The sequence below is a fragment of the Dysgonomonas sp. 25 genome (genome assembly GCF_010501075.1).
Taxonomy (GTDB): Bacteria; Bacteroidota; Bacteroidia; order Bacteroidales; family Dysgonomonadaceae; genus Dysgonomonas.
Window position 1 is genome coordinate 1 of the sequence record NZ_QVMN01000014.1, and the last position, 51583, is coordinate 51583.

Sequence of the window (51583 nt, forward strand, 5' to 3'; positions counted from 1 at the left end):
TTTTTGTTGAGATTCTGCTTTTATATTGTAGGATACACTACTTCTTTTTCCGTCACCTGTCAAGTGACAGAATTTACTTGTAGATGTCAGATAATTAGTAAATTACAAACCTATGTTTCTTCTTGGGAAAACATACGGCAAAACAAAAAAGAGCCGAACAAACTTCTGAGAGATGTGTAATTGTTTCATCTTGTGCATACAAGAAAACATTTTGCGTTCGTTTAGTTACTATTTTTTGCATGACAAACATATAGTGTATTCATTTGTAGCATATTATGTTATCCAGTGTGGAATTGTTTGTCATTTGCTTCAATGAAGAGAATTCAAAATGTATATTATATGATTGAATTTTAGACTCAAAAAATTGGGTCGATAAAAAATAAAAATGTATATTTGCCTCTGTTATTAAGGCTCATCTGTCACTTGACAGGTGACGGAAAAAGAAGTAGTGTATCCTACAATATAAAAGCAGAATCTCAACAAAAATACAAATAATTCTTATTTTATGGCCTCTATAATAGAAATCATTACCCAAGAAAAGACCAATACAGATGCAATTCATTTATATAAAGAAGGTCTATTTTGGAAAGCCTATCAACAATCAGCCTTCCGGATAGATTCGCAACCTTGTACAGCATACAAATTAATCAAAAAACACATCAAGGCCGTCTCCCATGAAGTGGTCTCTCTTGGCTTTCCCTCACTAAATTTGACGAAACACTTTAGAGCAGAGCAAATCGAATACCTTGACGACCAGCATATCCGCATTCAAGATAAAGGCATTGAAGAATCGGAATATCAAGATTGGTTTTCACAGATTCCTTTGTTCGTACCCAACCCGCCTAAACCCAAAGAACCGGAATACCTTACTCAAATCCATATATTCGAACCCACTCCCGAAGCTAAAGCTTCGTTCTCTATCACGGATGAGATTGTCACTCGCTTACGCAACTTCCGTATCGAACAATCGACCCCTATGCAATGCATGCTTTTTCTTAGCCAGCTGCAAAAAGAATTACCATAAGGATGGTATCAGCAGACTAATTGCCTTGGGTTAGTACTACCTTCGTCCCTCGAAAAGTTAAAAACAGTACTAACCCTTAAAAACAACAGAGAACCAACAAGATGACAACGATCCATTTTTATTTGCAGCCATCGCTTCGTCCCAACCGGCCGGGCAGTATCCACCTACGCATCACCCACCGCCGGCAGACGCGGAGCATTGCCTTACCCATCAAGGTACACCCCTGCGATTGGGATGCTCGACGCGAATACAGCAACATCGAATCGATTAATAAACAGCTGGACGAAAAGCGATTATTAACCGGACGGATTATCACCATTCTCTCCTCTCAAGGCGTTTACACAGCCGAGGATATAGCCCTGCGCTATCGTTGCCTGGCAAAAGGCAATAACTTACTCTCCTTCACCATGGAGCTATCCTCCATCTATATCCGGCGCAGGCAGGAGCGAACCGCGCGCGCCTATCTGACGGCTGCCGGGCGTCTTTGCCAATTCTGCCGGAACAAGAGTTTGCTCATTTCGCAAATCAACTCCTCGCTCATGATAGACTTCGAAAGACGGTTGCAGGACGAAGGCTTGACAGGCAACACCATCTCGTTTTACATGCGCAACCTGCGGGCGATATACAACAAGGCTGTGCAGATGCAACTAATCATCCCGCAGGAAGTTTCGCCTTTCAAGTATGTATTTACCGGTCGGGAGAAAACCATCAAACGAGCCTTGAGCAAAGACGAAGTCAACCGCTTGAACAATGCGAATATCCACGGAAATAAACAGCTTCGCTTTGCTCGTCAACTCTTTTTCTTCGGCTTCCATGCCAAAGGAATGAGCTTTGTGGATATGGCCTACCTGAAAAAGAGCGACTACAAAAACGGTATTCTCCGCTACCGGAGAAAGAAAACGGGGCGCATCATTGAGGTGAAAGTGACCCAGCAGTTGCGTAAACTAATCGACTTTTTCGCACCCATGACCCGCGAAAGCGAATATCTTTTACCCATTATCACCAATCCCGAAAAAAATGAGCGCTTGCAATACGAAAGTGCCTTACGGTTGCAAAACAGCCGTCTGAAAACTCTCAGTAGACTTTCCAAGCTTACACATAAACTATCTACACATGTTTGTCGTCATACGTGGGCGAGCCTGGCCAAGCAAATCAATACGCCACTGGCCGTGATTAGCGAGAGCCTGGGGCATAGCGACGAGAAGACGACACAGATTTATCTGGCCTCGTTCGACCGCAAGATTTTAGATCGGGTGGGCGAACGAGTCAGTGATCTGATAACACACTTCCCCCCAACCAACAGCAGGGGAATTGAGCTGGCGCACCGATAAGTCTACTCGAATAGACAAAATCACCTGATAATGATTGAACTGCAACCCGAAAAGGCTGCGGTTAGGGCTTTTTGTACATACCAAAAACAACATTTGGAGCATTGGACTGTCCCCTTTGCTAAAGGGGACGAGCGTAGCGGAGGGGTTGGAATCAGTTAACAGCTAAAAACAAAGTAATAGATGAAAACAGTATAAATAACAAAAAAAATAGCAAGAAAAACACCCCTCTTTGACGGTGAAATTTACAGAAGATTTCTGTCACTGATTAAGTGACGGAAATCTTATTAATAATTTGTATTTCAAATAATTATAGAATATACTTTACTTTTTGCAAAACATTTGTAAAAACAAAACTGATCTTAAACAATCAGCAAAAACGATTTAATTCCCTGATTATTGGCTATTTATGACATTATAAATAAAAGCTATACCTAAGAAAAATAAAAACAACGAATCAACTAATTGATATACAAGTTATTACCTTGATTCTGCAAAATATGCATATATCTCACCTTCTCTCAAAAAAAGGCTAATTACTTGATTGGTAATACTTGATATAGCAAAAAAAGTAGTATCTTTGCTTTTGTTTTTTCACGAACCATCACTTAATCAGTGACAGAAATAAGCAAAATGTAAAATAGAAAGTAATAAAACACTTAAATAAAAGTACAAAATAGCCCCGGAACAATCAAATTACTATAAACTTAATCATAGATTTTATGAAACGGAAATTTCTAACACTCACATTTTTTTGCACCTTGCTGCTCCTGAGTAACCAGGTAAATGCACAAGTAACCATTGGCAGCAGTAATCCGCCTGTCGGTGGCGCTTTATTAGACTTGAAACAGCAAACTCCCGATGCAAACAACGTAACAGCATCGAAAGGTTTGGGACTGCCACGTGTAAAACTAACAGATTACGACCAACTTTTTCCGATGTTCGATGCCATAAGCGGAACTGATTATGTGAAAGGAGGTGACAGTTTTGATAAAGATACTCAAGATGCAGCGCATACCGGATTGGTTGTTTATCACGAAGATAAATGTACTATGACAGGTAAAGGAGTATATGTGTGGGTAGGCACTGAATGGCAGCCCTTACACAAAAAGAATACTTTTGTTCCCACTCTTAGCCAAACCTACTTTGATATTCCCAGCGGAAGGGATGCACGGGGAACGACTATTCCATCGGAGACATTAACTGTAACCTGGGAAGGTGGCGCAACTCCTACATGGGCGTTGCAGAATACCAGTGGCTTGACACAGCTTCCTCTGACATCACCTGCTGCTACGGGCACAGTCGGTGCTTCGCCCTATGTGATGACTATTACGGCTACGGCAATGACAGCAGCCGAAACACCGGCAAGCAATCCATGGAAGAGCAAGGAACGCAAGATAGCCTTTACTAACTTAGTTACCGAATGCGGACAGCAGGATTATGTAACAATCAACCAGACCAACTATGCCTTAAAGGTTAACAACCAATTCAGCAATAGCCAGATTACCTACACTACTGCCTCAAGCGGTACATTTGCTGTACAGGGCAATGCTGCGTGGAAAGCCACTCTTGCCAGCGATCCTAACAATGTGATAGCTTCCACAACCCCTGCTCTACCGACAACAGGTGGCGAAGACAAGAAAGACGGCACCACTGTAACACTTAGCCCGAACTTTTCGTACACTACCAATGCTGCTTCCAAGTATCACACAGCTGATATCACCTTTCAAGATACGGCAACAGTAAAACGCTTCGATGACATCACTGTTACTATTCTCAATTGCAGCAATACAAACGAACCTACTCTCGAACAATGGGCTGAACGCCTTGGCTTTACTACGGCCGAGATAACGGCTGTAAAGAACGGTACTGCACCCAACGATGGTGGTGTATCCTCAGATATCAATAACAGCTATCAGCTGCATCGTGACCAAGATGGAAATCTTTTTATCTCTTCTGAGTTTGGCAATGATGCTGCCAGCAGTGATGGTAAGAACCGTTGGATGATCACTAACCTTGCTGCTCGCAGCTTTGCTGCTGATGCCGGACGCACGGGGGATGAAGGGGCTGTTGTTATCGCTCTACCGGGCAGCCCCTCTGCCGCCAGCGACTATGCCAATCCTCAATGGTGCTACCCACAGACCCCAACTACTGCCACCACTTTCACTAACAACCCACGCATCGGGCTACTCTATAATTGGGCTGCAGCTACTAATAGTAAAGGGCGTAAAAACAGTTCGGGTGTAACGAACACTACCGGGCAAGGCGTATGGAATGATGGCGAGGGTGGTAGTGGTCAAACTCCCCAGACAAACAAGATACAGGGTATTTGCCCTAACGGTTGGCACTTACCCAGCGACAGGGAATTTACTGACCTGGAGCAGATAATCAGCGACAACACGGCTACCTACTCCGGTATACCCGATGCCGGCACAGGTATCACTGTAGGAGCTACAAACTGGCGTGGAACTACTCACGGTACAGGAATGAAAGACCCTTGTCCCGCACCTAACCAAACCACATATCAGAGCAACGGTGCCTCTAATGTGATGTCTCCGCACCTTGCCGGTGGCTTCAATATTATCCTTGCGGGCTACGCCAACAGTGGCTCGGCCGGCGGTTACGGCACGCACGCCTACTTGTGGTCGGCTGGCGGTAACAGTACCAACACCGCGTGGTATCGGACCTTCATCAACAGTTACGCGCAGGTGGCCCGTTTCTACCCCAATAGGCGCCACTTGTTCTCCGTGCGCTGTAAGAAAGACTAATGTGTGGTCTATTGGTCAATTTGACTATTCTACCATTTAGCCGCCGCCGTAAGGCACGGCAGGCTGAGTGGCGGTGTAGCAAGCCCCGCGTTAGCAGGCTTGCTCACCTGACGCGAAGCGTCGATTTTTTTTTGAAAAATGGGATTTTTCAAAAAAAACGGTCCAATCGGCGGAAGGAAAGAGGAAAATTCAACTTCAGCCAACAAATATAACGCTCTTGTACACTTGTATACTCTTGAACTAATAAACTCAAAGAAAAATGCTTGTGTTAATGTTAGGGGTGTTGCGGGCTGCGACAGCCGTCAGACCCTCCAGCCCCACCGGTCCTCCCTCAGGGGAGGAATAGGGGGTTGTTTTTTTAGATTTTTAATTTTTGAATTAACGTATTAGATTTATGGCAACATACGACGAACTAATGGTATATAAACACACCTACGACCTGACGGTAGAGCTTATGAACCTGACTAAGAAGATGGACAAGGGTTATAAGTTTACGTTGGGCGAACGCATCAATGAGGCTTGTGTGGAGATGCTGCTTTGTATTTATCGCATCAATATATCGAAGCACGACAGAGAGACGTATTTTGCCCGTTCGCGGGAACAGATAGAGCTGATTCGTTTGCTGTTACGCTTGATGAAAGATTTAAGATTAATTGCCATTCGTCGCTTCTCGGTACTCAACGAGTATGTAGAGAGCATTTCGAAACAGTTGACAGGGTGGAGCAGAAGTTAATTAACCAATATGCCAATGAACCAATGAGTTGAGACATAAGTGGCTTTGCTCAATTAGCATATTGGCACATTCGCTAATTTTTACATTAATAATACAGGATGGTTGTTTGTAACCGTCAGAGCTGGATACTCGCTACGGCAGATTCGGGCGTACACATTTATTTCAGTAGCCCACTATCGCGGTATTTAGGTATCGTTGTAGTAATCAAAGATGCGCTCTCTTTCGTAGATTGTTGCATATCCAAGGAGACTTGATCTTATTCCGTTAGATGGTATTTCGGCGGGATGTATGCGATGATTGGTCAGAGGGTTTTAAGATTCCATTTTGGAGTCTTAATTAAGCACAAATTCAGTGGCTACTATACATTTTGGAGCTTGCGGGCAACGCCAACAATGGCTCGGCCAACAATTACGGCACGAACGCCTACTTGTGGTCGGCTGGCGGTAACAGTACCAACAACGCGTGGTATCGGAACTTCAACAACAGTAACGCGCAGGTGAACCGTAACAACACCAATAGGAACAACTTGTTCTCCGTGCGCTGTAAGAAATAAAAAAGTGTTACAAGAACATCCTGTTATAATTTAATATGAAAATATGCAGATTAGCATATTTGAAAATCAGCAAATTCATAGGGTAAAGCCATTAGCATGACAACTCATTTGCTCATATGCTAATTATCAAATATTCAAATTTAAAAGATGGATAACGTTTACGGATTCAATACAAGTGAGTGTCGCAAGTTTAGGAATGATTTGTTTGTAGCCTATTACGATTGCCGGCGCAACAAACGGAATACGGCTAATGCATTGAGATTTGAGGTTAATTTCGAAGATAATATCCATGAACTTTGGCGCGATGTATTGGAGGGAAGATACGAAATAGGGCGTTCGTGCGCTTTCATAGTGCATAAGCCTGTGAAGCGTGAGATATTTGCCGCCGATTTTCGCGACCGTGTGATCCATCATTACATCATAGCTAAACTGGAAGCGTTTTTCGAGCGAATGTTCATCTACGACAGTTACAGTTGCCGCAAGGATAAGGGAACTCATTTTGCGGTAAAGCGAATGGAGCATTTTATGCGCTCGTGTTCGGATAATTATACACGCGATTGTTATGTGTTGAAATTGGATATTCAGGGCTTTTTTATGAGTGTCCGCAAAGAAATACTGTATCACAAAGTGGAGAAAGTGATAGAGAAATACTATCGCGGCTTTGATAAGCAGCTATTGAAAAATCTGTCAGAAAAGGTAATCATGAACAATCCTGTTCCCCACTGTGTGATAAAGGGTAGTAGAAATGATTGGGATGGTTTGCCCGAAAGCAAATCCTTGTTTCGCAGTGGCGGACATATAGGGCTTCCGATAGGCAATCTGACGAGCCAGATGTTTGCCAATTTGTATCTGAACGATTTTGACCATTATGTCAAGCGCGAGTTGAAAGTGAAGTATTATGGCCGGTATGTAGACGATTGTGCTTTTATGGCAGAAAGTAAAGGCGCACTTCGGCAAATAATAAAGCAAATACGTTCTTATTTACAAAGTAGTTTGGGGCTGACAATTCATCCCCGTAAGATTTATCTGCAACACTACACGAAAGGGCTGACATTTACAGGTATCATTATCAAGCCGCATCGGCAATATATTGGCAAACGTATCTGCCGGAGTATGAATCGTGTTTTTCGAAATGACTATCGTGCTATTTATAGCGAGAACGAAGAAGATTTTAAGAAAAATGGTGAACGCTGGTTGGCATCGGTCAATTCGTATTTGGGTATTGGGAGGCATTATGACAGTTATCGTTTTCGGAAGAAGTTGTGTGATATGGTTGCCGATAATCCGATAGGTATTCGTTTTAACGAGAGTTATTGTGTGGTGAAACAAGAAGAGTAAATAAAAAGAAAATAAGGCTGTTAGTTACAATAAAAGTGCATTCTTTAAGAGTACAGCCCTTGATTTTGAGATGTATCGGTTAACGAAACCGGTGCATTTTTTTCAGTTTTGAATAAAGACCATCGCAAAATGGAACAAATGTGTTCCTTTTCAATTAGTATTAACTTAAAATAATTTGCGTATGACAAATTTTATTGAAAAACTGACGGGGGAAGTGCGTATGACACTTTTGACAATCGAAATGGAAGAAGCGGATATTTTGCAACGTTCCGAACGTTCGATTGAGGTATTGGAACAAGTTTTTGTCGATTTGAAAGATTTTACGATTGGGTATACTTTTCCGTGCAAGGAAGAGGAAGTCCAATTTTTCAAAGAGACTAAACCGAATCTCTTTAGCATCCTGATTTATTACAGAAAATTGTATAACATCGAAATTAATCGCCCAAAAGGAGGCGAAGAGGAACTACAAAAATATCTGAAATGGCAACTTTGTTTGCTGAAAGATTATTTTGAACGCAACAGCGATTTTTACAGGTATTATCGTTCCGGCGATACACGCATGGATGAATATTATTTTTTGCGACAAAAACCGACTATTCACATGACGATGGAGAGTTTCTATTTCGAGCGCGATCCTCGCTTTTCCACACCTGCCGATTTTAAGATGGCAAAGTTGATTGGGAATGACAGGGTGGAAGAATATTTATGTGAAGAGTTGCGGCGATTGAAAACAAAAAACGAAGGAGAAGCTTTGTCCCTGAAAGAGAAATTGACATGGACATCTCCAAAAGTTTTTCTTATTGAATTGATTTATTTGTTATTCTGGGTTGGCGTTTTCAACCATGGAAAAGCAACACTAAAAGAAATATGCTCTTATTTCGAAACTATTTACAATATTGATTTGGGAGCTAATGTTTCCGGTAGTTTTGCTAAGATGCAGGATCGTAAAAACAGAAGTCCGTTTTTAGACCTTTTGAGAACGACTTTCTCTCAGAAAATGAATAAATTTGATAAAAAATAATATATTGAAATGAAATAGAAGAAATAGAATCAGTACAAATTGTACGCTTCATCTCACATGAAATAGAAAACTGGTAATTTTTGAATAAACAAACGAGAGGAAACGTAATGACCTGTGCTATGCAATATAGCGTGGATCGTTATTCCCGTTTGTTTGGGTATACCAGTACCTCTATTTGGGGAGATTATGAATCCACGCTATTTTTTCTGATCTATTTCATTTTTTTTTAGGTTAGCAAACCAATTTCGTTTTCTCAAAAAACGATATTTTATAGGATTGTAATACACAGTAAATCAACCTTATTTCATTTTGTTTTTAAAATACCTCACCCTACTATCCCTCGAATAAGCCTTCTCTTTCAGAACTTTGTACCGCTGATTTACGAATATTCAATAATTCTTAAAACCGATGGAAGTAGCAGACAATATATTCGATGACGGGATGAAAGGACTTCACAAACGCCTGGATGAAATCTTTTTTTTACTCAAAGCAAGAAATCGCCTGAATGGTAAAACCATTCTTGACAATCAGGACTTATGTCTGTTATTGAATCTTAGTAAACGTACGCTGCGGCGTTACAGAGCCACAGGTATATTACCCTACTTCCAGATTGGAGGTAAGCCATTTTATTACGAATCGGATGTAGAAGAGTTTATCAGAAGAAACCAAGAGAATGATATTCCAGCTTCAGAAGAAGAATAGTTATATAATAGGACTTCATCATACGACAAAACAGGGGCAGTATCGGAAAATCCGGTACTTTTTTTATGTCTTAATCCCACAAAATCATTTTATGGCGGTCTAAGCCGGACAAAGGCGGCCACACTATTGAGAATCAATGCATCCTATCATTTTTCATTTTACATTAGCTCCCGAAATATTTTTTCAAGCCCGTTATCCCCGGGTTATTTATAAATCATAGTCGTAGGCTTCGTAAAATAAAAGGGTCTGCGACCCCTAATTATCCCAATTATTAACTCGTTGCCGGTAGTCAAACGTGTCTACTTGTAACATGTAACCCTTAAAGAACGATGAATGAAAATCTAAAAGACCACAAAGAGCAGACTGATGTTCTGCTGGTCACAGAAAAAGGCGATAACAATCCTAAAGTAGTCGCAGGACTGAACGAAGACGGAAGCCCTAAAACCGTCAAACCCGAACAGAAGAACGAACCCGAATTTCTGAAAATCGACAAACACAGCGATGCTTTGGAAAATTTCATGTCCAACTTTCTCAAACAGTGTAAGGAACCGACACATTTTCATTTTTTCAGAGTACCCATGAATGCAATAGATAATATTGCTAATGTATTGAGTGATATGCTCAAAGACCCTGAAAACCCATCCAACAAAAAATTTATGGATGAAATTCGTGTCCTACCCGAAGCCTTTGCCAAAAAGCCCTATCAGGCAATTGATGAATCCCGCATCGATTGGTCACAATTCGAAAAGTTCGGTATCACTAAAGAGCAGATTGATAAAAAAACGTTGGATAAAATGCTCAATTGGCAAAAAACGTCGACCCTTATCCCCATCAAAACCGAAGTTGGTGATTCCATTATCCGTACTGATGCACGATTGTCGTTGAGAGAAAATGATGAAGGCAAGTTGAACCTTGTAATACATGCCATTCGTAAAGAACCGCAACTCGAAGGCTTTGTCTATGGAACCCGACTGACCGAAGAAGATAAACAAAACCTTCGCCAGACAGGTCATGCAGGGCGATTAGTAGAGATAGAACCTGTTAAAGATCAAAAGATGATGGCATTTCTATCTATTGACAAGTTGACTAATGAATTGGTGGCCGTTCGTGCCGATAGGATTAAAATTCCGAATGAAATCAAAGGCGTTACCCTTGATGACCAACAAAAGAAAGATTTGTCGGAAGGGAAAGCCGTCTATCTCGAAGGCATGAAATCCAAGAACGACAAAGAGTTCAATGCTACTGTTCAGATCAATGCCGACCGCCGAAGTCTGGAGTTCCGATTCGATAATTCTCCAAAGCAAGGGCAAAAGCAGTCTAAACAACAATCTCAATCAGGAGAAACACAGTTCCGTATTCCAACTAAACTACTTGGAGCAGAGCTTTCCGAACAGCAACAAAAAGACCTAAAGGAACACAAAACCATCTATGTTACGGGTATGACCGATAAAAAAGGTGAACCCTTCAATGCTTACATCAAAGTCAATGTAGAAAAGGAAAAACTCGACTTTTTCAGATGGAATCCCGACAAAGCGAAGAAACAAGGAGCGGAAGTCAAGCCCGATAATGCTTCCAAGACACAGGTTGCCGTTAACTCCGAAGGAAAGGCCAATGAAGCGACTAAGGATATCAAAGAACCTTTGAAACAAGGACAGACCGCTCCGACTGCCAAACAGGAAGAGAAGAAGGAAGAAAAGAAAGTAGTGAAATCCAAAGGAATGAAATTTTAATATGCCAATATGTCAATTCGAAAACAACGTTCGCCGAAGCGAAGGCGAGGCAAATAAGCAAATTGGCGCAAAGCGACAAGAATTAGTAGCTAAGACATTCGCTAATTATCTAATCTTCAAATTTGCTAATTGAATTGGCACATCGGCATATCATCACATTAAAAAATTAAAATCATGATAGCAATTATAGCAGAAAAACCTTCGGTAGCACGCGAAATCGCCACTATCGTGGGTGCAAACGATAAAAAAGATGGTTACCTCAGTGGCAATAATTATTTAGTAACATGGGCATTAGGACACTTGGTGCAGCTCGCCATGCCCGAAGAATATGGAGCAAGCAGCTTTGTTCGGGAACAACTACCTATTACCCCTCCATCTTTCAAACTCGTCCCCCGACAAATAAGAGCAGACAAAGGGATGAAATCAGACCCCGGAGCATTGAAACAACTCAAAGTCATCCGCTCAGTCTTCGAGCAGTGCGACAGCATTATTGTTGCTACCGATGCAGGAAGAGAAGGAGAACTGATATTTCGCTACATTTATACCTATCTGAATTGTCAAAAACCTTTCGACAGGTTATGGATCAGTAGTCTTACCGAAAAAGCTATCCGTGAAGGCTTGCAAAATCTCAAAGACGGAGCATCTTATAACAAACTCTATGATGCAGCCAAAGCTCGTAGCCAAGCCGATTGGCTGGTAGGTATCAATGCCTCACAAGCGATAACCATTGCTGCCGGACAAGGCATATTCTCATTGGGACGAGTGCAAACACCTACGTTGGCGATGGTTTGCTCCCGTTATCTGGAGTATACCAATTTCACACCGATTCCTTATTGGGACTTGCGTCTGGATACTTTTTCGGGTAATAAAACCTTTTCAGCCATTACTAAAGAGCGGATTGACTCTCGCTCAATCGCTAAAGAACTGTATGAGAAACAGAAGCAGCAAAAGACCGTTATTGTGCAAAGTGTGGAGAAAAAGGAAGTATCGCAAGAACCACCCTTGCTTTACGATTTGACTACCTTGCAAAAGGAAGCCAACAGTAAATATGGATTCTCTGCCGACAAGGCCTTGTCTATTGCTCAGAAACTGTATGAATCGAAATTTATTACCTATCCACGGACAGGCAGCCGGTATATTTCTGATGATGTATTTATGGAAGTTCCCGAATTGATTCGCAAACTGATAAAATATGAATCCTTTTCAAATTATGCTGAAAAGCTTTCAGATATGAATCTCAATATCCGAAGCGTAGACAGCAAGAAAGTAACCGATCATCATGCCTTATTGGTTACAGGGCAACTGCCGAATACTATCAGTTATGATGAACGGAAAATCTACGACATGATAGCCGGACGGATGTTAGAAGCATTTTCGGGAAAATGTATCAAAGACCAAACAACCGTCACATTAAATTGCGCAGATACGCTTTATGTAGTCAAGGGATCGGTTACCAAAGTGGCTGGCTGGCGAAAAGTCTGGAACGAGCAAGGGGAAGGTAAAGACGAAAACAAAGAACTTCCAATTTTGGCAGAAGGGCAAGAGCTTCATGTTTCCAATATACAACTATTGGAGAAACTGACCAAGCCGAAGCCATTACACACCGAGAGCAGTTTATTAAGTTCGATGGAGAGTGCCGGTAAAGAATTGGATAACGAAGAACAACGTTTGGCAATGAAAATACCGACTAAGCGAGAGCAAAGTGAGCTCGCTCACAATTTGCCGAGTGAGAGGTATTTATCTAAAGAATGCGGTATCGGTACGCCCGCCACACGAGCCTCTATTATCGAAACCTTATTCTCACGGGATTATATGCGGCGAGAACCGACAACAAGTCGAGAGCAATCATGTTTACATGAATTGCCGAGACGCGAAGGAGGAAGGCGTAGCCAAAAAAAGTCGCTTATTCCTACCGAAAAAGGATTGGCCGTGTACCATGCTGTCAAAGACAAACGCATTGCCGATGTGGAGATGACAGGTATGTGGGAAAACACTTTTGCTAAGATAGAATCGGGAGAAGCCGATGCCGATAATTTTACCAAAGGTATAGAAATCTATGCTTCGCAAATCACGGAAGAATTACTCAATGTCAAGTTGAACTTGCCCCAAATACAAACTGCCACTTGTCCCAAATGTGGTAAACAGGTTAACCTCTATCCCAAAGTAGCCAAATGTTCCGACGCCGAATGTGGCCTGATGGTATTTACCTCGTTATGTGGAAAAACACTGTCTGACGATATTCTGCAAACTCTTTTATCAGGAAAGCAAACAAGTGTTGTTAAAGGCTTCAAATCTAAAGCCGGAAAATGTTTCGATGCTACTCTGATACTTGATGAAGACTACAAAGTGAAGTTTGTATTTGACAACAACCCAAAGGGACTTTCTAAAAAGAAATTGTAGTAAGAATAACAAAAGAGCCTGCGGCTCCCCAAAAACGGTGCTTGGGTATCCCTCCCAAGCACCTCACTAATTATCCAAACTATTATATCAGGTTTAACCCGATTGCCTCACGACAATAATTTGAAGTGAAACAAAGGTAGGTTATTCCGATTATTATTCATCCATCAAAAGAATAAAATCATGAAGAAAAACAACAAACCCATAGAGCTATCCTATTATAGACTAAGCCTTTTGTCCTATTTCAAAGAGAGTCATCCCACTCTGGCATCCGATACCGACTTTATCAAAACCAGAGCCGATGAAGCGGCAGAAGCCTATTCCAATGCTATCAAAGACGGCTTATCCCATCCCGAAGCTGAAGAATTGGCAAACCTGACATTGTTTCGTGATTTGCTGTTCTCCAAACAGGATATGCTTATCAATGTGTTGTGGAATGAATTCTCCGGTATCATCCCTCAATCGGAAGCCAAAGACTATGCCGGGAAAATACTTTCCCAATGTGAAATGATCTTTCTGCAATATACACTCTCGGACGAGTTTATGTATTCCGCTGACTACGATAAGCTCTATACAGAACTGACAGGTTTCATTTCACTTTGGCTGGGAGAAAATGGCTTATAACAAGCGGACACATCTTCGAGCCAACATCGATGCTATCCGTACCGTCTTGATTCTCGACAAAGAACAACGACCGGCTATTGATGCTGAGAAGGTGGTACTTTCGGGTTACACAGGATTCGGAGGACTTAAATGTGTCCTCAATCCTGCGAACTCGCTGGCAGATACTGCTCGTTGGGCAAAATCGGAGCTGGAATTATTTCCTTTGGTTGCCGAACTGCACCAGATAATCCGGGATAATACTTCATCGGAAAAAGAGTATAAGCAATATTTCGACAGTATTCGTAATTCAGTACTGACCGCTTTCTATACACCGCCCGAAGTGGTGCAGACTTTGGCGGATAGTATCAATGAATCGGGAATAACGATCAGTCGCTTTCTGGACCCATCGGCAGGTATGGGTGAGTTTTCGAATAGCTTTTCAAAAAATGCGATAGAAAAAACCTGTTTTGAAAAGGATATTTTGACAGGTAAAATTCTATCTCATCTTTCACCCGATGATAGAGTAAATATCGAAGGCTTTGAAACTATCGAAAGCAGATACAACAATTATTTTGATGTCGTTTCATCTAATATTCCTTTCGGGGAGATGAGTGTGTTTGATGCTGCTTTTAGGAAGAGTAAAGACAGTGTGCTACAACAATCTACCAAAGCTATTCACAACTATTTCTTTGTAAAAGGTATCGAATCGCTTCGGGAAGGTGGCGTAATGGCATTTATTACTTCGCAAGGAGTAATGAACTCGCCCAATAACGAGCCTATTCGAAATTGGTTGATGCACAACAGTAATCTGGTATCAGCGATTCGCCTACCGAATAATTTGTTTACAGATTATGCAGGAACAGAGGTCGGTAGCGACTTAATTGTTTTGCAAAAGAATACAGCCAAAGATAAACCTCTCAATATGTGGGAAGAATTATTTGTTACCAGTTCCCTGCATCGGGAAACAGAAACCTACAACAACGATTATTTCTATAATCTGGGACGAGTGGTACAAACTAAAGCCACTGTCGGGACCGATCCTTATGGTAAACCTGCACAAGTCTATATTCATGAAGGTGGAATGGATGAAATTGCCGACTATATGGGACAAATGTTGAAAAGCGATCTGAAAGCCAATCTTAATATCGACCTGTATAATGCACACTTGATTGATATTAAACAGAAAATCCCCTCTTTATCTCCCCATAGGGGAGAATCAATAGCATCCCGGGAGCAGATAGAACAACCACGTTTTGCTACTATTAAAGTAGAGGAAGTTACCCCCTCTATTGGAGGGGGACAGGGGGAGGTGCCCATAATGAGTTTATACGATCTCTTTGGTTTTTCACAAGAGGAACGGACACAGGTAAAGCCCAAACGAAGTTCTAGGAAGAGAACGAGCCCCCTAAATCCCCCAAGGGGAACTTCTACGACTATTCGTCAAGAGAAAACCGAACCAAAGGCCCCTCCTATGGAGGGGTTGGGGAGGCTCGAACTTCGACCATTCTCCGGCGAGCTGATGGAGCATCACAAGAAAGGTTCATTGGTTGAAGATTCGGAGCAGGTCGGTTATCTCAAAGAACGCTATCGGGATAGAGCAGAGTTTCAGCCTTTGGATCTGCCTTTCGACCAAAAGGCGAAAATTAGTCGCTATGTGGAGATTCGGGATATTTACCATATGCTTTACGATCATGAAGCTAAGAATCTGACCGAACACGCTTCCCTTCGTGGTAACCTCAATATCCTTTATGATAACTTCATCAAACGATACGGCAATCTCAATGATAAAAAGAATCTCGATCTTATTAAGATGGATGCAGGTGGTACACAGATACTCGCCTTAGAAAGGGTTGTTGATGGCAAACTGCAAAAGGCGGATATCTTTGACCGTCCTGTGGCTTTCAATCCCAATGAAATTGCGATAGCCGATACTCCCGATGAAGCATTAACAGCTTCACTAAATAAGTACGGCGAAATTCATTTGGACTATATGCTTTCGTTGATGGAGAACAAAGACCGGGATGAGTTGGTACACGATCTGCAAGGACGAATGTATTTCAATCCGCTGATTCAAAACTATGAAATAAATGACAAGTTTATCGCAGGCAATGTCGTGGAGAAAGCTGAACAGATAGAAGGATATCTCTCCAATCATCCTGATGATTTACGGTCTCAACAATCCTTAAAAGCCCTGCAAAAAGCCACACCCAAACCCATACGTTTCTCCGAATTGGATTTTAATTTCGGTGAACGTTGGATTGATATGTCCGTATATGAGGACTATATATCTAAATTGTTCGAGACGGATATCACAATAGATTATTATGCTTCACGAGATGATTTTCAGATAGAAGCTAAAGGAAGTAATCAGATTATCAACGAAAAATTTGCCGTACAGAGTGAAAGCCAACTCTTTACCGGAATACATCTTCTAAAGCACGCTTTGTTCAATACAACGCCCAATATTACCAAAACGATCAATGTTGTTGACAAGGATACGGACGAAGAGAAAAAAGTAAAAGTGCCTGATGGCGAGACTATTCAGTTAGCCAATAGTAAGATTGATGAAATACGAACAGGATTTACTGATTGGCTGAACGAACAATCACCCGAATTTCAAAACAAGCTGGCGGATGTTTATAACCGAAAATTCAACTGTTATGTGCGTCCCGAGTACGATGGCTCACACCAAACGTTCCTCGATTTAGATTTAAAAGGCTTGGGTATTCCCGATTTATATCCAAGTCAGAAAGATTGTATCTGGATGCTTAAAATATTAGGAGGCGGGATCGCGGATCATGAGGTGGGCGGCGGTAAAACATTGATAATGTGCTGTGCAGCTTATGAAATGAAACGATTGGGATTGGTCAATAAACCGATGATTATCGGATTGAAAGCCAATGTGCACGAAATAGCTAAAACTTTTGCTACTGCTTATCCCAACGCTCGTATTCTTTATCCCGGCAAGGAAGATTTTACACCCCAAAAGCGGGTGAAGATTTTCAATGACATCAAGAACAATAATTGGGATGCCGTGATATTAACGCATGACCAATTTGGCAAGATACCCCAATCTCCCGAAATGCAACAGCAGATTTTTCAACAAGAATTAGATTCGGTAGAGGAAAACTTGCGTGTATTGGAGATGACCAGCGGTCAATCGGCATCTAAACGGATGCTGCATGGTTTGGAAGTTCGCAAGAATAACCTTGAAGTGAAGTTGGAAAATCTGGTTGATACAATTAAGAATCGTACCGACGACGTGGTAGATTTTAAGATGATGGGTATAGATCATTTGTTTATAGACGAGAGCCATCAGTTCAAAAATTTAACCTTTACCACTCGTCATGACCGGGTGGCAGGTTTAGGTAATCCCGAAGGTAGTCAGCGAGCATTGAATATGCTTTTTGCCATTCGAACTATTCAAGAGCGGAATGACAAAGATTTGGGAGCAACCTTCTTGTCGGGTACGACTATTTCTAATAGTCTGACAGAATTATATCTCTTGTTCAAATACTTGCGACCAAAGGAGTTGGAAAAACAGAATATCAACTCGTTTGATGCGTGGGCGGCTATTTATGCCAAAAAATCGACAGACTATGAGTTTTCGGTAACCAACCAGATTGTACAAAAAGAACGTTTCCGCTATTTTATCAAAGTGCCGGAATTGGCTGCTTTCTACAATGAGATTACCGACTACCGTACAGCCAGGGATATTGGTATAGACCGCCCACAAAAGAACGAAATTCTGCATAATATCCCACCCACACCACAGCAAGAAGTCTTTATCGGAAAGTTAATGGAGTTTGCTAAAAGTGGTGATGCGACACTGTTGGGCAGAGAACCACTCTCTCAAAAGGAAGAAAAGGCAAAGATGTTGATCGCTACCGACTATGCCCGTAAGATGTCGCTCGATATGCGGATGATAAGCCCTCATTTTGACGACCATGTGGATAATAAAGCAAGCCATTGTGCAGCTAAGATAGCCGAGTATTATAACAAATACGATTTTCAGAAAGGAACACAGTTCGTATTCTCCGATTTGGGAACCTACAAACCCAACGAGTGGAATCCATATTCGGAAATCAAACGCAAATTGGTGGAAGATCACGGCATCCCTGCCCATGAAATACGCTTTATACAGGAAGCTAAGACCGACAAAGCACGTAAGGCGATGATAGATGCCATGAATGCAGGACGTATCCGTGTGCTATTCGGTTCTACATCCATGTTGGGGACGGGTGTAAATGCTCAACAGAGGGCTGTGGCGATTCATCATGCCGATACGCCCTGGCGTCCGTCTGATCTCACCCAGAGGGATGGTCGGGCAATTCGTAAAGGCAACGAAGTGGCAAAGTTATACGCTGATAACAAGGTCGATATAATTATCTATGCCGTTGAGAAAAGTTTGGACTCCTATAAGTTCAATCTCTTGCAGAACAAGCAAACCTTTATCAATCAATTAAAATCGAACAATCTCGGTAGCCGTACCATTGACGAGGGTAGTCTGGACGAGAGTTCAGGTATGAATTTTTCGGAGTATGTAGCGATACTGTCGGGCAATACCGATTTATTGGAAAAAGCCAAGTTAGAAAAGAAAATTAACGCCCTCGAAAGCGAGAAACGCACTTTTAACAAAAGTAAATCTTCTGCTATCTACAAATTTGAGGATAATACCCGAACCATTGATGGTAACAACGAGCTTATTGCCCGAATGGGAAAAGACCTAACTGCTTTTAATGATAAGGTACAGACAGACAAGGAAGATAACAAGCTTAATCCGATCACGTTGGATAATTTCAATAGCATTAACCCCAAAGCGATTGGGGAAAAACTTAATCAGTTAGCTGATAATGCCCGTACCAATGGGGAGTATTTTAAGATTGGAGAGTTGTACGGCTTCAAAATTCTTGTTAAGACCAAAGACAGTCAGAAAGAAGGAGTAGCCTTTAAGGACAATCGCTTCTTTATTGAAGGGGAAGGAGGAGTGAAATACAATTATAACAATGGGCATATTGCCCACGACCCGCTATTGGCATCTAAAAACTTTCTGAATGCTCTGGAGAAAATCCCGAACCTGATTGAGAAATACCAGTCGGAGAACGCGAAGCTATCGAAAGACCTGCCTGTACTCAAAAATGTGATTGATTCTATTTTTAGGAAAGAGCCGGAATTGAAGAACTTAAAGTCGCAGTTGGACTCACTCAATAGGCAAATCAGTTTGAGTTTGGAGAATAAGGATAAGGAACAGCAGATGGATGCACAGCAGGCGGTTGATGTACCAAAGGAAAATGTGAAAACTGATAGCCAAAATGTTCGTTCTGAGCAAGCAATGTCCATCAAAGAGATTATCGAAGCTAATCCCGGTAGGATTTTTATTGCCAAGCCAGATACAAGTATTAAGCAAACAGAAATCAAACCCTCGGATGAACCAAAGAAATCATTCAAGAGGTTTAAAATGTAAAAACATGATTATAAAACAAATAAATATGAAAGAAGCGATAATATTGGATTCGGAATCTTTTAAAAGATTAGTAGAAAAAATAGATTCTATTGCCGACTTTATAAAAGAGAAACGAGAATCGGAAAATACCAATTTGGATGAGGAGTGGGTGGATAGTTACGAAGTTTGCACCTTTCTTCGGATTAGCGAACGCACACTTCAACGGCTACGCACCAATGGAGTAATAACTTATTCTGTTATCTCAGGTAAGACCTATTACACCATTGCTGAAATCAAGCGTATTTTGAAAGAGCGGTTGGTGAAAAGGAGAGAGGAGTGTTTGGAGGAGTTGATTAGAAATCATAGAGAGTATAGGGAAAGGAGAAAAATCAGAAATAAATAAAAGTTATTATCCCCGGATTAATTAAAATGATTTGGGGATTTTTATTATGGGAATTAACTTCATTACTTATTTGATAATGCATTGAATAATAATTGATAAATTTGTGAGATACAGAAAAATCAAAGTAAATGTTATATGAGATAAATAATATATAGAAAGAGTTTAAGGATATATATTCTATTATCTCTTTTCACAAGAATAGAGCCTATCGGACTGTTAATACAGAAGTCTTATTAACAAATTGGGAAGTCGGCAAATATGTATCTCAAAAACTTAAAAATTCAGAATGGGGTACAGGAGTGGTAGATAACCTTGTAAACTACTTGAAAGAAATAGAGCCTGAGCTGAAAGGATATAATCGAAGAACAATATATAGAATGGTACAATTCTATGAAACTTACGGTTCAACAGAATTTGTGTCAATTGAATTGACACAAATTGATAGAGAAAATGAGATTCTAAGGTTGTTGGCCCTTAATATTATTCAAGGATAGTTATATGGTTGATTTTTTGAGTTTGCCTGAAGTGCATAGCGAAAAAATATATTTTAATACCAATTATATAAATAATATTTCCTATATTAGAATAATGAATAAAGGAGAGATAATAATATATCAAACATCAGATGGGGCTACCAATCTGGATGTAAAGTTAGAGAATGATACTGTGTGGCTCAATCGCCAGCAAATGGCAGAGTTGTTTGACAGAGATATCAAGACAATAGGAAAACACATCAACAATGCCCTTAAGGAAGAATTAGAGAATATTCCAACTGTCGCAAAATTTGCGACAGTTCAAACTGAAGGTTCCAGAGTCGTAGAAAGACAAGTAGAACACTATAGCTTAGATATGATTTTATCTGTCGGTTATCGAGTAAAATCAAACAGAGGAATACAATTCCGCATCTGGGCTAATAAAATTCTCAAGGAATATCTTGTAAAAAGCTTTGTTGTCAATCAGCAAGCTAAAGTAAAGCAACTGCAAGAAGCATTGGATTCTATCAAAGTGTTGACAGGAATAGCAACAAGACCTACCTTGTCGGATGATGGAGCCAAAGGTATATTGCAGGTTATATCAGATTATGCACATGGGCTTGATATTCTGGATCAATACGACCATCAGCAGTTAACAATAGATCTTAGTGAAACAAAGGAGCAATTTCGTGCTACATATGAGACAGCAAAAGAAGCTATCAAAGAATTGTACGACAAATTTGGAGGAGGAATACTTTTTGGAAATGAGAAAGACGAATCTTTCAAAAGCTCTATCAATACAATTTACCAGACATTTGATGGAACAGAGTTGTACCCGAGCGTGGAAGAAAAAGCAGCAATGCTTCTGTATCTGGTAACAAAAAATCATTCTTTCAGTGATGGGAATAAACGTATCGCTGCTTTTCTCTTTATTTGGTTCTTAGATCAAAACGGAATATTATACAATGCTGATGCTACAAAGCGTATTGAAAATAACACGCTCGTCGCTCTAACTCTGATGATTGCCGAAAGTAGGACAGAAGAAAAAGATATGATGATAAAAGTGATTGTGAATTTGATTGGGTAGATCTGTTTATTAACATAAAGCGTCATGACAATGCAAAAACACCAATAATTTGCACTGTTTGAGTGCAAATATATTATCTTTGTAAAAAATAGATAATATGGAAAAGCTATTTGAATATTCCAACAAGCTGATAAAAGAAGCAGATACAGGCTTTTTACGCTATATGTACAATGAGATCAACTGGAAAAGTCGGATGATTGGACTTATCGGTCCTCGTGGTGTAGGAAAAACAACGCTTGTATTACAATATATAAAACAAAATCTAAATCCAACAGAAACGCTCTATGTAACAGCAGAAGACTTTTATTTTGTGGATAATCGGATTACTGAATTGGTCGACACTTTTGTTAAGTACGGTGGCAAGTATTTGTTTATAGATGAAATCCATAAATACAAGGACTGGGCAAAAGAACTCAAACTCATTTATGATTATCACAAAGATTTAAGAGTCGTTTTCACAGGTTCTTCCGTTCTGGATATAAAGAAAGGAGTTTCTGATCTGAGCCGCAGGGCTGTTATGTACAATATGCAAGGCTTGTCTTTCCGTGAATACTTGCAACTGTTTCATAATATTTCGGCAAAAACATATTCTTTGGAAGAGATATTGGAACATAAAGTTGAGATAGCTGATTTAAAACGTCCGCAGCCTCTTTTTGCAGATTATCTGAAGAGAGGATATTACCCTTTTGCTTTAGAAGAAGATCTTGAGATACGTTTAGGTCAGATAATCAATCAAACCTTAGAAAATGATATCCCGATGTATGCAGACATGAATGTAGCAACCGGCAGGAAATTAAAACAATTGCTTGCTATCATCTCCAAGAGCGCACCGTTCAAACCCAATATGAGTAAGATCGCCGAAATGCTATCTGCTAGCCGCAATAATATTGCAGATTATTGCCTGTATATTGAAGAAGCAGGAATGATATCTCAACTAAGAGACAACACAGGCGGTATTCGTGGATTGGGGAAGGTGGATAAGATATACCTTGACAATACGAATCTGATTTACACCCTTGCAGAAGACACTTCTAATAAAGGCAATATTCGGGAAACATTCTTTTTGAATCAAATGCGGGTAAGACACGATGTATTTGCATCGCCTGTTTCCGATTTTCTGATTGATAATAAAACATTTGAAGTCGGAGGTAAGAACAAGGGACAGAAGCAAATCAAAGAAGTTGAGAACGGATATATTGTAAAAGACGATATAGAAAGCGGCTTTTTAAATGTTGTTCCGTTATGGCAATTGGGCTTGACTTATTGAACGTAAAACAGACTCTTAGTGTAGTACTAAATATTTATTCTGTCTTTGTAATGGTCATTACAATAATGCGTATTAAATAATGTTATGAAATTTTTAATAGAAATACCGAACTAAGTATATTGGAGCGAAACTTCATTCAATCCAAGAATAACTCTCAGTAGTTTGGACAAAAAAGCTCTGATTGCAAAAGTAAAACGTAATCTCCAAAAAATAAATTTGAATCTACTTCAAGCAAAATCAGAATTGATAAAAAAAGAGATTTCAAAGTATAATGTAAACTTGAAGGGTCTATCTATAGATGATATGTAGAAGAGGTAAAAAAATTCTTCTTTTTCAAAAATATAATCCTTATATTTGTAACAGGGAAATAACACTTTCCAATGGCAGACAAAAAAGTGACAAATGTGTCAAATTAGCCTCTCCTAAAGTGTTCACCCCAAGGCGATCTGAACAAATAAAATGCTGATAAATACAAGGTTGATGGGTATGGTTCACAATCCCCCGCTTCCGCAAAAGCAACCTGAAAAGGTTGCTTTTTTTACGTAAATACGAAGAAAGTACAGCTATAACTTTTCCAACATTAAGAGTTAAGGTCTACCACTCATCATCCAATTTGGTCATTTCTTTTTTCAGCGATATGAATATATCATCTATTATATTGTTGATGCTTCTGTTTATGTCTTTTTGCTCATTGAAAATTGAACTTGCGTCTTTCTTTTCAGCATCAGAGAGTGTTTGGTTATAGAACCTGTCCCAATTAGACACCAACAACGCATTCAGAACGTGCGGATTTGCTTCGAAACGGTTCTCGTCACTCTTTTCTAAAAATATATCGTCTACCATACATTTGTATCGGCCGTCTTTGCAATCTATTGTAATGACATACGATAGCCACGTATTATTGTTTATTTGGTAGTCGTTTTTCAATATCAACCGTCCTGCATCGGCATCCTCCATCCTCATTACAGCCTTGTAGTTATGGTATCTTTTCACCGCCCACGTTTTGGCATTCATAAACAAATTATTCATCTTGCTTCCATCGATAGTCACTACTTCCTGATACTTCCATTCGCCGCTTACCGAGTCGAAAGGAATAAGATACTCCTCATAATAATAAGGCATCAGATTCTCTATATAAGCATCATCTTCCGGCAATATCACATTTTCGTCATAATACGATTGTTTGAAATTGTCTACCTCTATCTCGCCCTTTACCAATCCCGCTTCGATATTGATACAAAAAAGATCCGTGAAGGCATATATAACCCCATCTTGTTTCTTGAAATACTTAACAGCTTGTTCTTTAGATGTATACTTTTTTTCTGCCAATCTTACCGGTGCGTCGTTAAGATTTAAAACTTTTACATTGATAAAGTCTCCGTTGAGCCCCTGTCCCTTTTTCAGATGAATGATGTTGCCGACAACCAGCGTATCAAATTTACTCGTAATATAAGGTTTCGTTGTTTTAGGCTCCCTCTCGATGCTCATATTTTGTGAATAGGCAAGACTGCCGATTGAAATAAAAAGAAAAGATAAAATTATTCTTAACATAGCGTTTGTGATTTAGTGTAAGCCTCAAAGGTAAGAAAAACGATCGAATTCCCGATAGGTCGAATAAAAAGCGTACCCTTCGAATAAGTTAAAATTTGATTTTCGTCGTGCCAATATCCTCTTTGGTCTACGAAAAGAGGCAGTTTGTCTCATTTATCGATTTATAGCTCAATTCCCGTTAAACCCCTGCTACGGAAAGGTGTCAAATATAGTGATGATACGAACTATTATAAATTGAAATAAATTTGGGGATGAAACAAATTAGTTTTTTGGTAGGTATGGTCGTTTTCGGATTATTCTTTACCTGTGCAAGCAACACCGTTTATTCAGCCAATCCGGAGAATAAGACGGCAGAACAATTGATAAACAGGAAGCAAAAGGAGTTGCAGGATTTCGTGCGTTCTCTGAATGAAGAATGCCCGATGGATAATGGAGATACGCGCTATGATAAAGTCGAGTTTATCTCAGAGAATGAAGTCGGCATCTTTGTTTCTTTCGTAGAAGAAACAGTGCTGAGTGTTTATACGGATGAGGAGATTGCAGCAATGGATTTGACAGGGATTAAGGATGGATTGTTATCTGCTATACAAACCCCTTCATGGAGTCCTTTATGTACGGGCACAACAACTGTGTCATTCTGCTTCAGCGACAATACGGGGCGGGAGTTATTTCGAATAAGAATTACCCCGGAGGATTATTTGAAAACTTCGAATGCTGGAAGCAAAAATAGCAAGGAAGGTTTGCAGGAAATTGTAAATGGTTTGAATAATGCCTGTCCGACAGTAATCGCTCCGAACCGGTACGACAAAGTAGAATTGTTACCGGATAATGAGGTGGAAATTGTTATCACACATATGAAGGAGACAGTACTCAGTAGATATAGCGATGCTCAATTGAAAACGTTAGATGGACAGTTGAAAAAGATGCTTTTACCTCAAATTCAAAGTGATGTTTGGGCTGCTTTACATGCATATGAGATCACTTTTGTGATGGTTTATAAGGATAAGAACGGGCGTCAGTTGTTCAGGATAAAGTATACACCGGCGGATTACAAATAAACATAAACACACATTATATATATTCCGGGGGTGGCATTTTTGAGTAAGTGCTGCCCCTTACTTTTTACTCTTCCGTTGTGGTTGCTCCCTCATAATCCGCTTTTATAGCCGAAAGGAGGTTGTATATTTCTTCCGTCTTATCTTCCCTGTCGCGTCTCACCCAGAACGAATAAATCCACATCACATTGGCTTCCTCGTCATCCTTTTTCATCGCTTCGATGGATGATTCGGGCAGTTGTTTGCGGATGAGTTGTCCTATCTCCTGCGGAATCCATTGGTTGCCTTCGTAATCGGGATGCCCCATCAGATATTCGTGCCGTGCCATAGCCGATGCAACTTCCTCTAATAAGGATTCCTGCTGTTGAAAATCATTATAGGCAACCAATAAGCAGTTGACCAGATGTTGGTACTTCTCGTCATAAACCTGTTTGGGTAGCAAGGTGCGGGCAAGGGTTCTGTTATTCGTATAGAGACTATAAAAATTGATAGAAAATCTGTTGAGTGACAGATACTCCACTATTTTGTTATAGGCGACATAACCTGTTGAAAAGTCGGGATAATAGATAAGGACTTTCTGGCGTTTTTCGAGGTCGAGTACCCTATAAGTATAATTTTCATATTCGTCAGAGTCATGCCTCCTGAAAACAATTGGCTTGATATGCGATGGAAGAACATCATCTAAGAAATAGAAATCGCCCGTATCCCAGTTTCCATGTGTGTTCCAGACATATTCCATCATGTTGTTGAGGCTGTCGATAACGACCGGGTCTTCGATGGCTGTCTCCTGAGCTTCGGCAAGGAAAGACACATCCCACGGAAACTCTACGGAGAGGTATTTCTTTTCCTCTTGCTCCGGTGCTTCTTCGATGTAATATACCTCCCAGTCGATGTCGTCGTATTCTCTGTTCCAGCTTCCATCTTCAGTTGTTTCCTCTTCCTCCTCATCCATCTGTGATTCGGGACGGTAAGGAATGTTAGGCTCACCGCTATTATTGCTTTGCGCTTGTGCCGGAACTGTCTGGTCGGGATTGCTCTTTGCTTTGCTGTTGCAGGAGTGCAACAGACAAGTAAGGCATAATATAATTGCTGCAATAAGGAATAAGGTATGTGTTTTCATATAGGGCTGGTTCTGTTATCTGTATATCCCTTGATTATTAAGTGCCTTGCGGTAGTTGGCTGCATTTTTGTTGTGCTCCACTAAGGTCTTGGCAAAATTGTGCCGCCCTGAGAAATCCTCTTTGGCACACATGTATAGATAATCGCTTTTTTTATAGTTTAATACACTGTCGATACCTTTGATAGATGGTATGCGGATAGGTCCCGGAGGAAGCCCTGCATATTTGTATGTATTGTAAGGCGAATCCGTTTCGAGGTGCTTATTCAGTACGCGGCGCAGGCTGAAGTCGCCGACGGCGAATTTAACGGTCGGATCGGCTTGTAATAGCTGTCCCCGCTTCAGGCGGTTGAGGTATAGGCCTGCGACGGTGGAATATTCATCGGTATAGGTACACTCCTCCTCTACGATGGAGGCAAGGGTAGACACTTCATCGGGAGTAAGACCGATAGTTGCGGCCTTTGCACGGCGTTCCTCTGTCCAGAAAGCGTCGTATTCGCGTTTCATCCGTTTGAGGAATCCGTCGACGCTGATGTTCCAGTAAAGTTCGTAGGTATTGGGTATAAACATCGCCACCACCGACTCTTTCGTGAAGCCGTAGTTGCCGCATATCTGTTCGTTATCCAGCGCTGCCAGCAAGCTGACTTCATCCATCATCAGTTGCTCCGAAACGCGTTTCGCAAAGTCTTCTTTGGTGCGTATGTTATTGAACGTGAACCGTACCGATGTCTGTGTGCCGGCTCTTAGTTGCTGGATGAGGGAGCGGACAGTCATGCCCGGTTTGACGGCATATCGCCCCGGCTTCATCGTCGAATGGTTATACTTCATCCATGATGCCACACTGTTGAAACTGCCGATGTTCTCCACTTTGGCGGAATCGCGTATATCAGCCACCAGTTTGTCATAGTCTTTGTCCTCGCCGATGTAGATATAGACCGTTTTGTCTATGCCGAAGCCGGTATTGACAACCGAGTAAATATAAGCGCCCGCACCTCCGGCAATCAGCAGGAGAGCGGCAGCGACAATGGCTATGATCTTAATCTTCTTCTTCATAATCAATCCCGTAAAAGTAAGGAACTATCTCCATAACTCAAAAAGCGGTAACCATTATTTAGCGCGTGCCCGTATATCCTGCGCCAGCAGTCGTATTTCCCATCGAGTGCCGTAAAGGCGGAAACCAGCAGCAGCAATGTGCTTTTGGGCTGATGAAAGTTCGTGACTATTGCGTCCACCAAGTGGAACGTGTATCCCGGCTTAATCATTATCTGTGTTTCGGCAATCAGGTTGTGCAGATTGTTGCGGTCGAGGTAATCCAGTATGTTCTCTAATGCCTGTTCCTTCGATAGCGAACTTCCGCCCTTGTATGGCTGGAACTGGTCGACTTTCAGGTTTTCGGGCGAAGCATCCTTTTCGAGCAATTCGCCTATGTAGTATAAACTTTCCAATGTCCGTACCGAAGTGGTGCCGACGGCTACTATCTTACCCGTATGATCAAGCAAATGTTGTATCAGCTCGCGGCGTACAGCGATAAACTCGGCATGCATAACATGTTCGTCCACATGCTGCACTTTCACGGGCTTGAACGTGCCTGCCCCTACATGCAGGGTGACTTCGTCCGTACTTATACCTTTCGGTTTCAACTCCTGCAATACCCGCTCGGTGAAATGCAATCCGGCCGTAGGGGCTGCAACCGAGCCTTTTATTTTGGAATAGATAGTCTGATAGGTCTGCTTATCCTGCTCTTCCGTTTCGCGGTTGAGGTAGGGTGGGATAGGCAATTCGCCCATAGCATCCAGTATGTCCGCAAAGGTAATACTGCTATCGTTCCACTCGAACGCTATGATATGGCTGTCGCCATGCGATTGCAAGCGGCGGGCAGATACCTCTACCTGCTTGCTGTTGACCGTAATCGCTTTGGCGAGATAGCCTTCCTTCCACTTTTTCAGGTTGCCGACTAAGCAGATCCACGAACATTTTGTTGTCTGCTGGAATATCAATGCATAGTCGTGCGGTGCATGCGGTTCGAGGCAGAATATCTCTATCTGTGCGCCTGTCGGTTTTTGGAAGTGCATCCGTGCCTGTATGACTTTCGAGTTGTTGAATATCAACAGGCTGTCGGCAGGCAGGAAATCCGGCAGGGAGGTAAACTGCGAATCGATGATTTCACCTTTCCGGTAGACCAATAATTTCGATGCATCCCTCTCCGGGAGCGGATATTTAGCTATTCGTTCGTCGGGTAACTGATAGTCGAAATCGTCGATATGTATCTCGTTTTGCATAGCTGCAAAGATACATATTCCTGCCCATTAGCCATCGGCTAACCCCTACAAAAAGCCCGAAAAGTGTCGCTTTTTTGTACCATTTTTTTGTCCCGGAAGTTATTTTCATTTGTTCTTATTATAAGCATATTAGCGTCTTTTTCCGGTACAAAGAATAGTATTTTTTGTGAGGTTACTTTTCTGTTTTTTTAACCACAGAGCCGCACAGAGTTTTTCACGGAGTAGCACGAAGTAAAACAACGGTTCTGTCATGCTGAGCCTTTGGCGAAGCATCCCGACCCGGCTATGAACAGCGCAAAGCGCAGTGAGATCTCTCACTGCGCTTCGGGATGACAAAGAACACAGAGAAACAGTCCCACCCCCTCCAACCTCCCCCATTGGGGGAGGTAGTTTCCTCTCCATTGGGAGAGGGATATAGGGTGAGGTGCTTACGGACAAGTAGGCTTGGTTACAGAAGGATCTATTGTCGTCGTGCCCGGGAAATATTGGGGAGTTACATACCACCAAGATATATTCGGACAATAATTCGGATGAAGCTTAAATTTATTCACCTCCGCCTGTATCAATTGATTGTCATCACAATACAGCTTCGTTAAGGCCGTGTTGGTCGACACATCCAAGCTCGTCAGTTGGTTAGCTCGGCAAACCAACTGAGTTAGAGCCATGTTAGCCGAGACATCCAAACCCGTCAACTGGTTATAACCGCAATCCAGATATATTAAAGCCATGTTGGCAGATATGTTTAAACTCGTCAGTTGGTTAAGAGTGCAATTCAGCCTCGTTAGAGCTGTATTGGCCGATACATCCAAAGTAGTCAGTTGGTTATCATTGCAATACAGCGTTATTAAGGCCGTATTGGCCGATACATCCAAAGTAGTCAGTTGGTTATTTTGGCAATACAGTATCGTTAAGGCCATATTGGACGACACATCCAAGCTCATTAGTGGGTTAGAACCACAAGACAACTCTGTCAAATCCATATTGGACGACACATCCAAAGTAGTCAGTTGGTTAAGACCGCAATCCAGATATGTCAAAGCATACAGTTTACCGATTCCGGTAGCAAAGGTTAGTTTTTTGTTAAAAACGTTCAATTGCGTTGCTCTTTTTTCGCCGCATATAGTCGTCCAGGTAACCCCGGCAAAATTTGCGGGGTCGCCACTCAAATTCCATCCCAGCGTATTGCCCGGGTTGGCATTGTAGAGGTCTTTCAGGGCTTGCACATCCTCGGCATAGCTGCCCTTTTTGGTGATTTGGCTTCCCGACAGTTGCACCCATGTCGCTCCATCCCACACGTATAATCCCTTAGAGAAACACATTGTTTCTTTGGTGTTGTACACTATCAGTCCGGTGTGGTTCAGGGCATCTGCTCCCGTTATTTCGGGGGCTGTTCCTATCTTCAGTTTGCTCAAATCCGAAAGTTCCACCTTCGGCAATCCAAGCCCGTGCTTTGCCGTTGCATTATTGGCATCGGGGGCATGCTCTTTCAGGTCTAATAACGCACCGTCAACGGGTGGCTCTGCACTGCCGATGGTTACCTGTGCCTGCAAACTAATTGCTGTAAATAAGGCTAATATGATAATAGCCTGTGTCAAAGTTCTTTTCATGTTGTAAAAAAAAATAAAAGCCCCCTCTGCCTCCCCCGCAGGGGGAGAAAAGGAAGCCGGGTGAATAAATAGTTGTATTGGTAAGCCCCTCCTTTCCTCCCCGTGGGGGAGGCTAAGAGAAGGATATATTTTCGTTTTTTATTGAATGGTGGTGCAAACCTATTTCCCCCTCTGGGGGATAAAGGGGGCCGGTTATTGTCATCCCGAGTGGATACGAGGGATCTCTTGCCAACTTGGGTGTATGGGGCAATAAATATTGCCCCGTATATATCGATTTGCGGGCGCACACGCAGGTGCGCCCCTACAAGGGCTCTATTGTTGATAGAAGAGGATGATATACTTCCCCCTTTGGGGGATTGAGGGGGCCTGCTGTTGACTGAATAGTGCTGCTCACTGTCAACTGAAAAATCCCGCTTCTCCTCACGGAGAAGACGGGACGAAATGGGGGTTCTTCCCCTGACATTAACACAAGCATATTTTTTAGTAGACGAGTTACAAGTTACGAGTGACGAGTAGGGGCAAAGCCGTACAGCAGTTCGCAAGTTATCTCTTGTAACTCGTAACTGTGCGAAGCACGAAGTAACTGCCCGTAGGGCGAAGTAACTTTTCTTTGAAAATTCTTCTCTAAAACCTTGGATTAATCCGAAATATTGACTATACTTCGCGTGTGTGTGTGTGTGTGTGAAAGTCTCATTTTTTCAACTATCAGGTTGATAAAACGAATCTTAAATAAAAATATAGGTGAATTATTCCACATGATTTGTATAGCTATACTTCAGCAAAGGAACGAAAAATATATAAATAACAGCATTAATTCTCCGATAAATTTACCGAATCGCGGGCAATTCTGATGACAGCTACATGCGAAACTAACTTTTCGTTATATTTTTTGTTCCGCTGTTTCTGCCAGTTATTGTCGAAAGTACCGATATAATCTATCTCGATATTTTTCCCTTTCAATACACTGTCGGTAGGCTCTTGCGTAATCAGCACAAGCGGTAATTTACCGTAAAAAACCGAATCATTATTTAAATCTAACGGTGTAATGACCCTGTTGGATTCGTAAACCAGTTCCATCCGCAGAAATTCATCCGCATTATGATAGAAAGGCAAATCTCTCAGCCTTTCGTTATCCCGCAATAGGCGGATGCTATGCCGTTTTTCGTTGATAAAAAGATTCCTGACAGGTTCGGCATAAAAACATTCGGCAACAATCATCGCAAGGATGAAACAGGCAAAAATCCGCATAACGGCGATGCCCCTTTTCCGCCACAATCCTTTCAGCATAACTACAGCGAGCAACAGGAACGAGACGGTGATTATAATATATGTCGATAGCGAAATCAGCTCTTTTTGCACAAAAATGATATACATTGCCACAGGAATAGCGCACAAAACCAGTGCGACAATAATCGTATTCAGCCGGAAGATAACTTTGTTGCCCTTTGTCATGGCATATTTGGCGCTGTAGAAAATATACATCGCTATATTGATTGCTCCCGGAATCAGTAAGGGGAAGAGGTAGCGGGTTTTCTTTTCGGGGATGACTGAGAGGAGAATCAATGCAAGGAACATCCAGATGATAGAGAAAGAAAACACCTCGCGCTTATCCGTATTGTTCCGCTTCGCAAAGAAGTAAACGATCGATGTCACCCAGAACAACGCCCATATTCCCGCTTCGGCAGGGAATTTCCAATAATACCAGAACGGGCGCACATTGCGATCAGTCCAGGCGGTCGTCTCTTTCCCGGCAACGGCAAGCAATTCTTCGTGATGGAACATCCAGATATACCCGTACCACCAGAAAGAAATCAGCAGGCATACGGCTATCATCATCGCCAAAGGCAGGATTTTACCTTTCATGCGTGGGCGGAAAACCAGCGCATAGGAAGCGAGAAACGGAAGTAGCAAGGCATAAAACGAAACCGGCCCTTTGCTCAGGAAAGACAATCCCATCAATACGCCCGACAGGAAGAAGCAGCCCCATTGCCTGCCTTTCCGGTCTAATGCCAGTATCAGGAAATAGATGCCTCCCAGCATAAAGCAATGGCAATAAATGTCCCATGTGGCTAAACGCCCCATCATAACGACATTGTAGAACGATGCGCAGAGCAGTGCCGCCGTGAATCCTATATCGTAACTTCGCGAGACGCGTGCCACCACCAGAAAAAGGAAGAAAATCATCGCCGTGGCCGCCAATCCCGCCATCGATCGCTGAAGCATCAGATTGTCAGGTGAGAGATGCTCTATACCTGCTGCTATCCATGTGGGCAAAGGTGGTTTCTCGAGCCTTAATTCGCCATTCATTGTCGGCATCAGGTAGTTGCCGTTTTTCACCATTTCCTGTGCCGTAGCCAGATTGCGCGATTCCATGTAGTCGGCGGGAATGACATGGTTGTTCATGAAGAATGCGAAAAAACAAACGACGAGGATAATGATACAATAAACAGGGTTATTTTTTGTTTTTACCATAGCTCAATTAAATTAATCTTTCCGGATAGCAGGGTGTCTTGCCTTTTTAGCATAGCAAAGATAGTATATTCTTATTAAACGTAGCGAACAACCCATATCTTGCCTGTTATTGGAAAGAAAAATGTATTTTTGTGCAAAATATTAGATTCCTGTAATGAATAAGACCGGATTGTTCGAACTGACTATTATTGTTCCGATATACAACGAAGAAGACAATATGCTCCGCCTCGAGAAAGAATTGGCGGAATACCTGTCGCATGCGTCGGTCGGTTCGTGCGTGCTTTTCGTCAATGACGGGTCGAAAGACAATAGCGGCAAACTGGTACAGGAAATATGCAAACGGAACAAAGCCTTTTTTTACCTCTCATTTGTTAAAAATGCCGGATTGAGTGCAGCTATTAAGGCAGGGATAGATGCGGCACAGTCTCCTTACGTCGCTTATATCGATGCTGACCTGCAAACAACCCCCGAAGATTTCGAATTGTTGCTCCCTTACCGGCAGGAATATGCGCTGGTGATGGGAATCCGCACGGGGCGCAAAGACAGCTTCGGCAAGAAATTGTCTTCCAAAGTTGCGAACAAATTCCGCCGGATGATGACACACGACGGGGTAGAAGATACGGGTTGCCCGCTGAAGATAATCGACACAGCCTATGCCAAACGGATTCCTTTCTTCAAAGGGATGCACCGCTTTCTTCCCGCGCTGATTCAGCTTCAACAGGGGAAAGTGAAGCAAATCGCTGTACGCCACTTCGAGCGAACGGCAGGAAAATCGAAGTTTAATCTTCGCAACAGGCTTGTCGCGCCATTTGTCGATTGCTTTGCCTATCGCTGGATGCGTAAACGATATATCAATTATTCCATTCACTCCGAAAATATCTCCGACCAAGTAAATGACAGATAACTGGTGGATTTTTGCGATAGGATTTGCGGCGCAGCTTCTCTTTTCTGCGCGGATGCTTATCCAATGGCTGATGTCCGAAAAAGCCAGACAGGTTGTTTCGCCCGCTGTCTACTGGCAGTTGAGTTTGCTGGCGGCTATCCTCTTCCTCGCATATGGCTGGCTGCGAAACGATTTTGCCATTATCCTCGGACAATTTATCTCGTATTATATCTACATCTGGAACCTGAATGAAAAAGGCGACTGGAAGAAAGTTCACCGGGCGATACGGTTGCTTATTTACCTGATTCCTCTTGCCGCTCTCACCTACGTGTTTGTCGATATAGAGATGGTTGGAAAACGTCTCTTCGATTTTGCGAATATTTCGTTGCCGCTTCTGTTGTTCGGTTCGTTCGGACAGATTATCTTTGTCTTCCGGTTTATTTACCAATGGCAATATTCGCGTACCCGCCACCAGTCGTTGCTCCCCCGGGGCTTTTGGCTGATGAGCATTGTAGGGTCGCTTGCTATTGTCACTTACGGAATATTCCGCAACGACCCGGTATTAATCGTCGGACACAGTGTAGGATTTATCATTTACAGCCGCAACTGGTGGCTGGCAAAAAGGCAACAATGAGAATATTAATTACAGGAGCAGCAGGATTTATCGGTTTCTATGTCGTACAACGATTGTTGAAAGAAGAAAATATAGAGGTCGTAGGGCTCGATAACCTGAACGATTATTATGATGTCGGCTTAAAGCTGGCTCGCCTGAAAGCGTGTGGTATAGACACGTCGCAGATGGAGGCGAAAAAAAACATAACCGGCACGCTCTTTCCGCATTATACCTTTCGCCAAACGGATATTACCGATTCGCAGGATATAGAACAGCTATTCGCCGAAGGGCAATTCGATTATGTCATACACTTAGCCGCGCAAACGGGGGTACGCTATTCCATCGAAAATCCGATGCTGTATGTGCAGTCCAATATGGTGGGCTTTGCCAATATACTCGAAGCGTGCCGCCATCATCATATCAAGCATCTGATATATGCTTCCAGTTCGTCGGTATATGGTATGCACAACAAGATACCTTACAGCGAAACGGATAACGTCGATTATCCTGTCAGCTTGTATGCCGCTACCAAAAAGAGCAACGAATTGATGGCTCATGCTTATAGCCACCTCTATCAGTTGCCGGCAACAGGCTTGCGCTTTTTTACGGTTTACGGGCCGTGGGGACGGCCGGATATGGCGCCCATGCTTTTTGCGGAAGCTATTTTTGCAGGGAAGCCCATCAAATTGTTTAATGGTGGAGATATGTTGCGCGACTTCACTTTTGTGGAGGATATTGCCGAAGGGGTATTCCGCACAATAACGGTCATTCCGGATAGCGCAGGCGAGCATCCCTATTACAGATTATTTAATATTGGCAATTCGGCGGCTGTTGATTTATCTGCTTTTGTGTCCGAGATGGAGCGTGCGTGTGACCGGCAGGCGATTGTCGAATTGTATCCGATGCAGCCGGGTGATGTGAAAGAAACATATGCCGATACTACTTCGCTGCAAGCCCAAACGGGTTATAAGCCGTCCACGCCTCTTGGCGAAGGGGTGCGAAGATTTATTGATTGGTACAAAGCATATTATTGGTAGATTTTTTGTTTATCCCGCCAGAAAGCCTTATTTTTGCTTTTGCATCGATACTTATAAGTGGTGAAAATATTGTATACATCAGGCATGGTTTTTTAATCAACCAACCTATTAAGTTATAAAAATTAGCAAATATTTCAGAATAATTCAAGGTTTTAGTAGAAAAATTATTTTGTCTTGCGGGCAGTGATAATCAACAGTGAATGACAAAATCTTTGTAGGGGCAAACAGCGTTCAACGAATCGCAGCGAGCCGATAAATATTGCTCCGCATAACAAAAGTTATGATAAAACCTTTTTCGGATATGCTAATATGCTAATTCACAATTTGATATTGTTATGAGAACAACTTTAACACTGGCTATCACGATTATAGCCTTATTTACAACAACTACTACTACTCTACAAGCGCAGGTGACTATAGGAAGTCCAGAGAAACCCTATGCCGGCGCACTACTTGACTTGAAGATGAAACCCGATGGCACATCTACGCTGGGATTGGGTTTGCCGCGTGTGCAGCTAAGCAACTTAAAACCTACTACAGATACAGAATTGGCTCAGTCGATAGGCAATACTTCGGAGAGTTATAATATGGCCGATCATGTGGGATTGGTAGTCTATAACACCTTGGATGCTCCCTCGTGTGGGATGCCCGCCGGATTATTTGTATGGGATGGCGAACAATGGTCGCAACTATCAGGTGCAGCAAGTACTAAACTCAAAGGCAGCTATGCCGAGGACGTGCAAGCCTTGAAAGACCTCTACAATGCCAACCCGAGCAATACGCTGGGGTGGAATCTAAGTGGCGACCCTGCCGAGTTTGCCGGGGTTACCTGGGCAACTATATGCGGCGAGAAAAGAGTAACCCAATTAAATATTGGTTACAGAAACTTATCATCCTCTACCGGAATAGATAAACTTTATGCGTTAACGTGGCTGGATTGCCATGATAACCTATTGACAAGTTTGGATGTATCGGGAGCCACCGCTTTAACGCATTTTTTGTTATATTATAACCAACTGACAACGTTGGATGTATCGGCCAACACGTCTCTGGTGGAGTTGCGATGCCAAGCTAATCAATTGACGAGTTTGAATGTATCGGGAGCCACCGCTTTAACGGTGCTGTTTTGCTCTTTTAACCAACTGACTACGTTGGATGTATCGACCAACACCACGTTAATGGTGCTGGATTGCTCTTATAACAAACTGACACAGACGGAAGTGAACAAGTTTAAGCTTCATCCGAATTATTGTCCGAAGATTTTTGATTGGAATGTAGCTCCCCAGAATGGTAGCTCTGTAAGCAAACCTACTTGTCCGTAATTCACCTCACCCTATATCCCTCTCCCAATGGAGAGGGACTTCTTTGAGTCGCCTACGCTCCTCGATCGCTGATTGTTAATTGCCTACAACGAGAGCAGGGGATTTTTATCTATACAAGAAAAGTTGACAAGTAGACAAGTTAATGAGTTGACATATAGATTGTCATCCCGAGCGGAAGCAAGGGATCTCGTTGCGCTTTGCGCTGTTCACAGTTGGGTCGGGAAAAGGCTCAGCATGACAGAACCGTTCTTTTACTTTGTGCCCTTTGAGTCGCCTACGCTCCTCGAACGTTGTTTGTGGTTAAATAACAAAAAAGTAACCACACTAAAAAATGCACAAATAATATATACTTTTTGTATACCTTTTTTACTTAACAGACTTATAATGAGTATGAATTGAAGTGCGCAAAAGTAACAAAAGGGTAACACAAAAGTGACACCTTTGTCACATTTTACACAGGCGAGAATAGACATGCCAGCAATAAAAAAGACTGCCTTCGCATAGAAAGCAGCCTTTATATTGTGACTGAAAGAATAAGGCTATTTCACCCAGACATTCAGTATTTCGCCCATATACATTTTGTGCAGGCCGTCTTTCGTCCATCCTGCCTCCAGTTCGGACTTGGCTATTTTTACCGCAGCTTCCGAGATTGGTTGTGCGATAATCTTGCGACACTCTATTATCATCCATGCCTCGGTGAAGGCTGTTGCGCCCGAAGGCAATTTGACAGGGGTAAGTCCCGAGCCTTTGACTTTGTCAGTATCTTTACCGCTATTCGAGCCGCAATATAGCAATACGTCCTTGTAGGCAGCGCTATAGAACGAGATAGTATACGTTTCGCCTTCGTCCATCGTTTTGATAGAGTGGCGGGTAGGGTTGAGGAAAAGGAATGTCACCGGTTTGTTCCAGAAAGTACCTAAACCTCCCCACGAAGCGGTCATTACGTTCACGTTTTCACCTTTGCCCGATGTGACGAGCGTCCAGTCGTTGAGCAGCTTAATGTAGTTGCCCGGGATATTGTCGGGGCTGATGCTTTTGTAACCTTCGAAAGTCGTACCTGTAGTTGCCAGCGGCGTTGCAGCCTGAATAGGTGCTGCCGTTTGAACAGGAGCGGTTGTCTGCGCAGGAGGCGTTGCGACATCCGGCTGTGCTATCTGTTGGCCTGTGGCTTTGTCGATATATACGATTTGGACTTCCTTCTTCTTGGAAGCACCGTTGATATATTGCTCCAACGATTGGAATATTACATTGATGCTGTCGATGGTCGCTTTGCGGAATTTGCCGTAGTAATTGGCTAACTTGTCGCCTTTCTTGGTGAGTCCATATTTGTCGGTTATCATATCTTCGGCAAAGAGCTTTTCGTTTTCTTTGCCGCTGCTGTAGTCGTAGTTGATTCCTTTGACGGTGGCATCACACGCACCGTTGTCGACTTTCAGTATTAGCTGATATGTCATGCCTGCCATATCCAACGATATAAGCTTGCGCCCGAAAACGATATTCGTTTCGCCCAGACAGGCTACCTGCTTCTTCGAAGCGTCGGAGAGCAATACGCGGTTGCTGGTTTTGCCGTCGTTCAGGTTGTATGTTTTCTCAGCCCACTCGTTTACTTTGTTGAACAGTTGGGTGTCGTCTAATTTCGGATTCGAATTGATGACTTTATTGAAGACCACCTTCCCGTTCATTTCGGTTACTGCACCTTTCAGGTAAGGGGTATCGTCCTGAGCAATCAAACTGGTTGCGGATAGTAGGATTGCGGCTAATAATAAAAGATATTTTCCACTCATTGATATATTCGTTTTAGGTTTCTCAAATGAAGACTTAAAGATAACAAAACTAATTTATCCTCTGGGATAAAACGCAAAAATCTTCGTTTTGGTATCTTCCCAAAGGAATAAATTAAGAGTGGATATATGAAGCCCCGAGGGGTATTTATTCGCTGAGCTCTTTGACTTTATCGATGATTCTCTGCAGGTTGTTGCTGCTTGCTCCTATCACCACCGATTGGATGACACCATCTTTGTCGATGACAAGGGTGGTAGGCGTCAGCCTGATTCCATGTTTGTCGAACAGGTCTTGCCCATCTATCATATTGTTGAAGAGGAAAGGCGTCCGTTCGATAATCGGTCTGGCCACTTCGGACGAGTTCCATGTGCAAGAAAGGAAGTTGACTTCCGGATATTCGTCTATCCACTTGTTCATTTGGGGCATTTCTTTGATGCATGGCATACATCCGGCATGCCAAAAGTTGATAACGGTGGGTTTGCCCAGGATGGATTTGTTTGTCCAGGTCTTACCTTTTATATCTTTCAGCGAAAATTCAGCTATTGACGATCCTTGTAGCTTATTCTTGCTGACAGCAACAGAAACGCCGCCGGATGTCATAGCCTTGTCGCTCCTTATTTCGTTCAGCTTTTGTTGGGGTAATTTGCCGGCTGATGCTCTGTCTGCTTCATTTTCGAGAATGAGGGAAGGACCTTTCTTCATTACGAGGCTGCCTTTTGCCTCTTCGTCCGGTTCATCTACTTTCACTTCGCCCTTTGCGCTTTCATAATCGGGGTGACTGGCTTTTATCGTATATATGCCTGCCTCGACATTGGTGAAGGCATAAATTCCTTTGTCTCTGCTTTTTATTTGTTTTATTGTTGTGCCTTTTTCATCTATTAGTTCTACGTGTGCTTTGAGGAGAGGATTTCCCATAAGATCCGAAATTTTCCCTACAACCACTGTCCCATTGAGTGTGGCTATCGATTCATTGTCTGCTTCTTCCCCCTGATTTGCTTGTGCTGCTTTCCGGCTTTCCTCGTTTTCGAGAGCGATAGAATGTATATAGACATTGTTAGCACCTTCTTCCTTGATGTTGATCTGCGTCAAAGATTCTTCATAATTGGGGTGGGTTGTCTTTATGGTATAGATGCCTTTTCCTACATTTTCGAATGTAAAAGTGCCTTCTTTCTGTGTGGTGAGCGTTGCCAACTCCTTCTTATCTTTCATCAATACCAAAACTGCATCAGCGATTGCCTCTTTTTTCAGGTTGGTTACTTTCCCCATGATTCTGGCTTCCTGCCCTGCGAGAGAAAGCGATAACGCAAAAATTGAAAGGAGTAATAGCATTTTTTTCATAGCAATCTATTTTTAGGTGATATGTTTATCTATATTGTAGTATTATATTTGCAAATATAAAACACACGGGAAGTAAATCAAAAGATTTGTCTAAGAAAATAGACAAAAAATTAAATTTCGGTTAAGATTATACGTATTAAAGGGAGTAATAAATAACAAATACTTATCTTTATATGTTATAACAGCATGAATGAAAAAAGTTATAAATGAACGCAAAGAAACATTATACGGGACTTACTGACGCACAAGTCCTCGAGAGCCGCAAAAAACATGGCGACAACCTGCTCACTCCTCCGCCTAAAACGCCGATATGGAAGTTGTTTCTCGAAAAATTCGAGGATCCTATTATCCGTATCTTGCTTATTGCCGCTTTCTTATCTTTAGGGATTTCGATTATACACAATGAGTATGCCGAGACAATCGGTATCTTCTGTGCCATATTCCTTGCAACAGGTGTTGCTTTTTGGTTCGAACTGGATGCCAATAAAAAATTCGACGTACTGAATCAGGTCAATGACGACGAACTGGTTATGGTCAACCGTAACGGGCACGTTTGTCAGGTGGCAAAGAAAGATATAGTCGTGGGCGATATTGTCCTGCTCGAAACAGGAAACGAAGTGCCTGCCGACGGCGAGTTACTGGAAGCTGTTTCGCTTCAGTTGGACGAGTCTACGTTGACGGGCGAGCCATCTGCCAACAAAACATGTGATCCGCAGCATTTCTCGAGCGAATCCACCTATCCGTCGAATATGGTGTTGCGGGGTACGAAGGTTATCAATGGCCATGGGATTTACCGTGTGGAAAAGGTTGGCGATTCCTCCGAATTCGGGAAGGTAGCCCGTAAGGCAACCGAAACGGTAGAGAAACAGACGCCGTTGGATAAGCAGCTCGATGCGCTGTCCAAATTTATCGGGGTTACCGGATTGTCTTTGGCCGTATTGACTTTTGCGATATTGTTTATCAAAAATATAGTTCTTTCGTCGGATATAACCGTTACGTGGCAGGAATATTATTCGCTGACCGCCGTAATGGTGGGTATTGCCATTGCCCTTTCCAAAATGTGGGTGCCTATCTTTCATGATGGTATGTCGCTGTTCGGGAAAGAACGGGAACTGCCGAAACCGATTGCTAAATGGGGCTGGATCATTTGGATTATCTTAGGCCTCATTACAATGGTAATCTTGTTGTCGGTCGGAACGCTTTTCGGCGTGAATCCGATAAAAGACAGCTCGTGGATCGAACTTGATATTGCCGGACGGATATTGCAATACTTCATGATAGCCGTTACCCTTGTGGTGGTGGCTGTGCCCGAAGGGTTGCCGATGAGCGTGACGCTCAGCCTCGCCCTTAGCATGCGCCGTATGCTGAAAATGAACAATTTGGTGCGCAAAATGCATGCTTGCGAAACGATGGGTGCTACCACCGTTATCTGTACGGACAAGACGGGTACATTAACCCAGAACCAGATGCAGGTGTATAAGACGAACTTCTATTCGCTGCCTGCGCAGGAATTGAAAGATAATGCCGAAACCCGTTTGGTTGTGGAAAGCATAGCGGTGAATACGACTGCCTTCCTCGATTTTTCGAATACGGCCAAAACCAGTGTCTTGGGCAATCCTACTGAAGGGGCATTGCTCCTTTGGCTGAACAGGTACAATATTAATTACCTCGATGTGCGCGAACGCTCTTCGATTGTCGATCAGCTGCCATTCTCCACCGAGCGCAAATATATGGCGACGATAGTAGAATCAAACACCTTCAAAGGGAAGCGTGTGTTATACATCAAGGGTGCGCCGGAGGTGGTGCTGGCGAAATGTAAGACCGTGAGAAACGAAACACGCGAGGATGCCGTAGACAAATATGACGAAACCATCAAAGAACAATTGCTGAAATACCAGAATCAGGCCATGCGTACGCTGGGTTTCGCCTATAAGATAGTGGATGACGATTGCGCCGATACTCCGTCAGCATTGGCGACAAACGACCTGATTTTTGTCGGTATCGTTGCCATATCAGACCCTGTGCGTCCCGATGTTCCGGCAGCCGTCACCGAATGTCTGAATGCGGGCATCGACGTGAAGATTGTTACCGGCGACACCTATGGCACAGCCAAAGAGATAGGTCGCCAGATAGGTATATGGGACGATGATGCCCATGACGAACATCATATTATTTCGGGTGTCGATTTCGAAAAGCTATCGGACAAAGATGCGCTGGAATTGGTGAAGCACCTGAAAATCATGTGTCGCGCACGTCCTACCGACAAGCAACGCCTTGTGTACCTGCTCAAACAGGCAGGCGAAGTGGTGGCCGTCACCGGCGACGGGACGAATGACGCTCCGGCACTCAATTATGCCGATGTCGGTTTGTCGATGGGTAGCGGTACATCCGTAGCTAAAGAGGCGAGCGACATAACCTTATTAGACGATTCTTTCAGCAGTATCGATACGGCCGTGATGTGGGGACGATCGCTCTATCAGAATATACAACGCTTCCTGCTTTTCCAGTTGACCATTAATGTGGCAGCCTTGCTGTTGGTATTCTTCGGTTCTATCTTCGGACATACACTACCATTGACCGTCACGCAGATGTTGTGGGTGAACCTGATAATGGACACCTTCGCTGCAGGAGCTTTGGCTTCGCTGCCTCCTAATCCGGGCGTGATGAAAGATAAGCCGCGAAGCAGCAATGCATTCATTGTCACTCCGTTGATGGCTACATGGATTTTTACTGTCGGAATCATTTTTGTGGTGATACTAATCGGGATGTTGATATACTTCCGCGATCCGGTCCATCTCGATTCATTCTTCGACTATATAGCACCGGGCAAGCGCGGCGATTACTTCCTTTCCTACTTTTTCACCGTATTTGTGATGTTCCAGTTCTGGAATCTGTTTAATGCCAAGGCTTTCCTCACCGGTAAATCTGCCTTTACGGGGATGGGCAAGAGCTTTGGGTTCGAAGTGGTAGCCATTGTCATCCTGATAGGACAAATCCTGATAGTGACATTTGGAGGAGACGTATTCCGTACTGTTCCGCTAACCATTCAGGATTGGGTAACCATCATCTTAGGGACGTCGGTTGTCCTGTGGATTGGTGAGCTGATCCGCCTTATATGGAAGAAATAACGGCTTCTGGTTATTTGTTTTCCTTCCTGAGCAGGTTGCCTTCGTAGTCGTATACATCTACCTCGTCCGTAGAAACGCGGAATTTTAAGGTGCGATCTTTAGAGTTGAGCCACCCCATAGAAGAATCCTTATACTTGATAGGGATTACTTCTTCGTTATTGGCATTTACCGCACCATACAAGCCATTGTGTTTAACCGAGAAGAGGTTTTCGCTGTACACATTTATACGCTCCTCATACATGATAGGAAGGAGCTGCTTTTGAGCAGCAATGGAATAAAGTCCCCATTTCTTGTTATCCTTTGTCAGGTTCAGGTAACTTGTCGTTCCGTCTTTGGCCTCTTTGGCAACTATCTTGATGAACTCGACAGGGACAATGATTTTCCCTGTTCGGGCATTGATGATACCATACATTGTTCCCTTTTTCAGGCGGCAATAGGTTGTTTCATAGTTCGTCACTTCGGGCGGCCGCTGTATCTCATCATATTCGAAAGGGGCGATTACCTTGTTCATGATGTCGATAATCCCGTATTTCCCGTTTTTGCGGGCTATGATGAAAGGCCTATCGACAGAAGGACGTTTGAGGTAATCGTATTCGGCAGGAATGATGATTTTGCCATTGTTTTTATATCGATATCCTTGTTTGTCGTTTTCGTAAAATGTTTCTATTTCGTACTTATCTATTTTTCTCAGAAGGTCTTCCGGCGATTCTGCTTTTCGGGCGGTGGCAACTTCAGGTTGAGCCTGTTGCGGTTTGTTAGGTGGCGTAGGCTCTGCCTTTGCTGTAGGTGTTGCAGGTGTTGCAGGCACAGGATATTCTATCGTTTCGCTCTCTTGTTCGGAATCGCTATCGCTATCCAATGCTGGAATATAGCCTTCGGGCTCTTCTGGCGTATTAGGCGTATCAGTGCGCGTTGTTCCGCCTTTCTTTACAGGCCCTTTTCTTTCCGGCTTTTCAGTATTGCTGCTCGATGATGCTTTCGGCGATATAATATCAAGAACGAATTCTTTGGCTTCCTTATAATAGACTGCTCCCAGCACGATGAGTGCAATCATTATGATTGGGATAACAATATAAGAGAATGAGAATGATTTCTTTCGGGGGATAGGGGGCGGGGTGTTTGCATCCCCTTTGTTATAGTTGCCGGAATCCTTATTATAAGCCATAATACATTGTGTTTTTGGTGTAAATGAATAAGTAAATATAGTGAAAGCCGGGAGGCAAGCTGAAGTTGTTTGCGCTCGTCCAAAGCGTATCCTATATTCTGCAAATATAATGAAATACCAATTATTATGGCAAACTGCTCTGAATAAAAAATGCTCCCTGCCGCAAGAAGTGCGACAGAGAGCGATTGTAGTGTTTGAAAAAAGTGATTAAAGTTGGGAAGTTTTGGATATTGTGTTATCCATACACAAAGATAAAAGGCTCCTGTTCCGAGCCCAAATTAATTATCACTTTTTGTGATTATAGTTCAGTATGAGTAGATTAGAGGTCTTTTTTTTAACTTCTGAAATATAAGTACGGAGAAATTAACATTTTCAAAAATTGAAAACCCTGCCAATGGAAGTTGACAGGGCGGATATTTAGTCGGTTGGCGAATCATTCTATTCGGTTTCCTCTTCGACCTTCTTTGCCTTGCGGGATTGAAGCTTCGCTTTTACAAACTCATATACTCCCGGCAGGATGGAAACAATGACGATAATAATAACGACCTTGTCCAGATTCTTCTCCACCCACTCGAGGCGTCCGATAAGAGCTCCCAGGATGCAGAACAGCATAATCCAGGCAATGCCTCCTATTACGTTGTACGAAAGGAAGCGCTTGTAGCTCATCTTGCCCATTCCGGCAACGAAAGGCGCAAATGTACGCACAATTGGCACAAAGCGGGCGAGGATAATCGTTTTCCCTCCATGCTTTTCGTAGAACTGGTTTGTCTTTTCGAGGTAGCTTTGCTTGAATATCTTCGATTTCGGGTTGCTAAACAGCTTTTGCCCGAAGAAGCGCCCGATGGTATAGTTTGCCCCATCACCCAAAATGGCGGCTACTATCAATATCAGGATCAACCAGTAAAGGTGCAGGTCGTTTTCGGGTCGGACGGCTATTGCTCCCGCCAGAAACAACAACGAGTCTCCCGGCAGAAAAGGTGTCACAACAAGCCCTGTCTCGCAAAAGATGATTATAAAAAGAATGGCATAAACCCAAGTGCCGTAGTCGTTTACTAACATGTCGAGCGTCCCGCCCGTATCTCTGAGTAAATTAACAAAGAAATTCCAAAGTTCGTGTAAAAAGTCCATCTAAGTTATTTAATATGATTGATTTACTTTACTAAGAGCCCGGCGGCTATTTCATCCCTTTTGGCTTTCCCGGCAATGATTTCTACCAGTTTGAGCGCAAAGTCGATGGTAAGTCCGGGACCTTTCCCTGTGATTATATTGCCATCTATCACAACAGCCTTATCTGTTTGCAGGTTCGCCCCTTCGAGATATTGTTCGAATCCCGGGTAGCAAGTTGCATTCTTGCCTTTCAACAATCCTAATCCTCCGAGTACCATCGGCGAAGCACAAATAGCCGCGACATTCTTTCCGCTGTTTGCGAAGGCTAATACTTCCTTCTTCATTGCTTCGTGCTCGTTGTATTTAGGTGTACCTCCCGGCAATACCAACATTTCGGCACCGGCGAAGTCTTTTACATCGGCAAACATAGTGTCGGCTATCACAGTTACGTTGCGGCTCGAGGTTACTTCTTTCGTCGCAACAAGCGAAACGGTTTTCACACTAAGTCCTGCGCGGCGCAAGATATCTACTGTCCCGAGTGCTTCTATTTCTTCGAAGCCTGTCATTAAGAAAACATATATATCTTTCATACCAATATTTTGTCCTGTTCTAATTCAGTGTAAATGTATAGGTTATCGTTCCTATCTCGTCTTTGTTTACTTCTATTTCGTTGAAGCGTGTTCTTTCGGCAGCTTTCAAAGCCTCTTTCAGCAGCGTCGGATTACTTGCCGTAGTCCCTTGTCCCACGGTAGCCTCTACCACACGGCCTTTGGCATTCACGCGGATGTTGACGATTACGCGTCCTTCGGCATTTACATTATAAGCCGGACGAATCAATCCTCCCGCCCCGAGTTTTCGGTTTCCGAGTTTGAAACCTCCACCGACACCGCCGATGCCCGATTTCTCGCCGAAGCTGGCATTTCCTGTTTCCACACCTTGCGTACCTTCGCCTTCGCTGTCGCCGCGGCTACCTTGTCCGTCGCCGTTGCCGAACAGCCCTGCCACCTGATTACCTATCTGCTGACCTTTGGCTGCCTGTTCGCGCGCTATGCGATCGGCTTCCTCTTTCTTGCGGCGCTCTTCGGCGGCTATAGCTTCCAGACGGGCTTTCTCTTCCGCAGCCTTTTTGTCTGCTTCTGCTTTTATGGCTATTGTCTCATCCATATCCTGTGTGGCGATGGTATTGTCGCCTGCGGGAAGTGGATCCGATGCCGGTTCGGCAGTTGTCACGTCGGCAGCATTCGGTTTGGGCGAAGTGTTATCAGCCACATATCCGCTGCCACGCCCGAAAGGCTCGTCGTCGCCTCCTGCTTCGGGCACATTGCCGAACATAACAGGGATTCCACCCAGAGAGCTTTCTTCGTCCCGTACTAAAGCGGGTTTCAGGTAAACGAGCAATAGGAAAACCACGATGAGGAGGTGGAAAACTCCTGTTCCTATGGCGCTTATTAATCGTTCTTTACGTGTATCCATAATTACTTAGTATCAAATAATGGATAAGTATCGTTATCTGTTATCTTGAGGCAATCTTTGTATGCCGCAATCGTCTTTTCCAGTCCCATATACAGCGCATCGCTGATGAGTGCATGCCCTATCGAAACCTCATCTATCCAAGGGATATTGACATACAGGTAGTGCAGGTTTTCGAGGCTTAAATCGTGTCCTGCATTCAAGCCCAGTCCAAGCTTTTTAGCCATTTTAGCCGCTTCTACAAAGGGCGTAATCGCTTCCTCCCGGTTCTTGGCATACCTTTCGGCATACGGTTCTGTATATAGTTCAATCCGGTCGGTACCCGTCTTGGCGGCATATTCCACCATCACAGGATCGGCATCGACAAATATCGACGAGCGTATGCCTGCTTCCTGCAGTTTATCTACGATGTCCGAAAGCATCTGATGATTGGCTTGTGTGTCCCAGCCGGCATTTGACGTAATAGCATCCGGCGCATCGGGAACCAATGTTACCTGCGTAGGTTTGGCATTGATAACCAGTTCCATAAATTTGGGAGACGGATAGCCTTCGATGTTGAACTCGGTGGTAATCCTTCCGCGCAAATCATAAACGTCTTTGAAGCGTATGTGTCTTTCGTCGGGACGGGGATGTACTGTTATGCCGTCTGCTCCGAACTTTTCGCAATCCATTGCTACCGTGAGGATGTTGGGTACGTTACCCCCTCTGGCGTTGCGGATAGTAGCGACTTTGTTGATATTTACACTGAGTTTAGTCATCGATGAATCGGTTCATGTATTCTATTAAGTACAATCGCTGCAAATGTACAACGATTTAGCGAGATATAGCAATCTAAAATAATCCTTAATTCTTATTTGGCCTAATATTTTAGCAATTTTAATTATTAAACACCGCCAAAAGCGGGATATTTGACGCCAATCAGCTATATTTGGGGAAAATTGATCGACCAATGATGAAAGTAGCTGTATTCGGGAGCCGTAACCGGAAGATAGATCAGATTAAGATCGTATTCGACGAGTTGAAGAAGCATGATGTAAAGATCGCTGTGCAGGATAAGTTCTACCGGCATATTATGTCATTAGGCCTCGACTACAAGGTCGGCGAAATCATTATGAATGACGACTTTGCGGCCGATATGGTCATCAGCATCGGAGGCGATGGTACGTTCCTGCGTACGACGGCGGCTATCGGCAAAAAGGATATCCCTATCTTCGGCATCAATGCCGGACGGTTGGGCTTCCTGGCCGACATCAACGAGAACGAACTCGCCAAGGCGATGGAGGAAGTCCTGACCGGAAAGTATACTATCGAGCAGCGCAGCCTGCTGCAGCTATCGACCTCGGAAAAGGTCTTCGAGGGATATAACTATGCCCTGAACGAGATAGCTGTTCTGAAGCAGGACACAGCTTCCATGATAACGGTGAATGCGCACATCGACGATCAATTCCTCAACTCGTACGAGGCGGACGGACTGATAATCGCCACTCCTACCGGTTCCACAGCCTATGCCATGAGCGTGGGCGGCCCTATTATGACGCCTACAGCATCCAACTTTATTCTGGCGGCAGTTGCCCCTCATAGCCTGACGGCACGCCCGTTGGTGGTGGAGGATTGCAGCGTGGTAACGTTGGACATCGAGAGCCGTAGCGGCAGCTTCCTCATCTCTGTCGACGGGCGTTCCAATGTCCTTCCGGCAGATACCCGCCTGACCATCAAAAAAGCTGACTTCACCCTGAAAGTTATCAAGCGGCAGGGACAGACATTCTATTCCACCCTCCGCGACAAGCTGATGTGGGGAGTAGATTCCCGTTCTTAATAATTCGCTCTTTCTACCAGCAGATCCCAGTATTCGGGATGCCTTTCGATATATGCCTCGGTATAAGGGCATAGCGGAAGGACTTTCGCCCCTTCCTTGCGGATGTAATCGAGCAATGCTTTGGTCAGTGCGGCCGCAATGCCCTGCCCGCTTATCGGTTTGGGTACACCCGTGTGCGTAACGGCATAGTAGCCGTTTTGCTTCTTATAGTCTACGACGGCCGTCATGCCGTCTACATGTGCTTCGAAGCGTTCGGCTTCCTTGTTGTGCTCTATCTTGTACTCCATAGCAGTATAAGTTGATATTTTAAGGTTAAACAACTGCCGGAGCAAAAAGTTACAGATGCGTCGCTTTATTGTTACCCTACTGTCACCTTTGTGTACTTGCGACTTTACTCATTATAAACGAATTAAGCGAAAAAGGCATACAAAAAGTATACTTCTTTTGTGCATTTTTTGGTGAGGTTACTTTTTGTTTTTTTACCATAGCATTTTTGTCATGCCGAGCGGATGCGAGGCATCCCGACCCGAGGATGGACAGCACAAAGCGCAGCGAGATCCCTCACCGCGTTTCGGGATGACAATCTATATGTCGACTCATTTACTTGTCTTCTTGTCAACTTTTCTTGTATAGATAAAAATCCCCTGCTCTCGTTGTAGGCAATTAACAATCAGCGATCGAGGAGCGTAGGCGACTCAAAGAAGTCCCTCTCCATTGGGAGAGGGATATAGGGTGAGGTGGTTACGGACAAGTAGGCTTGGTTACCGTAGTGCCATTCTGAGGAGTTACAACCCAATTAGATATATTCGGACAATAATTCGGGTGAAGCTTAAACTTGTTCACTTCTGCCTGTATCATCCGGTTGTAGCGACAATTCAGCGCCGTTAGCGCGGTGTTGACCGACACATCCAACACAGTCAGTTCGTTATTAGGGCAGTACAACGTCGTCAACGCGGTATTGGCCGATATATTCAAACTACTCAGTTTGTTACCTTGGCAATGCAACGATGTTAGTGCGGTGTTATTCGAAATATCCAATGTCGTCAGTTGGTTATTATGAAAGCTCAGCGCTGTTAATGCCGTGTTAGCCGATACATTCAATGCAGTCAGTTGGTTATTGCCACAATACAATTCCGTTAACGCCGTGTTAACCGATATATTCAAGTTGCTCAGCTGGTTACCATTGCAATTCAGCGACATTAATGCTGTATTTTTCGATACATCCAATATGGTCAGTGAGTTATAATCGCACCTCAACGTCGTTAATGCGGTGTTCTTCGATACGTCCAAGTTTGTTAGTTGGTTCTGGTGGCACTCCAGATATGTTAGAGCCGTATTTGCCGATACATCCAACGCAGAGAGTTGGTTATATGAGCAAGTCAATGTCGCTAATACGGCATTGTCCGGCACACTCAAGGTTGCCAGTTGATTATGATCGCAATTCAGCTTCGTTAGCACGGTGTTGGCCGACACATTCAGGCTCGTTAGTTGGTTAGAAGTACACTCCAGTTCCCTTAATGCATAAAGTTTATCGATTCCGGTAGCAAAGGTTAAGTTTTTGGTACCAATACTCAAGCCGGTTACTCTTTTTTCGCCGCATACAATCTCCCAGGTAACCCCGGCAAACCCGGTAGGGTCGCCACTTAGATTCCAGTGTAGCGTATTGCCCGGGTTGGCATTGTAGAGATCTTTCAGCGCTTGCACATCCTCGGCGTAGCTGCCTTTGAGCTCGCCGGGAGGTATCCCTATCAGCTGCACCCATTGCTCTCCATCCCAGAGGTATGGTCCGGTAGGCCTTCCGCACAGGGGAGCATCCAGGATGTTATAGACTATCAACCCTACATGGTCGGCCATATTGTAGCTTTCCGAAGTGTTTCCAATCGATTGGGCTAATTCTGCATCTGTGGCAGGTCTCAACTTGCTTAGCTGCACCTTGGGCAGCCCCAACCCCAGCGTAGATGTGCCGTCGGGCTTCATTTTCAGGTCTAATAACGCACCGTCGACGGGTGGCTCTGCACTCCCGATAGTCACCTGCCCGTGCAGATTGATTGTTGCTGTGAATAAGGCTAATATGATAATAGCCTGTGTCAAGATTTTCTGTTTCATGTTATATAAAGAATTAACCACCTCCCCCTGCCCCCTCCAACAGAGGGGGAGCAAGAAAAGATGAAGTGAATAATAAGTTTGATTGTATTTTAGCCCTACCAAACCTCCCCGTGTGGGAGGCTAAGAGAAGGATATATTTTCGTTTTTTGTTGAATGGTGGCGTAAACCCATTTCCCCCTCCGGGGGATAAAGGGGGCCGGTTATTGCCATCCCGAGTGGATACGAGGGATCTCTTGCCAACTTGGGTGTAGGGGGCAATAAACATTGCCCCGTATATGTCGGTTCGCGGGCGCACATGCAGATGCGCCCCTACAAGGGCTCTATTGTTGATAGAAGAGGATGATATACTTCCCCCTTCGGGGGATAAAGGGGGCCGGTTATTGCCATCCCGAGTGGATACGAGGGATCTCTTGCCAACTTGGGTGTATGGGGCAATAAACATTGCCCCGTATATGTCGGTTCGCGGGCGCACATGCAGATGCGCCCCTACAAGGGCTCTATTGTTGATAGAAGAGGATGATATACTTCCCCCTTCGGGGGATAAAGGGGGCCGGTTATTGCCATCCCGAGTGGATACGAGGGATCTCTTGCCAACTTGGGTGTATGGGGCAATAAACATTGCCCCGTATATGTCGGTTCGCGGGCGCACATGCAGATGCGCCCCTACAAGGGCTCTATTGTTGATAGAAGAGGATGATATACTTCCCCCTTTGGGGGATTGAGGGGGCCTGCTGTTGACTGAATAGTGCTGCTCACTGTCAACTGAAAAATCCCGCTTCTCCTCACGGAGAAGACGGGACGAAATGGGGGTTCTTCCCCTGACATTAACACAAGCATATTTTTTAGTAGACGAGTTACAAGTTAC

General features: G+C 43.3%; 37 protein-coding genes. 22 read left to right on the forward strand and 15 right to left on the reverse strand.

Translation table 11 applies throughout. The features are described from left to right. Nucleotides 1-505: 505 nt before the first annotated feature. The 15 genes from D0T66_RS15215 to D0T66_RS15285 all read left to right on the forward strand — a co-directional run bounded on the left by D0T66_RS15215 (nucleotide 506) and on the right by D0T66_RS15285 (nucleotide 22870). Nucleotides 506-1024: a hypothetical protein gene (locus D0T66_RS15215; RefSeq protein WP_163358155.1), complete on the forward strand. Its 519-nt coding sequence runs from the start codon at nucleotides 506-508 to the stop codon at nucleotides 1022-1024. A 101-nt stretch (nucleotides 1025-1125) separates the two neighbouring features. Continuing rightward, nucleotides 1126-2355 (forward strand): site-specific integrase, encoded by a 1230-nt coding sequence (locus tag D0T66_RS15220; protein WP_163358156.1) that lies wholly within the window; start codon nucleotides 1126-1128, stop codon nucleotides 2353-2355. Nucleotides 2356-3074: 719 nt separating this feature from the next. Then, nucleotides 3075-5120, forward strand: coding sequence for an FISUMP domain-containing protein (locus D0T66_RS15225; RefSeq protein ID WP_163358157.1), 2046 nt, complete (start codon nucleotides 3075-3077; stop codon nucleotides 5118-5120). Between the two features lie 394 nt (nucleotides 5121-5514). Further along, entirely contained in the window at nucleotides 5515-5853 is a 339-nt protein-coding gene (locus tag D0T66_RS15230) for a four helix bundle protein (protein ID WP_163358158.1), read from the forward strand. 700 nt (nucleotides 5854-6553) lie between these two features. Beyond that, complete coding sequence (locus tag D0T66_RS15235; RefSeq protein ID WP_163358159.1) at nucleotides 6554-7744, forward strand: RNA-directed DNA polymerase; 1191 nt, start codon at nucleotides 6554-6556, stop codon at nucleotides 7742-7744. Between the two features lie 181 nt (nucleotides 7745-7925). Then, entirely contained in the window at nucleotides 7926-8765 is an 840-nt protein-coding gene (locus D0T66_RS15240; protein WP_163358160.1) for an RteC domain-containing protein, read from the forward strand. Nucleotides 8766-9173: 408 nt separating this feature from the next. After that, nucleotides 9174-9467, forward strand: a complete 294-nt coding sequence (locus D0T66_RS15245) for a helix-turn-helix domain-containing protein (protein WP_163358161.1) — start codon at nucleotides 9174-9176, stop codon at nucleotides 9465-9467. Between the two features lie 329 nt (nucleotides 9468-9796). Beyond that, entirely contained in the window at nucleotides 9797-11197 is a 1401-nt protein-coding gene (locus D0T66_RS15250; protein ID WP_163358162.1) for a DUF3945 domain-containing protein, read from the forward strand. Between the two features lie 174 nt (nucleotides 11198-11371). After that, on the forward strand, nucleotides 11372-13597 hold the full coding sequence (locus D0T66_RS15255) for a type IA DNA topoisomerase (RefSeq protein ID WP_163358163.1): 2226 nt from the start codon (nucleotides 11372-11374) through the stop codon (nucleotides 13595-13597). Between the two features lie 180 nt (nucleotides 13598-13777). Further along, nucleotides 13778-14218, forward strand: coding sequence for a DUF1896 family protein (locus tag D0T66_RS15260; RefSeq protein WP_185154853.1), 441 nt, complete (start codon nucleotides 13778-13780; stop codon nucleotides 14216-14218). Further along, the gene (locus D0T66_RS15265) at nucleotides 14208-19661 is read left to right on the forward strand and encodes a helicase-related protein (protein WP_163358164.1); all 5454 of its coding nucleotides are present in this window, start codon (nucleotides 14208-14210) and stop codon (nucleotides 19659-19661) included. Before D0T66_RS15260 ends, D0T66_RS15265 begins: the two co-directional genes overlap by 11 nt. A gap of 25 nt (nucleotides 19662-19686) precedes the next feature. Beyond that, nucleotides 19687-20043 carry a helix-turn-helix domain-containing protein gene (locus D0T66_RS15270; RefSeq protein WP_163358165.1) on the forward strand — a complete coding sequence of 119 codons (357 nt, stop codon included), beginning with the start codon at nucleotides 19687-19689 and terminating at the stop codon, nucleotides 20041-20043. 182 nt (nucleotides 20044-20225) lie between these two features. Next, nucleotides 20226-20537, forward strand: coding sequence for a DUF1016 N-terminal domain-containing protein (locus tag D0T66_RS16480; protein WP_370520815.1), 312 nt, complete (start codon nucleotides 20226-20228; stop codon nucleotides 20535-20537). 94 nt (nucleotides 20538-20631) lie between these two features. After that, nucleotides 20632-21603: a RhuM family protein gene (rhuM, locus tag D0T66_RS15280; RefSeq protein WP_163358190.1), complete on the forward strand. Its 972-nt coding sequence runs from the start codon at nucleotides 20632-20634 to the stop codon at nucleotides 21601-21603. Nucleotides 21604-21700: 97 nt separating this feature from the next. Beyond that, nucleotides 21701-22870: an ATP-binding protein gene (locus tag D0T66_RS15285; RefSeq protein WP_163358166.1), complete on the forward strand. Its 1170-nt coding sequence runs from the start codon at nucleotides 21701-21703 to the stop codon at nucleotides 22868-22870. Between the two features lie 594 nt (nucleotides 22871-23464). Here D0T66_RS15285 and D0T66_RS15290 read toward each other — a convergent pair. Further along, nucleotides 23465-24421 (reverse strand): DUF4468 domain-containing protein, encoded by a 957-nt coding sequence (locus tag D0T66_RS15290; RefSeq protein ID WP_163358167.1) that lies wholly within the window; start codon nucleotides 24419-24421, stop codon nucleotides 23465-23467. A gap of 251 nt (nucleotides 24422-24672) precedes the next feature. On the opposite strand from D0T66_RS15290, the gene D0T66_RS15295 reads away from it, so the two are divergent. Next, nucleotides 24673-25479 (forward strand): hypothetical protein, encoded by an 807-nt coding sequence (locus D0T66_RS15295; protein WP_163358168.1) that lies wholly within the window; start codon nucleotides 24673-24675, stop codon nucleotides 25477-25479. A gap of 64 nt (nucleotides 25480-25543) precedes the next feature. Here the strand turns inward: D0T66_RS15295 and D0T66_RS15300 are convergent, their stop codons facing one another. From D0T66_RS15300 to D0T66_RS15320, 5 genes are all read right to left on the reverse strand, one after another. Continuing rightward, entirely contained in the window at nucleotides 25544-26596 is a 1053-nt protein-coding gene (locus tag D0T66_RS15300) for a hypothetical protein (RefSeq protein ID WP_163358169.1), read from the reverse strand. A 15-nt stretch (nucleotides 26597-26611) separates the two neighbouring features. Continuing rightward, a complete protein-coding gene (gene mltG, locus D0T66_RS15305; RefSeq protein WP_163358170.1) occupies nucleotides 26612-27646 on the reverse strand; it encodes an endolytic transglycosylase MltG in 1035 nt (344 codons plus the stop codon). 2 nt (nucleotides 27647-27648) lie between these two features. After that, nucleotides 27649-28872 (reverse strand): S-adenosylmethionine:tRNA ribosyltransferase-isomerase, encoded by a 1224-nt coding sequence (locus tag D0T66_RS15310; protein WP_163358171.1) that lies wholly within the window; start codon nucleotides 28870-28872, stop codon nucleotides 27649-27651. Between the two features lie 428 nt (nucleotides 28873-29300). After that, nucleotides 29301-30479 carry a leucine-rich repeat domain-containing protein gene (locus D0T66_RS15315; RefSeq protein WP_163358172.1) on the reverse strand — a complete coding sequence of 393 codons (1179 nt, stop codon included), beginning with the start codon at nucleotides 30477-30479 and terminating at the stop codon, nucleotides 29301-29303. An 810-nt stretch (nucleotides 30480-31289) separates the two neighbouring features. Beyond that, nucleotides 31290-32951 (reverse strand): glycosyltransferase family 39 protein, encoded by a 1662-nt coding sequence (locus tag D0T66_RS15320; RefSeq protein WP_163358173.1) that lies wholly within the window; start codon nucleotides 32949-32951, stop codon nucleotides 31290-31292. A 154-nt stretch (nucleotides 32952-33105) separates the two neighbouring features. Here D0T66_RS15320 and D0T66_RS15325 point away from each other — a divergent pair, with 154 nt between their 5' ends. The 4 genes from D0T66_RS15325 to D0T66_RS15340 all read left to right on the forward strand — a co-directional run bounded on the left by D0T66_RS15325 (nucleotide 33106) and on the right by D0T66_RS15340 (nucleotide 36806). Next, on the forward strand, nucleotides 33106-33855 hold the full coding sequence (locus D0T66_RS15325) for a glycosyltransferase (protein ID WP_163358174.1): 750 nt from the start codon (nucleotides 33106-33108) through the stop codon (nucleotides 33853-33855). Further along, entirely contained in the window at nucleotides 33845-34468 is a 624-nt protein-coding gene (locus D0T66_RS15330) for a lipid-A-disaccharide synthase N-terminal domain-containing protein (RefSeq protein WP_163358175.1), read from the forward strand. The genes D0T66_RS15325 and D0T66_RS15330 overlap by 11 nt, the downstream gene beginning before the upstream one ends. Further along, nucleotides 34465-35484 (forward strand): NAD-dependent epimerase/dehydratase family protein, encoded by a 1020-nt coding sequence (locus D0T66_RS15335; protein ID WP_163358176.1) that lies wholly within the window; start codon nucleotides 34465-34467, stop codon nucleotides 35482-35484. The genes D0T66_RS15330 and D0T66_RS15335 overlap by 4 nt, the downstream gene beginning before the upstream one ends. A 335-nt stretch (nucleotides 35485-35819) precedes the next feature. After that, nucleotides 35820-36806 carry a leucine-rich repeat domain-containing protein gene (locus tag D0T66_RS15340; protein WP_163358177.1) on the forward strand — a complete coding sequence of 329 codons (987 nt, stop codon included), beginning with the start codon at nucleotides 35820-35822 and terminating at the stop codon, nucleotides 36804-36806. Nucleotides 36807-37345: 539 nt separating this feature from the next. Here D0T66_RS15340 and D0T66_RS15345 read toward each other — a convergent pair. Then, nucleotides 37346-38590 carry a DUF4468 domain-containing protein gene (locus tag D0T66_RS15345; protein WP_163358178.1) on the reverse strand — a complete coding sequence of 415 codons (1245 nt, stop codon included), beginning with the start codon at nucleotides 38588-38590 and terminating at the stop codon, nucleotides 37346-37348. A gap of 145 nt (nucleotides 38591-38735) precedes the next feature. Further along, a complete protein-coding gene (locus D0T66_RS15350; RefSeq protein ID WP_163358179.1) occupies nucleotides 38736-39926 on the reverse strand; it encodes a carboxypeptidase regulatory-like domain-containing protein in 1191 nt (396 codons plus the stop codon). Between the two features lie 206 nt (nucleotides 39927-40132). On the opposite strand from D0T66_RS15350, the gene D0T66_RS15355 reads away from it, so the two are divergent. Next, nucleotides 40133-43054 (forward strand): calcium-translocating P-type ATPase, PMCA-type, encoded by a 2922-nt coding sequence (locus D0T66_RS15355; RefSeq protein ID WP_163358180.1) that lies wholly within the window; start codon nucleotides 40133-40135, stop codon nucleotides 43052-43054. A 10-nt stretch (nucleotides 43055-43064) separates the two neighbouring features. Here the strand turns inward: D0T66_RS15355 and D0T66_RS15360 are convergent, their stop codons facing one another. From D0T66_RS15360 to D0T66_RS15380, 5 genes are all read right to left on the reverse strand, one after another. Then, the gene (locus D0T66_RS15360) at nucleotides 43065-44219 is read right to left on the reverse strand and encodes a WG repeat-containing protein (protein ID WP_163358181.1); all 1155 of its coding nucleotides are present in this window, start codon (nucleotides 44217-44219) and stop codon (nucleotides 43065-43067) included. 438 nt (nucleotides 44220-44657) lie between these two features. Then, nucleotides 44658-45347, reverse strand: coding sequence for a DedA family protein (locus D0T66_RS15365; RefSeq protein WP_163358182.1), 690 nt, complete (start codon nucleotides 45345-45347; stop codon nucleotides 44658-44660). Nucleotides 45348-45370: 23 nt separating this feature from the next. Further along, complete coding sequence (locus D0T66_RS15370) at nucleotides 45371-45916, reverse strand: DJ-1 family glyoxalase III (RefSeq protein ID WP_163358183.1); 546 nt, start codon at nucleotides 45914-45916, stop codon at nucleotides 45371-45373. Nucleotides 45917-45935: 19 nt separating this feature from the next. Next, nucleotides 45936-46799, reverse strand: a complete 864-nt coding sequence (locus tag D0T66_RS15375; protein WP_163358184.1) for a cell envelope integrity protein TolA — start codon at nucleotides 46797-46799, stop codon at nucleotides 45936-45938. A gap of 2 nt (nucleotides 46800-46801) precedes the next feature. Further along, nucleotides 46802-47554 (reverse strand): pyridoxine 5'-phosphate synthase, encoded by a 753-nt coding sequence (locus tag D0T66_RS15380; RefSeq protein ID WP_163358185.1) that lies wholly within the window; start codon nucleotides 47552-47554, stop codon nucleotides 46802-46804. A gap of 191 nt (nucleotides 47555-47745) precedes the next feature. Here D0T66_RS15380 and D0T66_RS15385 point away from each other — a divergent pair, with 191 nt between their 5' ends. Beyond that, nucleotides 47746-48612 carry an NAD kinase gene (locus D0T66_RS15385; RefSeq protein ID WP_370520814.1) on the forward strand — a complete coding sequence of 289 codons (867 nt, stop codon included), beginning with the start codon at nucleotides 47746-47748 and terminating at the stop codon, nucleotides 48610-48612. Here D0T66_RS15385 and D0T66_RS15390 read toward each other — a convergent pair. Continuing rightward, on the reverse strand, nucleotides 48609-48899 hold the full coding sequence (locus D0T66_RS15390) for a GNAT family N-acetyltransferase (protein ID WP_163358186.1): 291 nt from the start codon (nucleotides 48897-48899) through the stop codon (nucleotides 48609-48611). The two genes, D0T66_RS15385 and D0T66_RS15390, sit on opposite strands and share 4 nt — an antisense overlap. 454 nt (nucleotides 48900-49353) lie before the next feature. Further along, nucleotides 49354-50718 (reverse strand): leucine-rich repeat domain-containing protein, encoded by a 1365-nt coding sequence (locus tag D0T66_RS15395; protein ID WP_163358187.1) that lies wholly within the window; start codon nucleotides 50716-50718, stop codon nucleotides 49354-49356. Between the last annotated feature and the right edge of the window lie 865 nt (nucleotides 50719-51583).

Excerpts from the sequence above, each read along its gene's own strand:
- D0T66_RS15370 (WP_163358183.1), bottom strand. The coding sequence starts at position 45,916 with ATGAAAGATATATATGTTTTCTTAATGACAGGCTTCGAAGAAATAGAA.
- D0T66_RS15230 (WP_163358158.1), top strand. The coding sequence starts at position 5,515 with ATGGCAACATACGACGAACTAATGGTATATAAACACACCTACGACCTG.
- D0T66_RS15395 (WP_163358187.1), bottom strand. The coding sequence starts at position 50,718 with ATGAAACAGAAAATCTTGACACAGGCTATTATCATATTAGCCTTATTC.
- D0T66_RS15220 (WP_163358156.1), top strand. The coding sequence starts at position 1,126 with ATGACAACGATCCATTTTTATTTGCAGCCATCGCTTCGTCCCAACCGG.
- D0T66_RS15260 (WP_185154853.1), top strand. The coding sequence starts at position 13,778 with ATGAAGAAAAACAACAAACCCATAGAGCTATCCTATTATAGACTAAGC.
- D0T66_RS15310 (WP_163358171.1), bottom strand. The coding sequence starts at position 28,872 with ATGCAAAACGAGATACATATCGACGATTTCGACTATCAGTTACCCGAC.
- D0T66_RS15245 (WP_163358161.1), top strand. The coding sequence starts at position 9,174 with ATGGAAGTAGCAGACAATATATTCGATGACGGGATGAAAGGACTTCAC.
- D0T66_RS15365 (WP_163358182.1), bottom strand. The coding sequence starts at position 45,347 with ATGGACTTTTTACACGAACTTTGGAATTTCTTTGTTAATTTACTCAGA.
- rhuM (WP_163358190.1), top strand. The coding sequence starts at position 20,632 with ATGAATAAAGGAGAGATAATAATATATCAAACATCAGATGGGGCTACC.
- D0T66_RS15290 (WP_163358167.1), bottom strand. The coding sequence starts at position 24,421 with ATGTTAAGAATAATTTTATCTTTTCTTTTTATTTCAATCGGCAGTCTT.
- D0T66_RS15335 (WP_163358176.1), top strand. The coding sequence starts at position 34,465 with ATGAGAATATTAATTACAGGAGCAGCAGGATTTATCGGTTTCTATGTC.
- D0T66_RS15315 (WP_163358172.1), bottom strand. The coding sequence starts at position 30,479 with ATGAAAAGAACTTTGACACAGGCTATTATCATATTAGCCTTATTTACA.
- D0T66_RS15225 (WP_163358157.1), top strand. The coding sequence starts at position 3,075 with ATGAAACGGAAATTTCTAACACTCACATTTTTTTGCACCTTGCTGCTC.
- D0T66_RS15300 (WP_163358169.1), bottom strand. The coding sequence starts at position 26,596 with ATGAAAACACATACCTTATTCCTTATTGCAGCAATTATATTATGCCTT.
- D0T66_RS15255 (WP_163358163.1), top strand. The coding sequence starts at position 11,372 with ATGATAGCAATTATAGCAGAAAAACCTTCGGTAGCACGCGAAATCGCC.
- D0T66_RS15390 (WP_163358186.1), bottom strand. The coding sequence starts at position 48,899 with ATGGAGTACAAGATAGAGCACAACAAGGAAGCCGAACGCTTCGAAGCA.
- D0T66_RS15270 (WP_163358165.1), top strand. The coding sequence starts at position 19,687 with ATGAAAGAAGCGATAATATTGGATTCGGAATCTTTTAAAAGATTAGTA.
- D0T66_RS15215 (WP_163358155.1), top strand. The coding sequence starts at position 506 with ATGGCCTCTATAATAGAAATCATTACCCAAGAAAAGACCAATACAGAT.
- D0T66_RS15325 (WP_163358174.1), top strand. The coding sequence starts at position 33,106 with ATGAATAAGACCGGATTGTTCGAACTGACTATTATTGTTCCGATATAC.
- mltG (WP_163358170.1), bottom strand. The coding sequence starts at position 27,646 with ATGAAGAAGAAGATTAAGATCATAGCCATTGTCGCTGCCGCTCTCCTG.
- D0T66_RS15345 (WP_163358178.1), bottom strand. The coding sequence starts at position 38,590 with ATGAGTGGAAAATATCTTTTATTATTAGCCGCAATCCTACTATCCGCA.
- D0T66_RS15285 (WP_163358166.1), top strand. The coding sequence starts at position 21,701 with ATGGAAAAGCTATTTGAATATTCCAACAAGCTGATAAAAGAAGCAGAT.
- D0T66_RS15380 (WP_163358185.1), bottom strand. The coding sequence starts at position 47,554 with ATGACTAAACTCAGTGTAAATATCAACAAAGTCGCTACTATCCGCAAC.
- D0T66_RS15330 (WP_163358175.1), top strand. The coding sequence starts at position 33,845 with ATGACAGATAACTGGTGGATTTTTGCGATAGGATTTGCGGCGCAGCTT.
- D0T66_RS15240 (WP_163358160.1), top strand. The coding sequence starts at position 7,926 with ATGACAAATTTTATTGAAAAACTGACGGGGGAAGTGCGTATGACACTT.
- D0T66_RS15235 (WP_163358159.1), top strand. The coding sequence starts at position 6,554 with ATGGATAACGTTTACGGATTCAATACAAGTGAGTGTCGCAAGTTTAGG.
- D0T66_RS15250 (WP_163358162.1), top strand. The coding sequence starts at position 9,797 with ATGAATGAAAATCTAAAAGACCACAAAGAGCAGACTGATGTTCTGCTG.
- D0T66_RS15375 (WP_163358184.1), bottom strand. The coding sequence starts at position 46,799 with ATGGATACACGTAAAGAACGATTAATAAGCGCCATAGGAACAGGAGTT.
- D0T66_RS15385 (WP_370520814.1), top strand. The coding sequence starts at position 47,746 with ATGATGAAAGTAGCTGTATTCGGGAGCCGTAACCGGAAGATAGATCAG.
- D0T66_RS15320 (WP_163358173.1), bottom strand. The coding sequence starts at position 32,951 with ATGGTAAAAACAAAAAATAACCCTGTTTATTGTATCATTATCCTCGTC.
- D0T66_RS15340 (WP_163358177.1), top strand. The coding sequence starts at position 35,820 with ATGAGAACAACTTTAACACTGGCTATCACGATTATAGCCTTATTTACA.
- D0T66_RS15265 (WP_163358164.1), top strand. The coding sequence starts at position 14,208 with ATGGCTTATAACAAGCGGACACATCTTCGAGCCAACATCGATGCTATC.
- D0T66_RS15295 (WP_163358168.1), top strand. The coding sequence starts at position 24,673 with ATGAAACAAATTAGTTTTTTGGTAGGTATGGTCGTTTTCGGATTATTC.
- D0T66_RS15355 (WP_163358180.1), top strand. The coding sequence starts at position 40,133 with ATGAACGCAAAGAAACATTATACGGGACTTACTGACGCACAAGTCCTC.
- D0T66_RS15350 (WP_163358179.1), bottom strand. The coding sequence starts at position 39,926 with ATGAAAAAAATGCTATTACTCCTTTCAATTTTTGCGTTATCGCTTTCT.
- D0T66_RS15360 (WP_163358181.1), bottom strand. The coding sequence starts at position 44,219 with ATGGCTTATAATAAGGATTCCGGCAACTATAACAAAGGGGATGCAAAC.